General features: G+C 45.2%; 49 protein-coding genes, 1 pseudogene and 1 riboswitch (2 of these 51 running past the window's edge). Of the genes and pseudogenes, 37 read left to right on the forward strand and 13 right to left on the reverse strand.

Translation table 11 applies throughout. The features are described from left to right. Positions 1-384: the end of a tryptophan synthase subunit beta gene (trpB, locus tag C558_RS0100580; RefSeq protein WP_018754257.1), read on the forward strand. The gene continues 777 nt to the left of window position 1, outside the view; only the last 384 of its 1,161 coding nucleotides appear in the window; its start codon lies beyond the left edge, outside the window; it ends in the stop codon at positions 382-384. 682 nt (positions 385-1,066) lie between these two features. After that, positions 1,067-1,146: riboswitch (glycine riboswitch) on the forward strand. A 156-nt stretch (positions 1,147-1,302) separates the two neighbouring features. Next, entirely contained in the window at positions 1,303-2,691 is a 1,389-nt protein-coding gene (locus tag C558_RS0100585; RefSeq protein WP_018754258.1) for an amino acid permease, read from the forward strand. Between the two features lie 136 nt (positions 2,692-2,827). On the opposite strand, the gene C558_RS0100590 is transcribed toward C558_RS0100585, so the two are convergent. Together C558_RS0100590 and C558_RS0100595 are read right to left on the reverse strand one after the other, a co-directional pair. After that, complete coding sequence (locus tag C558_RS0100590; protein ID WP_018754259.1) at positions 2,828-3,964, reverse strand: agmatine deiminase family protein; 1,137 nt, start codon at positions 3,962-3,964, stop codon at positions 2,828-2,830. 75 nt (positions 3,965-4,039) lie between these two features. Next, a complete protein-coding gene (locus C558_RS0100595; RefSeq protein WP_018754260.1) occupies positions 4,040-4,867 on the reverse strand; it encodes a MerR family transcriptional regulator in 828 nt (275 codons plus the stop codon). 194 nt (positions 4,868-5,061) lie between these two features. Here C558_RS0100595 and C558_RS0100600 point away from each other — a divergent pair, with 194 nt between their 5' ends. From C558_RS0100600 to C558_RS0100630, 7 genes are all read left to right on the forward strand, one after another. Further along, positions 5,062-5,916 (forward strand): ABC transporter ATP-binding protein, encoded by an 855-nt coding sequence (locus C558_RS0100600; protein ID WP_018754261.1) that lies wholly within the window; start codon positions 5,062-5,064, stop codon positions 5,914-5,916. Then, the gene (locus tag C558_RS0100605) at positions 5,909-6,565 is read left to right on the forward strand and encodes an ABC-2 transporter permease (RefSeq protein WP_018754262.1); all 657 of its coding nucleotides are present in this window, start codon (positions 5,909-5,911) and stop codon (positions 6,563-6,565) included. Before C558_RS0100600 ends, C558_RS0100605 begins: the two co-directional genes overlap by 8 nt. Next, positions 6,562-6,927: a GntR family transcriptional regulator gene (locus C558_RS0100610; RefSeq protein ID WP_018754263.1), complete on the forward strand. Its 366-nt coding sequence runs from the start codon at positions 6,562-6,564 to the stop codon at positions 6,925-6,927. The genes C558_RS0100605 and C558_RS0100610 overlap by 4 nt, the downstream gene beginning before the upstream one ends. A 71-nt stretch (positions 6,928-6,998) precedes the next feature. Next, positions 6,999-7,382, forward strand: a complete 384-nt coding sequence (locus tag C558_RS0100615; RefSeq protein WP_018754264.1) for a hypothetical protein — start codon at positions 6,999-7,001, stop codon at positions 7,380-7,382. 262 nt (positions 7,383-7,644) lie between these two features. Further along, positions 7,645-8,109 carry a hypothetical protein gene (locus tag C558_RS0100620; protein WP_018754265.1) on the forward strand — a complete coding sequence of 155 codons (465 nt, stop codon included), beginning with the start codon at positions 7,645-7,647 and terminating at the stop codon, positions 8,107-8,109. A 103-nt stretch (positions 8,110-8,212) separates the two neighbouring features. Further along, the gene (locus C558_RS0100625) at positions 8,213-8,920 is read left to right on the forward strand and encodes a DNA alkylation repair protein (RefSeq protein ID WP_018754266.1); all 708 of its coding nucleotides are present in this window, start codon (positions 8,213-8,215) and stop codon (positions 8,918-8,920) included. 146 nt (positions 8,921-9,066) lie between these two features. Next, positions 9,067-10,626 carry an SAM-dependent methyltransferase gene (locus C558_RS0100630; RefSeq protein ID WP_018754267.1) on the forward strand — a complete coding sequence of 520 codons (1,560 nt, stop codon included), beginning with the start codon at positions 9,067-9,069 and terminating at the stop codon, positions 10,624-10,626. A 117-nt stretch (positions 10,627-10,743) separates the two neighbouring features. Here C558_RS0100630 and C558_RS0100635 read toward each other — a convergent pair whose 3' ends face one another. The 3 genes from C558_RS0100635 to C558_RS30080 form a co-directional block, all read right to left on the reverse strand. Beyond that, positions 10,744-11,934, reverse strand: a complete 1,191-nt coding sequence (locus C558_RS0100635; RefSeq protein WP_018754268.1) for an MFS transporter — start codon at positions 11,932-11,934, stop codon at positions 10,744-10,746. 259 nt (positions 11,935-12,193) lie between these two features. Further along, positions 12,194-13,165 (reverse strand): phosphotransferase enzyme family protein, encoded by a 972-nt coding sequence (locus tag C558_RS30075; RefSeq protein ID WP_018754269.1) that lies wholly within the window; start codon positions 13,163-13,165, stop codon positions 12,194-12,196. Continuing rightward, positions 13,143-13,706, reverse strand: a complete 564-nt coding sequence (locus C558_RS30080) for an RIO1 family regulatory kinase/ATPase (protein WP_018754270.1) — start codon at positions 13,704-13,706, stop codon at positions 13,143-13,145. The genes C558_RS30075 and C558_RS30080 overlap by 23 nt, the downstream gene beginning before the upstream one ends. 184 nt (positions 13,707-13,890) lie before the next feature. On the opposite strand from C558_RS30080, the gene C558_RS0100650 reads away from it, so the two are divergent. The 3 genes from C558_RS0100650 to C558_RS0100660 are packed head-to-tail and all read left to right on the forward strand — an operon-like array spanning position 13,891 to position 18,043. Then, positions 13,891-15,183 carry a glycosyltransferase gene (locus C558_RS0100650; RefSeq protein ID WP_018754271.1) on the forward strand — a complete coding sequence of 431 codons (1,293 nt, stop codon included), beginning with the start codon at positions 13,891-13,893 and terminating at the stop codon, positions 15,181-15,183. Between the two features lie 51 nt (positions 15,184-15,234). Next, on the forward strand, positions 15,235-16,881 hold the full coding sequence (locus C558_RS0100655; RefSeq protein ID WP_018754272.1) for a CotS family spore coat protein: 1,647 nt from the start codon (positions 15,235-15,237) through the stop codon (positions 16,879-16,881). Between the two features lie 19 nt (positions 16,882-16,900). Then, positions 16,901-18,043, forward strand: a complete 1,143-nt coding sequence (locus C558_RS0100660; protein ID WP_018754273.1) for a glycosyltransferase family 4 protein — start codon at positions 16,901-16,903, stop codon at positions 18,041-18,043. Between the two features lie 104 nt (positions 18,044-18,147). On the opposite strand, the gene C558_RS33545 is transcribed toward C558_RS0100660, so the two are convergent. Continuing rightward, positions 18,148-18,429 (reverse strand): hypothetical protein, encoded by a 282-nt coding sequence (locus C558_RS33545; RefSeq protein WP_156825948.1) that lies wholly within the window; start codon positions 18,427-18,429, stop codon positions 18,148-18,150. A 247-nt stretch (positions 18,430-18,676) separates the two neighbouring features. On the opposite strand from C558_RS33545, the gene C558_RS34905 reads away from it, so the two are divergent. From C558_RS34905 to C558_RS0100680, 3 genes are read left to right on the forward strand one after another with little or no spacing between them, the layout of a single operon-like run. Continuing rightward, a complete protein-coding gene (locus C558_RS34905) occupies positions 18,677-18,802 on the forward strand; it encodes a hypothetical protein (protein ID WP_018754275.1) in 126 nt (41 codons plus the stop codon). Beyond that, positions 18,799-20,091 (forward strand): UDP-glucose dehydrogenase family protein, encoded by a 1,293-nt coding sequence (locus C558_RS0100675; RefSeq protein WP_018754276.1) that lies wholly within the window; start codon positions 18,799-18,801, stop codon positions 20,089-20,091. Before C558_RS34905 ends, C558_RS0100675 begins: the two co-directional genes overlap by 4 nt. Before the next feature lie 51 nt (positions 20,092-20,142). After that, complete coding sequence (locus C558_RS0100680; protein ID WP_018754277.1) at positions 20,143-21,093, forward strand: NAD-dependent epimerase/dehydratase family protein; 951 nt, start codon at positions 20,143-20,145, stop codon at positions 21,091-21,093. Positions 21,094-21,178: 85 nt separating this feature from the next. Here C558_RS0100680 and C558_RS0100685 read toward each other — a convergent pair whose 3' ends face one another. After that, positions 21,179-22,531 carry a catalase gene (locus tag C558_RS0100685; RefSeq protein WP_018754278.1) on the reverse strand — a complete coding sequence of 451 codons (1,353 nt, stop codon included), beginning with the start codon at positions 22,529-22,531 and terminating at the stop codon, positions 21,179-21,181. A gap of 201 nt (positions 22,532-22,732) precedes the next feature. On the opposite strand from C558_RS0100685, the gene C558_RS0100690 reads away from it, so the two are divergent. Further along, positions 22,733-24,154: a PQQ-dependent sugar dehydrogenase gene (locus C558_RS0100690; RefSeq protein ID WP_018754279.1), complete on the forward strand. Its 1,422-nt coding sequence runs from the start codon at positions 22,733-22,735 to the stop codon at positions 24,152-24,154. Between the two features lie 131 nt (positions 24,155-24,285). Then, positions 24,286-25,671 (forward strand): FAD-binding oxidoreductase, encoded by a 1,386-nt coding sequence (locus tag C558_RS0100695; RefSeq protein WP_018754280.1) that lies wholly within the window; start codon positions 24,286-24,288, stop codon positions 25,669-25,671. Positions 25,672-25,761: 90 nt separating this feature from the next. On the opposite strand, the gene C558_RS0100700 is transcribed toward C558_RS0100695, so the two are convergent. Further along, positions 25,762-32,181 carry a phosphodiester glycosidase family protein gene (locus C558_RS0100700; protein WP_018754281.1) on the reverse strand — a complete coding sequence of 2,140 codons (6,420 nt, stop codon included), beginning with the start codon at positions 32,179-32,181 and terminating at the stop codon, positions 25,762-25,764. A gap of 139 nt (positions 32,182-32,320) precedes the next feature. Further along, the gene (locus C558_RS0100705; protein ID WP_018754282.1) at positions 32,321-33,325 is read right to left on the reverse strand and encodes a helix-turn-helix domain-containing protein; all 1,005 of its coding nucleotides are present in this window, start codon (positions 33,323-33,325) and stop codon (positions 32,321-32,323) included. Between the two features lie 294 nt (positions 33,326-33,619). On the opposite strand from C558_RS0100705, the gene C558_RS0100710 reads away from it, so the two are divergent. The 7 genes from C558_RS0100710 (at position 33,620) to C558_RS0100740 (ending at position 42,106) form a co-directional block, all read left to right on the forward strand. Then, positions 33,620-34,468 carry a GNAT family N-acetyltransferase gene (locus C558_RS0100710; protein WP_018754283.1) on the forward strand — a complete coding sequence of 283 codons (849 nt, stop codon included), beginning with the start codon at positions 33,620-33,622 and terminating at the stop codon, positions 34,466-34,468. Between the two features lie 283 nt (positions 34,469-34,751). Beyond that, positions 34,752-36,143, forward strand: a complete 1,392-nt coding sequence (locus C558_RS0100715) for an amino acid permease (RefSeq protein ID WP_018754284.1) — start codon at positions 34,752-34,754, stop codon at positions 36,141-36,143. 346 nt (positions 36,144-36,489) lie between these two features. After that, positions 36,490-37,449, forward strand: a complete 960-nt coding sequence (locus C558_RS0100720; protein ID WP_018754285.1) for an AAA family ATPase — start codon at positions 36,490-36,492, stop codon at positions 37,447-37,449. A 10-nt stretch (positions 37,450-37,459) separates the two neighbouring features. Next, a complete protein-coding gene (locus C558_RS0100725; RefSeq protein ID WP_018754286.1) occupies positions 37,460-38,089 on the forward strand; it encodes an RNA ligase family protein in 630 nt (209 codons plus the stop codon). A 146-nt stretch (positions 38,090-38,235) separates the two neighbouring features. Next, a complete protein-coding gene (locus C558_RS0100730; protein WP_018754287.1) occupies positions 38,236-38,907 on the forward strand; it encodes a hypothetical protein in 672 nt (223 codons plus the stop codon). 210 nt (positions 38,908-39,117) lie between these two features. Beyond that, positions 39,118-40,407 carry a hypothetical protein gene (locus tag C558_RS0100735; protein ID WP_026263655.1) on the forward strand — a complete coding sequence of 430 codons (1,290 nt, stop codon included), beginning with the start codon at positions 39,118-39,120 and terminating at the stop codon, positions 40,405-40,407. Positions 40,408-40,459: 52 nt separating this feature from the next. Continuing rightward, on the forward strand, positions 40,460-42,106 hold the full coding sequence (locus C558_RS0100740) for a DUF6138 family protein (protein WP_018754289.1): 1,647 nt from the start codon (positions 40,460-40,462) through the stop codon (positions 42,104-42,106). 239 nt (positions 42,107-42,345) lie between these two features. On the opposite strand, the pseudogene C558_RS30090 reads toward C558_RS0100740, so the two are convergent. Beyond that, positions 42,346-42,982, reverse strand: a pseudogene (locus C558_RS30090) (sterol desaturase family protein). 193 nt (positions 42,983-43,175) lie between these two features. Here C558_RS30090 and C558_RS0100750 point away from each other — a divergent pair. The 4 genes from C558_RS0100750 (at position 43,176) to C558_RS34540 (ending at position 45,917) form a co-directional block, all read left to right on the forward strand. Next, the gene (locus C558_RS0100750; RefSeq protein ID WP_018754290.1) at positions 43,176-44,069 is read left to right on the forward strand and encodes an NUDIX hydrolase; all 894 of its coding nucleotides are present in this window, start codon (positions 43,176-43,178) and stop codon (positions 44,067-44,069) included. Then, positions 44,066-44,623, forward strand: coding sequence for a riboflavin biosynthesis intermediates N-glycosidase (locus C558_RS0100755; RefSeq protein ID WP_018754291.1), 558 nt, complete (start codon positions 44,066-44,068; stop codon positions 44,621-44,623). The genes C558_RS0100750 and C558_RS0100755 overlap by 4 nt, the downstream gene beginning before the upstream one ends. 1 nt (position 44,624) lies before the next feature. Further along, on the forward strand, positions 44,625-45,446 hold the full coding sequence (locus C558_RS0100760) for a TIGR02452 family protein (protein WP_018754292.1): 822 nt from the start codon (positions 44,625-44,627) through the stop codon (positions 45,444-45,446). Positions 45,447-45,599: 153 nt separating this feature from the next. Next, positions 45,600-45,917: a hypothetical protein gene (locus C558_RS34540; RefSeq protein ID WP_018754293.1), complete on the forward strand. Its 318-nt coding sequence runs from the start codon at positions 45,600-45,602 to the stop codon at positions 45,915-45,917. Positions 45,918-46,427: 510 nt separating this feature from the next. Here the strand turns inward: C558_RS34540 and C558_RS0100770 are convergent. Both C558_RS0100770 and C558_RS0100775 read right to left on the reverse strand, forming a co-directional pair. After that, the gene (locus C558_RS0100770) at positions 46,428-47,816 is read right to left on the reverse strand and encodes an MFS transporter (RefSeq protein ID WP_026263656.1); all 1,389 of its coding nucleotides are present in this window, start codon (positions 47,814-47,816) and stop codon (positions 46,428-46,430) included. Positions 47,817-48,119: 303 nt separating this feature from the next. Further along, positions 48,120-48,860, reverse strand: a complete 741-nt coding sequence (locus tag C558_RS0100775; protein ID WP_018754295.1) for a GntR family transcriptional regulator — start codon at positions 48,858-48,860, stop codon at positions 48,120-48,122. 336 nt (positions 48,861-49,196) lie between these two features. Here C558_RS0100775 and C558_RS0100780 point away from each other — a divergent pair, with 336 nt between their 5' ends. The 6 genes from C558_RS0100780 to C558_RS0100805 all read left to right on the forward strand — a co-directional run bounded on the left by C558_RS0100780 (position 49,197) and on the right by C558_RS0100805 (position 53,185). After that, positions 49,197-50,099 carry a DMT family transporter gene (locus C558_RS0100780; protein ID WP_018754296.1) on the forward strand — a complete coding sequence of 301 codons (903 nt, stop codon included), beginning with the start codon at positions 49,197-49,199 and terminating at the stop codon, positions 50,097-50,099. A 219-nt stretch (positions 50,100-50,318) separates the two neighbouring features. Beyond that, positions 50,319-50,825, forward strand: coding sequence for a MerR family transcriptional regulator (locus tag C558_RS0100785; protein ID WP_018754297.1), 507 nt, complete (start codon positions 50,319-50,321; stop codon positions 50,823-50,825). Further along, positions 50,822-51,271 carry an SRPBCC family protein gene (locus C558_RS0100790; protein WP_018754298.1) on the forward strand — a complete coding sequence of 150 codons (450 nt, stop codon included), beginning with the start codon at positions 50,822-50,824 and terminating at the stop codon, positions 51,269-51,271. Before C558_RS0100785 ends, C558_RS0100790 begins: the two co-directional genes overlap by 4 nt. Continuing rightward, positions 51,268-51,708: an SRPBCC family protein gene (locus tag C558_RS0100795; protein WP_018754299.1), complete on the forward strand. Its 441-nt coding sequence runs from the start codon at positions 51,268-51,270 to the stop codon at positions 51,706-51,708. Before C558_RS0100790 ends, C558_RS0100795 begins: the two co-directional genes overlap by 4 nt. Before the next feature lie 195 nt (positions 51,709-51,903). Then, complete coding sequence (locus C558_RS0100800; protein WP_018754300.1) at positions 51,904-52,380, forward strand: MarR family winged helix-turn-helix transcriptional regulator; 477 nt, start codon at positions 51,904-51,906, stop codon at positions 52,378-52,380. Beyond that, entirely contained in the window at positions 52,370-53,185 is an 816-nt protein-coding gene (locus tag C558_RS0100805; protein WP_018754301.1) for a class I SAM-dependent methyltransferase, read from the forward strand. Before C558_RS0100800 ends, C558_RS0100805 begins: the two co-directional genes overlap by 11 nt. Before the next feature lie 153 nt (positions 53,186-53,338). Here the strand turns inward: C558_RS0100805 and C558_RS0100810 are convergent, their stop codons facing one another. Continuing rightward, on the reverse strand, positions 53,339-53,917 hold the full coding sequence (locus tag C558_RS0100810; protein ID WP_018754302.1) for a TetR/AcrR family transcriptional regulator: 579 nt from the start codon (positions 53,915-53,917) through the stop codon (positions 53,339-53,341). A 281-nt stretch (positions 53,918-54,198) separates the two neighbouring features. On the opposite strand from C558_RS0100810, the gene C558_RS0100815 reads away from it, so the two are divergent. The 3 genes from C558_RS0100815 to C558_RS0100825 form a co-directional block, all read left to right on the forward strand. Further along, positions 54,199-55,392: an MFS transporter gene (locus C558_RS0100815; RefSeq protein WP_018754303.1), complete on the forward strand. Its 1,194-nt coding sequence runs from the start codon at positions 54,199-54,201 to the stop codon at positions 55,390-55,392. Between the two features lie 154 nt (positions 55,393-55,546). Further along, positions 55,547-56,260, forward strand: coding sequence for an ABC transporter ATP-binding protein (locus C558_RS0100820; RefSeq protein ID WP_018754304.1), 714 nt, complete (start codon positions 55,547-55,549; stop codon positions 56,258-56,260). Further along, positions 56,253-57,671, forward strand: partial view of an ABC transporter permease gene (locus tag C558_RS0100825; RefSeq protein ID WP_018754305.1) — the 5' portion only. It continues 180 nt past the right edge of the window; the window shows 1,419 of its 1,599 coding nt (coding positions 1-1,419); it begins with the start codon at positions 56,253-56,255; its stop codon lies off the right edge, out of view. The genes C558_RS0100820 and C558_RS0100825 overlap by 8 nt, the downstream gene beginning before the upstream one ends.

Below are 57,671 nucleotides of genomic sequence, written 5' to 3' on the forward strand. Positions count from 1 at the left end.
CCTGACAAGGCGCCAAGCTTAACCCAAGGTGTACCTAGCATTATTCACGGCTTCAAGTGCTTAGTGTTGCTGGACGAGGAAGGCCAACCGCAAAAGACCTATTCGATCGCTGCGGGACTCGACTATCCGGGCATCGGGCCGGAGCATAGCCACTTGAAGGTGACAGGACGGGCCGAATACGCGACCGTCACCAATGAGGAAGTGCTGGAAGCCTTCCAGGAGCTGTCCCGCACGGAGGGCATCATTCCTGCTCTAGAGAGCGCGCACGCAGTTGCATACGCCAAGAAGCTGGCGCTTACGATGAGTCGGGATCAGATTCTCATCGTTAACCTGTCTGGCCGAGGGGACAAGGATGTTGAACAAGTGTTTCAAATGCTCAAATAATATTCGCAAGTGCTTTGGCCGTCAGGAAGTTGATCTGACGGCCTCGCATTTATATTGGGCCGTCATCAATGCGGTATGAATCGATCCTATATCCTCCCGGTCGGCCTGAAGGCCAGTCCGTGCAGATTATCCTACACCATCACTTTCTAACACGGAATAAAAGTTATCGCGGTCATCGTTATCGAATTTGCCAAGCGTCCGTACCCTGACAAATTTATGTCCACCATACATGTCTATTTCCTCACCGTAAAAGAGGTTAAAACTTGATTTTGATCACTCTGTCATGCAGATCCTCCTTTTCTGTTTTTCGTAATGGCCTTGAATTCATTGTGTTCTCTCTTTTGCTCAATTTTCATTTGATTAACCTCCAAGCTTTTATTATTTGAGAGAATAAGAGGCTTTTCTTACTTGTAAACTTACCGTTATAGACAGCGCGGAGAACCTTACCACAAATCGGCACGTTGACAAAACATTTGAACGTGATTAGTATTAGAAAATATTTATAACCGTTGTGAGAAAACCACTATCGAGGTTATTCAAAGATGAGCGACCGCGTTTAGAGGTAGGTTTTATCGCCAAATAGAATTTTTTAGTTTCGATACGTCGAAACTTTTATAAATTCTATTGTGGTAAAAAACAAAATAGTAAGCAAGCTATGATTGCTATGGATCGTACTATAGCAGGAGCAGCTTCTGGAGAGACCGTGGAATTCCACGGCGCCGAAGGGTTCACAATCTCAGGCAAAAGGACAGAAGAGTATTAAATATTTACTTTGTTATATTGGAATAGGTATAACAAGTCTTATTTATTATTCTTTTGATCAAGAGATTGGAGCGCATCCAATCTCTTTTTTATGTGTGAATAATTGTTAATTATTTCACATGAACGGTTTTTTACTTGAATAAGGGGGAATATGCTATGGCACAACAGGAATTGAAGAGAGGTTTAGAGAATCGGCATGTTCAGCTCATTGCCATTGGCGGAACCATTGGTACCGGGTTATTTTTAGGATCAGGCAAAGCGATTCAACTGGCAGGACCATCCATTATCTTTGCTTATCTTATCGTGGGTATTGCCATTTTTTTCGTGATGAGGGCGCTAGGAGAGCTATTGTTGTCGAAGGCCGGGTATCAATCTTTTACAGACATTGCTGAAGACTATCTTGGGCCACGGGCCGCGTTCGTAACCGGATGGACCTATTGGTTCTGTTGGATCATGACGGCCATGGCCGATGTGATTGCTGTCGGGGTATACGTGAAATATTGGTTTGATATCCCGCAGTGGATCCCTGCAGTCATCTGTTTAATCATTTTATTATCACTCAATCTATTAACGGTTAAGATTTTTGGGGAATTGGAATTTTGGTTTGCACTAATCAAGGTCATGACAATTCTGGCGCTGATTGCTATTGGAGTTGTTTTGCTGGTCATCGGATTCCAAACAGATGCAGGAACGGTGAGTGTCACAAATATTTGGGGGCACGGGGGATGGTTTCCAAACGGCGTTTCGGGGTTCTTACTTTCATTCCAAATGGTTGTGTTTGCCTATGTCGGTGTGGAGCTAGTGGGTGTATCTGCAGCGGAGACATCCAATCCGGAAAAAAATATCCCGTCGGCGATTAATAAAATTCCGTTAAGAATTCTATTCTTCTACGTCGGTGCATTGATCGTCCTATTATGCATTAACCCATGGACGGAACTCACTCCATCCGAAAGTCCCTTTGTTAAAACGTTTGCTTTGGTCGGGATTCCTATTGCCGCAGGAATTATTAACTTTGTTGTACTAACGTCAGCCGCCTCAGCTTGCAACAGCGGGATGTTCTCAACAAGTCGGATCTTATATAATATGGGCAAGAATAACCAGGCTCCAATCGGCTTTGCCAAACTTAATAAAAATCATGTACCCAGCAACGCGTTATTCATATCTACGCTTGTCCTATCTGTGGGAGCTCTTCTGAGTAAGCTTATTCCGGAGCAAGCATTTGGCATCGTGACAACCATTAGTGCCATTTGTTTTATCTGGGTATGGGGTGTCATTCTAATTTGTCATTTGCGGTATAAAAAAACACAGCCGGAATTACAGGAAAAATCGAAATTTAAGGCACCGTTTACGCCATTTATTAATTATGTTGTCCTAACGTTGTTCGCCATCATTCTCATGATTATGCTGTATGCTGAAGAGACGCGTCCGGCCTTATTGTTGACACCAATATGGTTTGTTCTATTATTTACTTTGTATGCGAGCAGAAGAAGGAAGGAACAGCGTAACAAGCTATCAGGAAAGAATCAACAATCAACAGATGCCTGACCTATGCGATGCTAGTGTTGTATTAACGTGCCTTTTGATTTCTCGGAGTAACTTGGCCTTGCCGCAGGCAAGGCCTGTTTCTGCATGTATGACTAACATACATGAGTCATCTTCCTCACAATTGAAATAAACGCGATCATTTTAAATTAACGGGTTGTTGTTGTGTAACACAATGAATCATACCACCATCTTTATAAAGTTCTCTCACATCAATGCCAATAACCTTACGATCAGGGTATAGTTTCTGGATGGTATCGTTAGCTATTTTGTCATTAGGATCATGATAATTTGGCACTAATACAACGGTATTTCCAATGTAATAATTGATATATGAACCTCTGTACCCCAAATTCTTTCCGTTATCTAGCACGACATTGTTTTTGGTAATTGGTAAATACGCATATTGATAAGGCTTGTCAAAGGCATTCTTAGCGGTCATTAATGTGTTAATATCCTTATTGGAGACTCCCCATTCTTCTAAATCCTCTTCTTTCATTGTAATCAGTGTAGATTTATTATAAAACTTAGCAAAACCATCAATATGGAAATCTGTAATATCCAGATCTGGTACACCATCTAACCAAATAAAATTCGTAACACCAAGATTTTCTTCTATCACTTCTTCAATTTCTGCTTCTGATAATTTAGGATTTCTATTTTTGTTCGTAACCGCACTACGTGTCGATAAAAATGTACCATGACCATCTAACTCAAATGCGCCACCTTCAAGTACGACTTCATTGAGATCGATGCGTTCCATACCCAACTGTTTGCTTAGTTTGTTCCCAATGGAGGCATCTTTTTTATACGGCGTTTTCTTGCCCCATCCATTAAAGCCCCAATCCATAAGTTTAAGATTTTTATCTTTGTCGTATACAAAAATCGGAGCTGTATCTCTTGCCCATACATCGTCCGTAGGAATAATATAGAAGTCAATTTTGTCCATATCTATACCCTCATCATATAGAAGATCATAAATATATTCTTTTTCGTATTTATCGTATGCGATAATATGAACATTTTCCCCTTCGCTTAGAGCGCTTGCCATCTCGATCCAAATGGATTCAAGCTTTTCTTTATGACCATTACCATAGGTAAAGTTATGAGGCCATTGCAACCAAGTGCCTTCATGTTTGCTGCTCTCATCAGGCATGGTGTAGCCTACATATGTTTTTTTCATGTTTTGACCCTCATCGGCTTTACTTTGCGTACACCCTAATAAGATCCCAGCCGTTAATAAAGCCCCAGTGCACAATACAATCATCTTATTCATGTCCCAATCTCCTTAAGTTCTAGTTGCTTTCTCTTGTAGTAGAATAAGCTTTGACATTGTGTCAAGGTCAAGCCATTATTGTCTTGCTTCGTTGATGACGGGAAAACAGACTTGTGTCACATACTCCTCCACAGGGCAGTCACATTCTGAACCTTTCAAGTAAGTTTCATAAGGCGACCCATCCAAATCGTAGCCATTGCTTTCTATCCATTCTTCAAGAGCCATATGCGCGTACCCAATATAATCATAACTTCCGATATGCAAGGTCGTAGCAATAAACTTTTTGGGGAGTGTTTTTATTTCCCAGTCACATGATGCATCTTCGTCATTTCCCTGCACGATCGGGATCATCAATTCAATATCGCTGTGATCTGGGGTATATTCTTCATCGAAAAAAATGGCAGACGGAACACCAAGTAAGTGAATAGTACTCTCTTCTGCTTTTTCGTATAAGGAATCAATATACTTGTCCATGTTATCCATATTCATCTTCACTCTTTGACTTAGGATACGGATCTCGTTTCTCATGCCGAGCAGGATATCATAAGATCTTCTTTCTCCTGGAATAAAATTCACCTTATCTTCAATCATCTCTTGCATTTCTGCAATAATCTGTTTGTATCGATTCATCTCATGTGATAATTCATGGATTTTGGAGTGAATCAATCCGGTCAACGATTCCCTGTCTGATGTCTGAAGGATTGTTCTGATTTCCGGCAGGGAGAATCTATATTCTTTCAGTTTCTTGATTCGTAATGCCATCTCTAATTGACTCTTCTCATAATACCTATACCCGTTCGTTGTATCTACATGTACTGGTTTTAAGAGTTCTTCCTTATCATAGTGTCGTAACATGCGTGCACTCATTTTGCACAGCTGAGAAAATCTGCTGATCGTGTACATATTTCTCTCTTCCTTCGTATGGTATTTCATCATTATATTATTCTAATACATACGATTCATACAATTTTTCGCCGATAGACCCGTTAAGCTGAATAAAAATATCCAAAATTAGGTTATAAAACAGTTGACTTCATAACTCCCATCATGGTACATTGTGCATGCACAACATACACAATTTGATGAGGAGGTACGGTATGCTGGCATTAGACATTCGTAATTTAAATAAGAAATACCCCAATTTTCAGTTAAAAGACGTATCGTTTCAACTGGAAAAGGGTTATATTATGGGCTTTATCGGAGCCAATGGCGCAGGGAAAACAACCACGATAAAATCGATTTTGAAAATGATTCATATCGATAGCGGCGAGGTATGCATTTTGGGTAAGAACATCGCCGAACACGAAATCGAATTGAAGCAAGAAATCGGATACGCATTCGGCGACATCGATTTCTATACGCGCAGCAAGGTGAAGACGTTGACCAATGTCATTAAGAAGTTCTATAAGAATTGGGATGATGGAGCTTATTACAACTATCTGAGAAGATTCAAATTAGATGAAAACAAAAAAATAGCCGAATTATCGACGGGGATGAAAGTAAAGTACAGCTTAGCCCTTGCTCTATCCCATGGCGCGAAGCTTCTCGTCCTTGATGAACCGACAAGCGGACTCGATCCGGTCGCTAGAGACGATCTGTTAGATATTTTTCAAGAACTCATCGTTGATGGCGAAATCAGCATTCTTTTCTCTACTCACATTACATCCGACTTGGAGAAATGCGCTGATTATATTACGTTCATCGAAAACGGGCAAATTATCGCCAGTTCTGAGAAAAACGAATTTATGGAGTCGTATCGTTTACTTAGTGGTAGCGAGAGTCAGTTGCACCAAGTGAAGGACCAGTTGATTTCCTACAAAATCAATTCTTTCGGCTTTACGGGATTGATCCATACCAGAGACTTTGACCCTTCTTCCGATATTAGAGCAACGACGCCGAGTCTTGAGGAGATTATGATTTATTTCGCGAAAAAGGAGGATATGTATGTATAACTTGGTGATGAAGGATTTGAAATTAGGAGTAAACCCTTGGTTCTTTGCACTTCCATTGCTCATGGGCGCTTTAATGCTTGTTCCCGGTTGGCTCTATTTTCTCGTTCCTCTGTATTTTTGTTGGATAACGATACCGAATATGTTTGCCGGGTTTAGAACGCAGAACGATTTGATGTTTACCACGATGATGCCCGTAACCAAAAAAGACATCGTGAAAGCCAGGGTAACCGTTATTGTCATCCTGGAATTATTACATCTTGTCCTTGCGATGATCTATGGCATGATCACGATCCGCCTATACCCGAATCTGACCTACTATTTCTTCGCACCGCATATGGGTTTTTGGGGACTATGTTTTGTCATGCTCGCGATCTTCAACGTGATCTTTATATCCATGTATTACAAGACAGCGTATAAGTATGGCGGGGCGGCGGCCGCATCCATTACGGCCGCTATGCTGTTTGCCGGAGTTGCACAATGGCTCGGAATCCAGAACTCTTTTATCTCTGACACGTTCAATGGTAGCGGAGTTGACAATACGGCGCTTCAAATATCGATTTTGATCGCAGGAATCGTGATATTTATTGCATTCACTATGATTGCTTATCGCATTGCGGTCCAACGGTTCCTAAAAGTTGAAATCTTATGAACGTATCGATCTCGAATACATCTGAAAAACCGATTTATCAGCAGCTTTTCGAACAGATCAGCGCTCAAATTCTGAAAGGCGAGTTAGAGAGCGGTTATTGTCTGCCACCCATTCGACAAGCTGCCCTGGAGCTTCGTGTGAGTGTCATCACTGTAAAGAAGGCTTGGGAAGAACTCGAACGAAGCGGTTTGATCAATACCGTAACAGGTAAAGGGTGTTTTGTAGCCGAATTCTCGTCAGATGAGAAGCTGCGAATACGCAACGACATGATCCTGAAGCAAATGGAAAGCGACACAGCATACTACAAATCCTTTGGCCTCACCCTAGATGAAGTGATTGAGCTGCTGAAAAAAAATTATTAACAGCCTCTCTATACTGTCCGGTCGGTGGCAAGTGTACTTATTCAAAAATTACACAAAGGAGTTGAATCGTCATGAAAGGGTTAGGTAGAATATTTCTCATCGGAACGTTGCTGCTTATTGTCGGAGTCTTGTGGGCGTTTACGATGAATGGCATTGGAACGAAAGAGTGGATTTTGCTACTGTCAGGAACTATATTGGGAATCATAGCCGGGATGGTTCAAGGATGGGTACTAAATCTCAATAAACGAGGGAAAATCGGATCGGGCATGAAGATATTCGGAATAGTTGGAGCAATCATCTTGCTTGTTGCTCTGAAAGTCACAATAAATATCTCGATTCCTTCGTATTTAGCTACGAGTGAGAATGGAATCTGGGTGTCAATTGTTTTTGCCATTGGAGGCCTTCTCCTCGGACGCTCTTACTACTCCCGCCTCTCGGGAGCCTCGGTAACTTGATCTCGCTCGGCATGATCAGGTTGGTTGGCGATGAGAGTCTTCGGATTATTGGATAATTTTTGACAAGGCGCCCAAATGGGCGCCTTTCATTCGCTTTGAGGCAATTTTTTTGGCGGGAAATCATGAAGACGCAACAACATCGAATATTTAAAGAGGTTTTTGTTAATACCAGTCTATGTAAGCAATTTTCTCTTATATCATTTTTGGTATACTATTTGGTAGATAAGAGGACTAATTTGAAATTTGAGAAGGAGAGATGGAAATGTCGTATATCGTTGATTTTAAGAATGTGTCTACGGTTGGTTTAGAGTCTTCCCCTGTAGCAGAAGCGCTTGCTGGTTTACGTGCGAATGAAGCTCGTTACTTTATGAACAAATACAAGCATGAATTTACGGTTGTACCCGCTAGCGAAAGTCAGGAGACCCTCGATTATGCGAACCGCATTTTGAAAGAAGAACGTAATATTGAGTTTGCGGCCAAGCCTTTAGAAACGTCACGTTTTCAAGTGGAAAATATCCAATTTGCCTACGTTTTCTACGAGGATGGTCTTGCGATCAATGTCATGTATACGGTGGATGACCCTAAGAAGCGGGCCGTTGGTTTTAAGCTGTCTGAGGGAATGGAAGTGCCAAAGGAGTTAGAAGAGAAGTTTAAGTTTGCTAGGCAGAAGTCTAAACTAGCCGGAACTATTCGGGGCTCGTTTTTTGTGATTAAAGGACAATATTAAAGTAAGCAAGAGCTCCCTCCACCGTTATGGCGGAAGGGGGCTTTTATGTGCCATTTATTTCTTTACATCGTGATAGTATTTCATTAAAAAGGAAGTGCGAACAATGAATCTAGAAATGGTTATGCAAGAGCTTGAAGCTCTCGGTAAGGAACGCACCAAGAAGATATACCTATCCAATGGCGCACGCGAACCGCTTTTTGGCGTGGCTACAGGCGCGATGAAGCCCATCTTCAGGAAAATAAAACACAACCAACCATTGGCTGAGCAGCTCTATGCCACAGGGAATTACGACGCTATGTACTTTGCCGGGGTGATCGCGGATCCCAAAGCAATGTCTGAGGCGGACTTTGAACGGTGGATTGATAGAGCTTATTTTTATATGCTGTCGGATTATGTGGTAGCAGTAACTTTGGCAGAAACGGATATTGCACAAGAAGTTGCCGATAAATGGATTGCAAGCGATATAGAGTTGAAAATGTCGGCGGGCTGGAGCTGCTACTGCTGGCTGCTCGGGAATCGTCCAGACAGTGAATTTTCCGAAGAGAAAATTGCTGATATGTTGGAACTTGTAAAAAATACGATTCATGATGCTCCTGAACGCACGAAATACGCGATGAATAATTTCATGTACACTGTTGGCGTATCCTATCTGCCGCTTCATGATAAGGCGGTGGAGATCGCGAAGGAAGTTGGCCCGGTGGAAGTCAATCGCGGTAGCGCAAAGAGCAAGTTCTTGAACGCTTCCGTTAATATTCAAAAGGCGGCAGATAAAGGGCAGCTCGGCTTCAAACGAAAATATGTAAGGTGTTAGTCCAATAATGGCGAAAAATTTTGTTCGGATTAAGTTCTGGCAGAATAGAATTAGGGATTACACGATAAATAGGTTATGATGGCAGGTAAGAAAAATGAATGTGATGAACAGGTATTAAAAAACTAGCAGAAGCAGGATAAGAGTGAATGACAAATAATAAAGAACAACGTTACCGTTTTAGTGAAGCACCGATTTGGGATTTGCAGCGCACTTATTATGAAGAAAAAGGAATGAAGGCTTGGAATAACGACCAAGTTCCTCAATATATAACGAGTAATCCGATGATCGCGACTTCCTATGCAGAAATGATATTTGGGTTTCTTCAGGATCGGGCCAGTCAGGAACATGGATCAGAGCCTGTGTGGATTGTGGAGCTTGGAGCAGGAGCGGGACGATTGGCTTACCACGTGTTACTTGAGTTATGTCGATTGAGAGATTATGCGGGGATGTCGTTACCTCCGTTCCGTTACATTATGACCGATCTGGCAATGAACAATGTGTTAGCTTGGAAAGAGCATCCCGCCTTACAATCCTTTATTGCGGAAGGAGTACTCGATTTTGCGCGATTTGATGCTCTTCATGATACAGCTCTGAACCTGATTGTAGCTGACACAACCATTAGTGAGGGGAATTTAACACAACCTTTAATCATCGTTGCAAATTACTTCTTTGATAGTATTCCACAAGAGTTGATTTATGTCGGTAATGGTCACATTTACGAAGCGGATGTGATTGTCGAGAGTCCTGAAAATATCGATTCACTCCAACCGTCAGAAGCCTTAAATCAACTATCTTTGCATTATGAGCATCGACGGGCACCTGAGTATGAACAAGAAACCTACCCTTACCGTGACATCATTGCCGTATATCAGGAACAGTTAGAAGATTCGCATATTTTATTTCCCGTTGCGGCCTTAGCTTGTTTGGAACAGTTGAATCGGTTGTCTCAGAAGGGCTTTCTATTAATAACAGCAGATAAAGGAGATCATCTGCTTGATAACTGGAAATTCTCCGAACCGCCAGAGTTGGTACTACACGGAAGTTTTTCTTTAACGGCAAACTATCATGCTATTCAGTATCATTATGAACAAAGAGGAGCTATGGCTTTATTTCCTCCGCATCACTATAAGAACATCAATGTGGGTTGTGTTCTCAATTTGGATATGCCGAAGGAATATGCGAATACAAGATTAGCTTATCGTCGATTTATTGAACGCTTTGGGCCGGACGATTTTTTTAATATGAAGGAATGGGTAGATCGCAATATAGATAGCATGCATCTACAGCAAATATTAAGCTTTTGGCGTTTAGGTGGATATGATGCGGAGTTTTTGATTCAGAGTAAGAAGCAGATCTCTAGTCTGCTGCCAGATGCGAACGATGAAGAAATGTTGGATATATTAAGAGGCATTCAGATCATGTGGTCATCGTATTACATCATGGCGCAGCGCTATAACTTAGCACTGGATGCTGGATTGATCCTGTTTGAGATGGAAATGTACGAAGATTCTAAGCGGTTTTTGGAAATATCGATGCATTCGGACCAGGATCAAATGGCATCAACCGTATTTTATTGTCTGGCCATTTGTTGTATCGAGTTAGAATTAGACGAAGAGGCATTGCAGTACACACGAAAGTTATTAGAACTTGAGCCTGACCATGAAGAGGCACTGGCATTATTAAGCCATTTGAATAGAGGATACTGAAACCCAGTTTAGTATGCACATCGTCTGTATTTAAAAAAGAAGTATCAAAGAACAACTTAACGTTCTTGATACTTCTTTTTTTAATTTAAATGAAAGATTAACTTTGTAGCTTCCCTATTATGCTAATTTCTTTTGTTTTTGGTCTAAAAGATGACTAAAGAAAGTTAGCATACTTGCACAGACTGCAACAACCCCACCGACCCATGTCACATTCATTAAAGTCCCTTGATGGTATACAATTCCGCCTAATGCAGAACCAAAAGCGATACCTACGTTGCTTGCCACTGGCATAAGTGAAGCAGCCAGCCCTGTTGCTTTTGGCTGATAAATTCCGGCAAGGTCTATTAAATAAAGTTGAGTAGATGTTGTTAAGAGGATGCCCATTAACGACATCAAGCCAATGTTAGCAAGTCCTAAAATAAAATGATTTGTCGTCCAATATAAACTTGTCAGAACAACTGCCTGCAAGAGAAAAACAAACCGAAGTCGTCCGATTGCATTGTGGCTGGCAATTTTACCAGCGAGGATGTTGCTGAAAATCGAGATAAATCCGTAGCCAAATAAGATTATACTAATTGAATGATTTGGTGCTCCCATTCCCTTCAAGATTGGAACAAGGTACGTAAAAACGACATAAGTTGCGCCAAATCCGAGAGCAGGAATGAAAAAAGCCATCAAAATTCGTGGCTTGGTCAATAAAGAAAACTGATCCCGTATCGAACTGCGTATTTGGCTGAGCTTATTAGGCAAAACGAAAAAAGATGTCAAAAACGCCAATCCACCTAGGAAAGTAGTTAACACGAAAGTAGCATTCCAGCCATACCGTTCGGCGAGGACAGTACCAATTGGGACTCCAACGACATTTGCAAGTGTGAAACCACCGAAAACAAATGATATAGCAAGTCCACGTTTTGCGATGGGCATGGTTTCACTTGCAACAATCATGGCTAAAGAGATTAAAACTCCTGTTACAATCGCCGTCAAAATCCGAAATGCAAGGAGCATGATGTAGCTTGTCGAAATTATGCACAGAGCATTAAGGATTATAAACGATCCTATCAAAAACAACATCCATTTACGCTTTGGAAAATGACTTGTTGCTGACATCACCAGTGGTGTGGCAATGGCAAACGTAATCGCAAACGCAGAAACGAGTGTACCTGCTTTTGCATTTGTGATATGCAGGCTCGAGGCAATATCGGTTAAGATTCCGACAATAACAAATTCGCTTGTCCCGAGAACAAATGTTAATAAAGTAAGTGTTAAGATGAGCAACCAATGTCTTCTGGATAATTCTGTAGCGTGCATATATACCTCTTTTCTTAGATGAATGTAAATGTGTCACAGGGTAGATACACAATTTAAGCATCATACCATAAACTATTTTAGTTAGGAAAGTCCTTACTTATTAAATGGCGGATAATGGATTACCAGGAACTGTTATGGATGCAGAGTTAGCTGAAAATGATTTAAGAAACACACTTTTTTATACGAGTCGAAGCGGAATACAGCATCGCTAATCGTGTTAAAGCGGACAAAAACGAACCTCTTGTTCCCCAGAGGTCCGCTATTTATTTTCGTTATTTTCTCGAAGTATTTCATGAAATCTACTATTTGATAAGAGCCACCGAATCAATGGAATTTGCTTTCGAAAATGTCTACGCCATTTCTCTTCAGGATTAGCAGCATATGCGGATTGACATAGGAAAAACAAACTCACTCGAGCTATGGCTACAGGAAGAATACTTACTTCTTCTTCCGTAAGACCAATGTACTCTTTTATAAAAAGCTCATCAAAACCCTTGGTGTATTTAGGCAAAATGATATATATTACCCACATGGAATAAGCGATGTCGTGAATTCTTTTTCCATGTTCCATGAAATCAAAATCCATAATACTATATACTTCATTATCTTTATATAATTGATTCCAGAAGTGCCAATCACCATGAATAATGGCTGATGGCAAGTCCTTCTGTGATTGATTCCACGTCGCCATGATATCCTCTGCTAGCTTTTCCGCTTCTGAGAGCTGATGACTTGGAATTCCTGGTATTCTCTTCAAATCAGCTAGAGCGTTCGAGTAATAATCAGATGGTCGGTTGAAAGACCAGACAGGCTCTGGTCCTGATTGGGGAAATTGAATCGCTTGGTGAAACGTACTAAGCATACGGGCACTCGCTGCCACTTGTTTGGGCGAGTTTTGAAAGGTTTCCGCTCTCACAAAGGGAGTAACCTGCAGCAATTTATCATTGAAAGAGATGAATGCCTCCCCTTCTTGTGTAAGAATCGGATTTAGGACAGGCAGTCCTTGTTCCGTTAAATTTGCAAGTACGGTTTGTACGTAATTTAGATGCTCAACCCTATTCGATCGGTTCATTATTCTGGCTACAAATTCTCCTTTACTTGTCTCGATCTTAATATTCAGATTGTAGGATCCTCCTAATTTACGCCCTACCCCTTTAAGCTTTCCGACCGGAAATGAGTCGCTTATCATTTTGAGTGCGAATAAAACGTCAGTTGGCAAAGACGTCCCCATACCGATCGCTCCTTGTCGCTATATGATCCAGCCATATTAAATACATATCTGAATCCAAATCTTTGATGTGCGTCATGAATGGACCCAATAATCCAAGCTTCGCTAACCCCTTGAGCATTACCTTAGGTACTGGATACTCCTTATTATATGAATTCACCAAATCAATAATTTTACAAGTATGCTCGTGGATATAAATGTGAAACAAGGCAATATCTATTCTCGTAAATCCCAGGCGTTTCATTTCATGAATAATGTACAAAATTTGCTCGGATTCAGCTCTTGAGATCGTCTTGGTATTTTCCAATGTTCTCTTTAATGAATGTCCATGAATAAACTCTAAAACCAAGTAGTCCTCACCATATTCATATAATTTAGGAATAATCGGAGATCCCTCAGCAAGACGGTAAGCTGTATACTCCATACGTGCATGTTCCTTATTCTTGTAAAATTTAATGCAGCGGTCGGCTGAGATCCGATAAACCATTCCTTGTTTTCCACGCCCGATTAAAACGGCATCAGTAGGTAAATGTTGCTTATCCAATCCCAATCCCACCCCAAAATGAAATGTATTTAATTTATCATATTTGATATTTAGAAAAGAAACATAGGAGTTTGACTAATTTTAAATACGTTTATCTAAAATCCACGAATGTACAATCATCCATTCACCTAATGACATATGCATAGTGATAGAACAGACCAACCTGTTATGTGGAGGTGATTCCATGCTAAAAAAAAAACGGGGAACACCGAAAAACACCATTATACCAAGAAAGCGAAGGCAAACCTCAAAGCCAAAAAGCGTTATTCATGCTTCCCCCCCTGTAACCATTAAGACTCCATTATTAATTAATCGTTCGGTTCCAATGCGAATCTTAATGGTGTTAGATCAGTTAAATATAGGCGGTACTGAAACCTATACACTTTCTGTTACACGCGAACTGATTAAAAAAGGAGTATTCGTTGTTATCGCTTGTAAAAAAGGTAAGCTTCGTGAACATTTCCTCGGGCTAGGCTGCCCTGTTTATGAAATTGATTTTGTTTTGGATAATTACGAACTTGATTACCAGAATCAAAATAAAAATTTAGAGTTATTAAAATCTGTTATTAGCTCGGAACAAATTGATCTCGTTCACTGTCATCAGGTCCCATCAGGCAGTTTAGCGCTATTAGCAGCTAAGCAAATGCATATTCCTTGCGTGTTTACCGTCCACGGAACCTACTATGACATGGATATCTTAGAATCTTTACAGAGAGGATCAACAATTACTTGTGTGAGCCCTTCCATTAAGCGACTTCTTCTATCCAAAGGAATCGATACGAAGGTCATCTCCAATGGGATCGATAATCACGAATATCATAAGTATGGTCCTGCTTATTTACAGCATTTCCGTACTAAGCTAGGGCTTCCCCGAGACGCTATCGTGGTCTTGTACGCTGGTCGATTATCCTGGGAAAAGGGTGAAATATGTGAAGAAATAATTCACACCGTAGATTCATTACGTAAAGATGGCTACTCCAATTTGCATCTAATTATTGCGGGTGGAGGAAACAAACAACAGGACATTTTAAAACTCATAGATAAGAAGCATCGTCTGATCAATGAACATTTCATTCATTATGTCGGAGAAATCACGAATATGGGGGTGTACTATTCCATTAGCGATTGTGTGATTGGAACGGGAAGAGTAGCACTTGAAGCCATGTCCTGTGAGAGGCCTGTTATTGCAGTCGGTACGAAAGGGTTTTTAGGTATTGTCAATCCGGATAAGTATGAGAAAGCGTGGGATAGCTGGTTTGGTGACCATGATGATGACAATAAATACTCAAGAGCTATGTTGACTTTCCATCTTATGAAACTAATCACAATGGAAGCTAACGAAAAGTCTTATTTGGTCCATTCCGGTAAACAATTTGTAACACAGCGATTTCCCATATCGCAAACGGCGGAGAGCTTAATGAGCATCTATTTGCGCTCAATAATTGAAGATGATTATAACTATATTGCTCAACAGTAATTAATTTAGCTAATATCACTTATTCTAAAAAATAAATATGGAGTGATGGTGGTGGAAAATTACCAAATCGTCCCTTGGGCTGAGCAAGTCTTATCCCCTGATGTAGTGCATGAACAGTATGTACCTCCCGAATTGGAAATGTTGGCAAGACAGGTCATGGAGCAATATGATATGCAGGTCAATGAAATGGTTCTGATAACATCCAAGCCTGACAAAGGCGGAGCTATTTGGAAAATAGGTACAGATAAAGGAAACCGCAGTATTAAAGTTCTACACAGACGCCCTCAAAGAAGTCTCTTCAGTATTGGAGCGCAAGAGTACATGTCTGGCTTGGGATATCGGGTCCCTTCGTTCATTCCAACCCGAGATGGAAGTATCTATGTTGAAGCAGGCGGTAAACTGTGGATTGTGACGGAATGGATAGAACCATTGCTGCCTGTTTCTAAAATAGATTTGGAAGGAGCCGCCGAGCTTTGCTTTGGCTTAGGAGAGTTCCATAAAAACTCCAAAGGTTATGTTCCTCCTTATGGATCAGAAAGATCGTCAAGGATATATGGATGGACCAAATATTATGAAAAAATAATTGCCAAAATACGCTGGTTCAGGGATATTGCACAGGCTTACCCGGAAACCGCAGCTAGTGGAAGCTTACTCGCAGTAGTCGATGATTTCGAGAGGCAGGCTATTGAAGTTTTTGAAAAGTTCAAGCTGTCTCCTTATACTAAAATGATAGCCAAAGGAGAGCCTCATTGGGGGCTTGCTCACCAGGATTATGGTTGGTCGAACGGTCAAATGGGTCCGGGTGGTATTTGGGTTATCGATTTAGATGGAGTGTCCTACGACCTTCCATTTCGCGATCTACGTAAGTTAATTACCAGTACTATGGATGATATGGGCGTCTGGGACGTGACCTGGATTCGTGGAATGATCGATGCCTATCATCAAGCAAATCCAATTGATCAGGAGACGTTTGAAATATTGTGGTTGGATATGGCATTTCCTAATGAATTTTACAAGCATGTTAAAGAAATTGTATTCGAACCTTTGTTGTTCCTTCAAACAGAGCTGGAACCGATCCTGCAAAGAGTCATGGCAACGGAAGCAAGCAAGTGGCAGGTTTTAGCTGAACTTGAAATGGATAAATTAAAATACCCTGCCGGAGATTATACTACGGAAGAAATTACGCCGTTTGTCTTCGAGCGTCCGGTCCTTATCCCAGGTAACATGATTCTTACTGATCCTGTAGCAATAGAGACTTCTTCACCTACTCTTGAACAAATTTACAATCCTGAACGAATTGCTTCCAATACGGAAACTCCTGTTTATACACCCCAAATATTGGCTGATAATGCATCAGAAATACAAACTCCAGTCATCGTATCCGATCCAGGGCCTACTCTAGTCCAAGTACCAACACGGGCACCAAAGAAATTTACTCTCCGAATACCAAAACGCCGTACTTCACCAAAACCAAAGCGTATCAAAAAATTAAGCAAGTTCAAAAAGAAAAAGCAAAAGAAACTTATAAGAATAAAACCAGGCACTAGGAAGTATAAGCGTGGTACCAAAAAATTCCTTTACAGAAAAATCGTTCTATTCAAGCTTAAAAAGAAAACTACAAAACGAAAAAGAGGATTTAAGAAAACCACAAAAGCACTGAGAAAGAAGAAAAGTTACTTAAGACGAAAAACGGCTTGAAGAAAGGAGCTGTTAACAAGTGAACATTTTGATGATCTGTACGGAAAAGCTGCCTGTCCCCAACATTAGAGGAGGAGCCATCCAAACATATATTTGTGGGGTGGCTTCACTATTAAGCAAGCATCACAGGATTACGATTCTCGGCAGAACGGACCCCGATTTACCCCTCGACGAAATTGTCGATGGTATCCGCTATGTACGTGTTGATTCTGAAGGATTGCTTGATGTTTACTCCAGGGGAGTGATTAGCTTTCTAGAGCATACGACAGAACATTTTGATATCATTCATATCTTTAACCGGCCAAGGTTGGTTCTTCCCGTCAGGAATGTTGCTCCTTTCTCCAGAATTATTTTGAGTATGCACAATGATATGTTCAATCCGTATAAGCTACACAGCAGTGAAGGAAATGCGGCTATTGAACAATTAGAACGGATTATTACAATAAGCAATTATATTGGTACTGCGATCTGTGATTACTATCCTCATGCAGCTCACAAGTTAAAGACGATTTATTCGGGCGTTGATTTAGATCGGTTTGCACCCTGGATGGAGTCACCGAGCGCATTGCGTGCCCGTGAAAGCCTCAGAGCGGAATATAACCTTCAGAACAAAAAAATAATTTTGTTCGTCGGAAGACTCTCCCGCAATAAAGGCCCTCATGTATTAGTGCGTGCTATGTCTAAATTAAACCATTCGGATGCTGCACTTGTTGTTGTTGGAGGAGCTTGGTACAGTGATAATACAATAAGTGATTATGTTGCTTACGTTAGGGCTCTTGCAGAACGGGCACCTCTTCCGGTAATAACAACGGGATATGTTCAAGCTCACGATGTTCACCGCTGGTTCTATGCAGGAGATGTTTTTGTATGTACTTCTCTGTGGCAGGAACCCTTGGCCAGAGTTCATTACGAAGCCATGGCAGCCGGACTTCCTTTCCTTACAACAGCGAGAGGCGGCAATCCTGAAATCATTGTCAACAATAACGGCTTATTGGTAACGAATCCGGAAGACCCCAGTGAATATGCAGAAAAGCTAAATACCATGCTTTCAGACATGAATCGAGCGCGTCAAATGGGTATTAACGGAAGGCGGCTGGCAGAAAGAAATTTCACATGGGAACGTGTCGCTAATGATATACGATCTGTTTGGGAGCAAAGATAAATAGCCTTTCTTACAGAATGATCCAGTCCCAAATTTTAAGTGAAAAAGCCTCTAAAACCACTCTGAAGGTGGAGATAGAGGCTTCTTTTTGATATCGTCATTGCTTAAGCTTGTTCCTCTTCTTCCTCTTCATCATCATCATCGTCATCATCGTCATCTTCGCCATCTTCATCATCATCATCGTCATCATCGTCTTCATCGTCCAAATCTAAACTATCTTTGGAGCCATCAGCCATTTCCACTTCAATTTTTTCAACATTAGCCCAATCTACATCTTTCAGCAAGTCGCTGACTTCCCCGTCCTCCAAAGCATAATCTGTTTTGTCACCATTTGAATACCCTACTTGAATCTCTTCTACACCTTCATAGGCTTCCAAATACTTCAACACTATTTCTAAATTTAGCAATCGTATCATTCCCTTCAATATATTTCGAAACGTAACAGGTTTCCATGTATAATATGAGATTTCAATCCAGATGATTAGGCTTTTGATAGAGTTGATTAGTGGAATATGAATTGTCCTCAAAGTAACGCGCATTTAACGGCTATTACTCTCCTATAAACGCCCTCACATTTAGATAATTCCATCATAAATTAATAATGTCTTAATATAGACAAGGAGGTAAAGGCATATGAAGGGATTAATTCTCTGTGCAGTGAAACAATCCGAAGCTTTCATAGACAATGAACCATTCCTCCTACTTCACTTCTCTGACGGACTGCTTACAGAGACGTATCGTGGAGGGCCAATAATATGAATATTCTAATCATGGGTATGGGATATGTCGGGGTGACTACCGGATTGGTATTTGCCGAACAAGGGTTGAATGTAACCGGGCTTGATACCGATTCTATGAAAATCCAAACGTTATCAGAAGGCAAGCTTACATTTTATGAACAGGGGCTGGATGACTTATTACTGAAACACCTTAAATCTGGTAACATACGCTTTACCTCCTCGACGAAGCAGGCAATACGTGACAACAACATCATATTCCTTTGTGTAGGAACTCCTTCGGATAAAGATGGAAGCGCTGATCTTCAGTTCATCCGTGGAGTTGCCGGTAGTATAGGTAAATATATGAATGAATATAAGTTGATTGCTGTGAAAAGCACTGTCCCCATAGATACTAACTATAAATTGGTCCATTGGATCCGTGAGGCTCAATCTACTCCTAACGAATTCGATGTTGTATCCAATCCGGAGTTTCTTCGGGAAGGCAGTGCTCTGCAAGATGCCTTAAATCCAGACCGCATCATTATAGGAAGTGATAGCTCTCATGCAATTGATATGATCAAATCCCTATATGGGAAAATATCAGCCCCTTTCTTCGTTACTACAGCAAGAACAGCAGAAATGATTAAGTATGCTTCGAACGCGTTCTTGGCAACTAAAATTTCCTATATGAACGAATTGTCAAGGCTTTGCGAGACGATTAAAGTCAACATATCTGATGTCGCTGAAGGAATAGGAATGGATCACCGGATAGGCAAGCATTTCTTGAGAGCCGGGATCGGATACGGTGGATCTTGCTTTCCGAAAGATATAAAAGCTCTACTATATACCGCTAAGGAGCATAACACGGATCTGAGCATACTCGAAAAAGTATATCAAGTGAACCAAACGCAATACTCTCATTTCTTGAATGTTTGGGAACAAAAACTAGGCGGATTTAGCCATAAAACCATTGCGATTCTGGGCATCTCCTTCAAACCCGACACCGATGATTTAAGAGAAGCACCAGCGATTTCCATCATTCAAGAACTACTTGAAAAACAAGCAATCGTTAAAGTTCACGATCCTATAGCTAAGCTTCCCTTCGGTTTGCTGTCCAGTAAACTTCAACAATTCGACTCGCTTGAGGAGACGTTAGATCAATGTGACGCTGTTATCCTCTGTTCAGAATGGGATGAATATAAGTTAGCGGATTGGACTCAAATGCAAGCTTACATGAACCAGCATTTCATTTTTGACGGAAGAAACATGCTGGACAGTAAGCAGCTGATAAAGCTAGGTTATCATTATCATGGCATCGCTAATGAATAAAGCTTTTCACTGTATTGTTGTTACTCGGAAAGTTTTTAGGAGGCGTCATTCATGAAAATATTAGTTACAGGCGCAGCTGGATTTATAGGTTCACATCTTTGCGAGCGGCTTCTGCAAGATACTAGCCTTGAAGTCATTGGCTTGGATGCTTATGTGAAGTCATCTACTCCTGTTCATGCGAGAGAATATAATCTAAGATATCTACTTCAGCATCCCAACTTTACTTTTATTCAACAAGATTTACTAAAGGTACCTTGGGATCAACTTCTTCCTGGTGTAGATATCGTATACCATTTGGCCGGGATGCCTGGAGTACGTTCCAGTTGGGGAGAAGATTTTAAATATTACATTACCAATAACATTGAGGCGACCCAAAGGCTGCTTGAAGGCTGCCGCTCCTACCCGGTCACCAAATTTGTCTATGCATCGACTTCTTCGGTTTACGGTGAAAAAACAGGTCAGGTTAACGAAACTTCCAGCACGGAGCCACTATCTCCTTATGGAGTAAGCAAACTGACGGGAGAACAACTGTGCAAAGTATATGCTCATAATGATCGTATCCCCGTTGTAATCTTAAGATTTTTTACCGTATATGGTCCAAGACAGCGGCCGGATATGGCATTTCATAGGTTTATTAAGAACATTTTGCAAAATAAGCCAATTCCGATTAACGGGGATGGGAAACAAACCCGTGATTTTACTTACGTGGAAGATTGCGTATCTGCCATTGCTGCGACGGCATATGCCGATAACATTATTGGAGAAACAATTAATATTGGAGGTAAAGAACGTGCTTCCGTTCTGGATTGTATAGCCATTCTTGAGGAGCTGTTCAACAAAAAAGTGGAACAGCAGTTTATGGGCAAACCAATTGGAGAACCCAGCCATACTTGGGCAGATACCAGCAAGGCACAGTCCCTTCTGGGATATGAGCCAAAAACAGATTTGCGCAGAGGCCTCACAGCCGAGATTCTCGATATAGTTAATAACCCTTTCTTATAACGTATGTCAATATAGAGCATATGCTACTGGTCAGAACGCATTACAGTCGTAATGTGTTTTGAGTTACATAGATCAATGCGATTCCTTATGAAGATTGGATCTTTCGGGCGACACGTTCCCCAAGCTCGGAGGACGCCTGGTACAGGTAGCCGAGCACGATGTTTTGCGTTTCGGGGGATATGCCGACAAGATCGACGGCCAGGTTATCTACCAAGTGTTCTTGCTGCGATGTGGCAAGAGAACGATAATACTGACCGGCTTGCGTGAAGTCGTCTTGCTTGGGAATGTCGGACCGCACGAGGCGTCCTTCCACGAATCTCCCGTTGCCGCTGGTCACAAGGGAATCGGGCGTCCAGTTCTGCTGATGATTAATCGGAATCTTACGGAAGTCCGGGCCAAGCCGCCGTCGCTGCGAATCCCAATAAAGATTTGCACGCCCCTGTAGTATCCTATCGTCCGATAATTCTACGCCTTCCAGCAGGTTGGAAGGGGAGAAAGCCAACTTTTCTACTTGCTCCATATAATTATCTGGATTTCTATTTAATACCAACATCCCTACCGGGAGCAAGGGATATTGCCGCTCATCCCATACCTTTGTACTATCCAACGGATCATAAGGGAGAAAGGACTCGTCTTGGGGGTTCATCAGCTGCACGTAAAGCCAATATTCAAACGTTTTGCCCGCGCTCAGCGTATCGAATAAGTCCTTGCCGGCATAATCCGGATTCTCGCAAGCGAGCCGAGCTGCTTCTTGACGGTCAATATACTGCACACCCGCAAGAGGCATCCAATGATATTTCACGTAAGTGCGGACACCTTGCGCGTTTTTCCAGACGTATGTATTGACGCTGTGCCCCGGGATGTGTCGAAGGCTCTTGACAGTGCCCGCATCGGAGTAGAAACGGACGAGGAAGCCTGTAGATTCCGGTGCTCGGGCGACGAAGCTCCAAAATCGTTCCGGATTGATGAGGTTGTTGACGGGCGATGGCAGTAAGGCATTGATAAACTCGGGAAAGCGGATGGCGTCTCGGACGGAGAACACGGGGATATGGTTACAGACAAGATCGAATACACCATGATCCGTATAGAACTTGGTGGCGAGTCCGTGCACGTTACGGGAAGTATCCGGCGTGCCTTTGTTGCTGGCGGCTAAGGAGAATCTTACCGTGACGGGGACCTGCTGACCCGGATTTTGCAAGAAACAAAGCTGCGTGTAAGCCGTCATGGCATGCACGGTCTGAAAGTAGCCGAATGCGCCATAACCTTTGGCATGCACGGGTCTTTCCAATATTTTCGAATGAATGAAAGTCTCCAGCTTTTCATGCAGCACGTTGTCCTGTTCCAATACAGGGCCTCGTTCACTCACCGTCTGCGAATGAAAAGTAGCCGGAGTATCTCCGGACCATTTGTTAGGGCGAGTTCCATTGTTCTCGTTCATCTCTCAGCCTCCCATGCCCGTATGTGAATTGTTTGGATATATCAAAATGTATGAAGAGCTACTATGCGAATATGACAGTGCGGCGTCCAATAAGGAACCGTATCATAAGTAACGCGAATTTTATGAGATCGAGTATACTAAGGGAACAGTTCTAATCATATTTTTAAAAAAGGAATCAAGAGGAGGGAGTGCTGAAGTTAGTTGATACAAGTTAAGGTTAGTTTACGGCCCATTGTAAGTAAGATAAATATGCCCACTGTTTTGAAAACAGCTATACTCCCGGGTGATTCCATGGAGAGCCTATTTATTGCGACCCAGGTAGGAGAGATCTTTTACATACGAAACGAAGTCATAAGGACTTTTCTAGATATAAGCCCGCGAATCATGAAACTAGGTGTTTCTAGTGGAGGATATGATGAACGGGGATTGCTAGGGCTAGCGTTTCATCCCGAATTTTATTATAACGGTCTTTTCTATCTTCATTTTACAGTAGCCGGGACACAAGGTCCTGGTGCTCTTTCAGGCGCTTTTGAATCTTTTAAGCCTAACCCGTGTGATCCCGGCACTTTAAACCTAAGGTGGACAAATAGAGAAACGCAATATGATCATATCGATACCGTTGAAGAATGGATTTTACAGCCGAATGGTCAACCTCAAAAACGACGGACATTACTTAATATAAGAAGACCATTTTTAAACCATAATGGTGTCAATAGCTTAACCTTTTCACCTGAAACTGGAAAACTTGTTTTAACAACAGGAGATGGTGGGTCAGGCTACGATCCATTTAATTTAAGTCAGGATGATATGGAGATAGCCGGCAAAATTATTGAAATTGATGTCTTTAAGAATACGTTCATCGATAAACCACCCGTAGTTACACGCTTTAATGAACTTCCCGCACCTATTCAGGAGACGCTTACGGTCATTGCCAAAGGAGTTCGCAATATTCCAGGCATTTCATTTCAAAGGTTCTATAATTACTATATCAAATATGTGGGAATTGTCGGACAGGATTTGGTAGAGTCGATTTTTTCGTTCGTTCATCATCAACCAATACCGGTTACCCAGCTTGTTCAAGCTTCTTTAATGAATTCTGAACCGAACCAAAATGGATTTATTAACTTTGGCTGGCGAGGGTGGGAAGGTGCTTTTCCTACTTCGATGATTAGGGGCTGTTCTGCAAATCCAGCTTTGGATGAGAAAACAATTGCTTATTACGATGAAGCAGTAAAAACTTCAGTGAGGCGTCTTCAGCCTTTAACGAGTTATTTCCATAAAGATCCAAGGCCTGATAAATTTGAAGGAACTGCACTTACTGGAGTCCAGCCTTATATGGGGATTGGAATCCCCGGTTTAACAGGAAGCGTTGTATTTACTGATCTTGCTCGGAAAGGATCTCACCCCCCGGTTAGAGGGGTTTTGGCTTATACCAGGGTACGAACAGATTGCAAACTAAATGATTTTAGTGTGATAGAAACCGATTATGATTTTGGATCTCAATCAGCTTATTATGTTAGCCTGGGGACGAATCTGGATCAAACCAGACTTTATTTAGGGGTTAATGGTTCCGTGAAAGTGGCTGATTTTAACCAAGGTACCGTTTTTGAAATTGTTCCATAATTCATATCATTTATTCCTACCAGTTACTTGTCGCCCATACAAGGCAAGTGCCGTTACCAGGATAGGTGTCCCGTCATAGGTATAAGCAGATAAGAACAGCTTACCCATGAACGAGGATGGTGGATATTTCGATGGCACAACACCGGAAAAAGACAGGTACGCAATTGACCGGCAGGATCGTGGTACCGGGCAACCCGTCATACAATGCGGCCAGAATGGAGTTCAACAGGCGCTTTTCCAAGTTTCCGCGGCTGATCGTCTTCTGCAGACGAACGCAGGACGTGGTCAACGCCGTTAAATGGGCTAGGGAGCGGGGCGTGCGGCTAAGAGCGCGCAGCGGGCGGCACAGCTATGAAGGTTTCTCGTCTGTCAATGGTGGGATTATTATCGATGTCAGCGAGATGAATAAGGTGAAGGTAGATCGCAAGAAGATGGTGGCCCAGGTACAGACAGGCAATCCGCTTGCCCGCGTGTACAGGAAGCTATGGAATAAGCGCGTGGCCCTTCCGGCGGGGACTGCACCCGATGTAGGCGTTGGCGGACTTACCTTGGGAGGCGGAATTGGGCTTCTGTCTCGCAAATATGGGCTTACCTGCGATAACCTGAAACAGGTGAAGATGGTCGTCGCCTCAGGACGGTGTGGGGCGAAGACGATTGTGGCCAGCAAGAAGAAACATTCCGATCTGCTCTGGGCATCACGAGGTGGCGGGGGAGGGAATTTCGGCATTGCTACCTCGTATACGTTCCGGGTACGGCCTATCTCCACGGTCTCCATCTACAGCATTACCTGGAAATGGCGCGATCTGGAGAAGGTATTCCCGGCTTGGCAGCGCTGGGCGCCTTCGGTCACGAACCGCTTAACCTCAACCATCGAGGTGGCTGCCAAGCAGGTGGGAACGATCGTATCGACGGGGCAATTGCTGGGCGGTGCAGAGGAACTACGGCGATTAATCCAACCTTTGCTGCAGGCAGGAACTCCTGGGAAGGTGATGGTACGGACCGTCCCATTTATTGAAGCGACCAAATTTTTCGCCGAAGGGGACTTGAATCTGGAGCCGAAGTTCAAAATAACCGGCGCGTTCGGATTTAAGCCTTTGCCTCGCGAAGGCGTGCGGATCATTCGTGACTTCCTAGCCAACGCGCCCAATAGGCATTCTACCGTATGGTGTCAGAGCTTGGGGGGTGCAGGCAGCGCAGTGAGCCGGGTATCTCCGACGGCAACGGCCTATCCATATCGGAAGGCAGAGACAATCTATGAGCTGTCGGCGCGATGGAGGAACGATGGTGAGCAGCAGCGAAATATTCAGTGGGTGGAAAGGTTCCGTAGAGCGCTACGTACCTTTGTCGTTGGGGATTACGTGAACTTCCCCGATCTAAAGATCAAAAATTGGCCAAAGGCGTATTATGATGTGAACTTCCCAAGGCTGACGCGGGTGAAACGGAAGTACGATCCCCATAATGTGTTCCGTTTCGCCCAGAGCATTCCGGTGGGGAAAAAGGTAAGGAAGCGGCAGTAGCCTATCTGCTCTATTCTACATTCGATCATAGAAAATAGCCCAACCCGCCCGCTGTCAGCGTACGGATTGGGCTCTTGGCGTATTCTTTTATTACTTGTAAATCTTGTTCAAGATGCGGTACATGAATACAGCGACTTCCGCTCTCGTGGCGTTTCCTTCGGGGTTCAGCGCCTGACCGTCGCCTTGAATCAGACCTTCCTTAATCATTCCGGCCAGACTGTCCGCCGCATAAGCAGCGACCTTCGTATGATCCGCGAAACCGGTTAACGTCTCAGCGCTTGCGGTCATTTTCAAGTTTCTGGCCGTATTCAACGCTCTAGCCGTGATCGTAAACATATCCTGGCGGGAGATTTTTTCTTTTGGATTAAAGATCCCGTCGCCGGTTCCTTCGATGATGTTCAATGCCTTGGCCGTGCCCAGTGCTTCGTAGTAGTAATCGTCGCTGTTCACGTCTTTGAAGCTACCGGTTACGTTAGCGCTCAGCTCAAGTGTTCGAACGAGCATGGCGACGAAATCCGCTCTTGTAATGTTCGATATCGGGGCGTACGTGCGCTCATCCATGCCCTGAATGACGCCGCGCGCCGCTAAAGCCTCGATCGACGGCCTAGCCCACGCATAATTCGCAATATCTGCAAAGGTCTTGTCGACAACCGCTACGGCATAGGTGCTGAAGTGCTTCACTTCAAAGCGCACCGTTCCTGTGGCTGGATCGTAGATGCCGCTCGGAACCGGACGAACGCGGCCGACTGCATCGAGGTACTGGACGACAATGCTGCCCGGGTTCTCCAGTTCCTTCGCCGTCGGCTTATACGGAATCGCAACCCGAACGACCGTGTCCGGATTGTTCCACACGCGGCGCGTTCCTTTTTCCATGACCTCCAACTGGATAATCGGACGACTGCCGATATCTTTTCGGGCGTTAGTGTTTAGTGAAGTCGGGTCGGCCTTGCTAATGATGAGACTCACGAAGTCGGTATCCGATACGTTCTTATCCTTCAGAAAATCCGAAGGTAAGGTGACGATGCCGATCGACGTCACGATCTCGATCTTATTGTCCGGCGTCGGCTTTGTTACCGACTTCTTAGGCAGCGACACTTCCACGTGATTCGCTGCTGATGCACCCTTCACTTCGACACGGACGACTTTAGCGCCGTCTGCGTCGGGCTTAGCATCCTTCTGCGCGCGCTCTAGGTCTTCCGCGCGAATCTCGACTTTGGCGGTTCCCGCAGCAACCTTTGCTTCTACGGAGATATGGCCTGGCGTTACCGTCGCCTTACCCGGCGTCACAGCCGGAGGTAGCGTATTGGTAATGTCCGACGTTCTCGGCTTGTCAGGACGCGGGTTGGTGTCGTCCCGTTCTTTGACGATCAGCTCCAGCTGCGCGTATTTGGTCGGATCCATCTGGCTCGTTGCGCGGATGAACACCGTTCCCGGGTTCAATGCGGTAACCAGACCTTTGTCGGTAACATTCGCAATTCCCTTCGGACCTTCCACCGACCAGGTGACGTTTTTGTTTAGAACGTTCTCCGGCAGTATTTTGGCCGACAATTGCAGCGTATCTTCTACCTTGATCACCGCTCTCTCGCGATCCAGCCAAACCTCGCTGACCGGTGGATTGGTCGGCTTATCTGCTTCTTCCACGGTGAGCTGGAAGTCCGCATATTTCGTCGCATCCGCTGCGCTCATCGCGCGGATCGTTCTCGTCCCTTGCGAGATGGCTTTCACCAGCCCATTCTCGGTGACGTCGGCCACTTGCTTCGATGCATCGCCGTATACCGACCAGATGACGCTCTTGTTCGGCACATTCTCCGGAAGAACCATAGCGTTCAATTGCAGTTCTTGCCCGACTTTCAATGTTCCGCTCGATTGATCTAGCCGCACTTCATCCACGTGGATCTCTGGCATGCGATCTACCGTAATGACGCTGTCGGCGTATACATTGCTCCATACGCTCGTCGCCCGAACGACGGCGCTTCCTAAATGCTGGGCCGTCACTAAGCCGTCCGCTGCCACCTGAACAACATTGTCCTCAGATGAGCTGTATACGGACCAAGTTACGCCCTTGTTGCTGGCATTGGCCGGAAGTACGATAGCGTTCAACTTCACGCTCTCATTCACAGCCAGATTGACGTTCGGTTGATCGATGACGACTGATTGTGCCGGAAATTTGACCAGTCTAAACTGATCGACCACGCGGTCGTTGATGGTCTTCACGACGAATTTCATCTCGTCCCCGTCGATCTCGGCAGCGACGTACATCTGCACTTGCTCACCGTCGGTCACCTTCTGCCAATCTCTTGCCCATACTTGGTAGAACTTCGGACCGGACGAGCCGCCGACGATATAGGTCGTTCCTTCGCCATCGCCTACCGGTTTTTTGTCTTTCATCGGATAAGTTCGTACATACACGTGATCGTGGCCATTCATGACAAGATCGACTTGGAACTCGTCAAAGATCGGTGTCCACGTGTTGCGGATATGCTCGGAATCGTACATGCTGCCGAACGGTCCGCGGTGGAACGCGACGATCTTCCACTTCTTGTCGGTGGCGGCCAGATCTTTACGCATCCATTCCTTCTGTTGCTCGAAATCATATTCACTGTTCAGCACGATGAAATGAGCGTTCTTATAATCAAAGGAGAAGTTGCTCCCTTTAAGACTGTTGATCCCGTTCTGCGGGTGATTGAAATGAGCGAGGTAATCCTCGGTTTTGCGCGTCCCCGTCACTTCATGGTTACCGACGACAGGTACGATGGTCGTCTGCATCAGAATGCCTTGCGCGGCGTTAAACCACATGTTCCACTCGTTTTCCTTGAAGCCGTCCTCGACCAAATCGCCGCCCTGTACGACGAATTCCGTATCTGGATGATCCGTCATCGCTTTTTTCAGAATATCGCCCCACAGCTTGAAATCTGCTTCTTTCGTTGCCTGTGAATCCGCGAGGAAGATGAATTTGGTCTTCTCGCCGGTCGCAGCCGCCGTCTGGAACGAGCCGTTCGTGCTGTAGTTGCCATGTCCGTCACCTACTCGGAACATATAGTGCGTTCCCGGCTCTAGGCCGCTTGCCACGGATTTATGAACCCGAACGGTTCCTGTATCGGTCGTAGTGAACAAGTAACTGCTGCCGGTAAATCGTTGCACGTTCTGTGCATTGAAGTCCGTGAACTCCGATTTCTTCACGACTTCGACCACCGTATCGGCCGTCGCCGGGTTCGTGTGCCAGGTGAAGGCTTTGGAGGTCGTCGTATCCGCGCCCATTGTCACGCTGACGTTGCTCGGTGTGGGGCTGCCTGCCAGCGGCGAGACTTTGAATTTCAGGATCGAGCTGTAGGCGTCGCCTCTCACCGCTTGGAGCTTGTATTCCTTCACTTCAGAGGTGAGTTTCTCCGTCATCAGCGTCCCTTGCGCGTTGGTCACCCCGATTTCGGAACCTGCAACGTCGATGACTTTCACGTCTTCGATCGGAGCGCCGTTCTCGCCAATGACTTTGAACGTGGTAGGCATCCCTTGCACGATGCCATGTTCATCCCAGCTTAGGTGCAGATGGTGCTTCACGACCGCTTCCACCGGCAAGCCGAAGAAGCCGAAGCTTGTATCGCCTTTGTCTCTGAACGTAATAGCCCCTGATTTAAACGAAAACTTGACCTTCTCCTCGGCATCTGGCTTAATCCGGTATTGAATCTGACCGAGCAGATCCTGGTCCGTTAAGCCTGCTGTATGGATGGTATTGAAGCTAAGCTTTACGCTGCCCGTAGCCGCATCGACCTTCGAGACGAGTTGGTTCTCCGACAACTTACTGCCCTTTAATACGTTCAATCCGTCAACCTTCGCCGGATCGAAGCTGAATTCCATCGTGCTGCCTTGAATATCCGCTGCCTTCAGCGCTTTAATATCCACGGTGTACGTATTTCCAACGTAGACGGTTGTCGGGGCCTCGTAGACGATCTTCGATGAGCCGGTATTGACCGTAAAGGTCCATTCCTTCTCCGTCACGTTGCCAGACATGTCTCGGATCTTAATCTTGGCGAGGTGAACCCCGTCAGCTAGAGGTACGTTCGGCGTGTAGTGAATTTGACCTTTCGGTGGATACAGCGCATGCTGCACCAAGACACCGTCGACATAGAAGCGGATTTTGTCCGGATCGATCAGCGTCGTTCCCGGATGGGTCACAGGATCGTACCCGAAGTCTTCGCCGATGGCTTCAATTTTCGGTGTATTCGTTGTAATCGTGCTGCCTTCCGCAGGTTTGAAATCTTTCAGGATCGGCGGATCCATATCGTCGTTGGTAGGTCCGTATACCGCCCGGATCTGGTCGATGTAGAGGACGCCTGCCGTCTTATTGTCATTCTTCGTCTCCATGTAGCGTACAGGCTGATCCATGCGCAGTGGAAGCGGTCTCCCCTTCGGCACATCGGCCTCCAGGTACCGCCAGCCCGTAAAATCGACGCCCACCGATTCATTTACGTAATCAATACCGACGGCCGCACCGTTGCCGTCGCGGATTTGTCCGCGCAGCCAGTGCTTCTTCCCGTCGCCGTATACCCAGAGACCGATTTTCTCCGGATAGCCGGGAATTTTAATATTGCTCTCCAGATCATTTGCAGCGATATAGGCACCGGACGTCCCGATCGTCTCGGTGAAATCGTACTCTAGTTTCGCCGATTTATTGCCTAACCGGACGAAATCCTCATCCGTCTCTTCGCTAAGCTTCACGCTCTTGTATCGCGCGCCGGATTCGATCTGATACTTGCCCGTGCCGTTCTCGAAATCCTCCAGCACCACCGGTGGAAGCCCGACCTTGACGTCCATCGACGTCACAATGTTGTTGTATGTCACAATAATTTTGCCGCTCTGCTCCGTATCGTTCGTTGCGGTAAAGACGCCGTTCTTATCAATGCTTCCGATCTTCTCATCATCGACTTTCCATTCGAACATGTTGTTTTGCGCTTGAATGAGCTGCCCGTTACGGAGCGCACTGACGGATAACGTGAATTTCTCGCCTGAGGTGAAGGTTTTCACGGCGTCAGTGAATTTTAGCTCGGTTAATTCATCCACGACTTCCACCTGCCCTGTGCCGTTCAATCCGCCTGCGGTCGCCGTAATTTCGGCTGTTCCCGCAAGGTTGGCGGCCGTAAATGTCCCTGCGTTATCGATCGTTCCGACGGGCGACCCAAGGCGCCATGCCGGCGTTCCGGCGAGCGAAGCGGGATGACCGTTCGCATCTACCGCGGCTGCTTTGAACGTAACGGATGAGCCGACCAGCACGCGCTCCAAGTTCGGCTGTACGACCAGCTTGGATGCGGCGCCTTCCGGCGCTTTGTTCACGAGCAGCAGCCCGTTCGCCGTCTTACGCTCCGAACCGTCCGATGGCAGGTTCAGAATCCGGCGCTTCGTATCGCCGGGCAGCTTCGCCACGAACGTCGCGGAGCCGCCGCCATCAAGGCACAGTGCATTCACAGCGCCCATATCCTTCATGATCTTGCCCAGATCGTCGTAGGACACGCCTTCGCTGAAGCCCGGCGCCCGGCCGTCGATTTCGACCATGATGATCGAACCGTCGGCTTTGGTGCCGATCCCGACGCGCGGATACAAGGCCTTGTCTTCGTGGGTTTGGGCTACACCGTCCTTCACCAGCATGAAGACGCCGCCCATCGCCATCTTCACGTCTTTCCATTCATCTTCCAGCTCGAAGCTGGCCGTAACCTCATCGCCAATGTTCAGCCCTGCCAGCTCGGCCCGGTATTTGCCCGATGCAGACAACACGACTTGACCAGCCTTCAGAGGTGTATTTCCTTTACCCTTATGTATCCCAGCCACTTTGAGCTTCAAGTTCTTGCCGCTCTTCACTTCACCTTCCAGCACGTCGAGCACAACTTCGTCGCCGAGATCGTTCGTCATCGTCGAGGTATGGAATGAAGAGGTATATAGTATGAGTTCTTCGATATTCGTATCTCGCATCCGATTGATGTGAGAGATCGATACCGTCTTGCCCCCGATCGTAAGCGTACGGTTCAGATCCGGGCTCAAGCCGTAAATGGTCGTGCCGTCATTCTTCAGGCCGAAGGCAAGCCAACTCCATTTCTCCGGCGGACTGGTCAGAATCTCGCCGTCCCCCATGAACAATCCAAGTGGAACACCGGTCGCCATGTCGTAAAAGTCTCCGTTAATGGCCGCAATGACCCGGTTCCCAGGTGCGTCGGCGTCATCGGCCATTTTCGTGACGCCCTGCATCCCGTAGACTTTGCCGTTTGTTTTGCCCGGCTGGAGGTCTAGCATCTTATTCTTCGGATCGAATTCGACAGAATGGATTTTCTCCAAGCCTTGCGGTAGCTTCATCTCCTGCCAGGTGTACTTCGCACCCGGACTGAGCTCCATCTGGCGTGAATCGAGAACTTGCCCGAATGCCGCCTGGGGACTGTCCGCCGCTAGCGCTTGTCCCAAAGGAGAGACCAAAGAGAACATGATAATAAGGTTGAGACATATTGCGATGCTGCGTGTCTTTCGTTTCATCTCGTTTCTTTTCCTCCTTGCTAGATTCTAGTCGTCTAAATGACGTGTCCTAGTATAATATGCAAGGCTGGAAAAGTAATGAACCGTTCTTATTGTTTCTGAGCCGATTTTCTTCTTAACGAAATCTTTAAAAGCCAGCTCAAATTCCAAGGCTTCTCCGGTATTCCCCCGGCGTCATATGTACATGCTGCTTGAATACTCTATTGAAATATTGCAGCGTGTCATACCCCACCTCGCCAGCTACTTCGTAAATCTTATGATTGGGCTGCAGCAGCAGCTCCTTGGCCTTCTCGATTCGGACGCGGTTCAAGTAATTGACGAACGAATAGCCGGTATATTTCTTGAACTGCACGCTGAAATAAGAGATGCTCATGCCGAAACGCTCGCTGACCTCAGCCAGCGTATGATCGCTCCGGTAGTTCTCCCGGATATAGTCGCAGGCCCGCTTTACGTTCAACTTCACGCTGCTATCGGCCGGCGAGGCAGACTGGGCGATCCAGAATTCGCATAGTCTCTGAAAATAAGCGACAGCCTCATCTTCGCCCTCCCATGAGAAAGGCTCGTCGAATTCAAGCCCGCGTTTCTTGAGAATGTAATGCCATTTGGCATAAAGCAGTCGGAACAGGCCCAGCCTCTCTCCCTGCTGGCCCCCCTCGAAGCTCTGCATGCTTCGGATCATCTCCGCGTGCCTCTCAATGAACTCGCCCGGCTGAAGAAGATCCAGCCTCTCGAAAAACTGCTGCGCTTGCACGAACTCGCGATGCGCGCCGTGGAAATATACCACTCGCTCTTCCGCACGCCGCAGCGCCCGTCGCAGCTCTTCGCCCTTCACCGGCTTTTGCAAATAATCGATGGCGCCTGCTTGCATGGACTGCCGGACATAGTCGAAGCGCGTGCTGTCGCTCAGGATGATCGTTACTACGGGAATACGCTGTTCGTACACCTGTCTCACCAAGGCGAGTCCTTCAAGCCGGGGCAGCATAAGATCGGTCAGGAGAAGCGTGGGCCAGCCCTGCTCCATCAATCGTAAAGCTTCTTCCCGGTCACACGCCTCCCCGACGACGATATGCCCCATCCCTTGCACCATCTTTTTGATTGCCGCACGTTTATCCGCATGAGGCTCTACAATTTGTACATGAAGCATCGCTGATGTCCTCCCTATCCTCCGAATTGGGTGTAGTCCGCTCGTTCGTATCTAACGTTTCTTCGGCTGAATGGTTCCGGGAAGTGAGCGCCTTTGCAAAACCTTTAAAAAGGAACAGTTGGATAAGTAGGCCTAAATCACGGATAAGGGAGTAGATTCTAGGAGATTCGCACGCAATTTGCGGATCTTTATGCGTATATTGGTTGAAATATCCATTATTCTATGAAATAATCACTGGCGTGAAGAAAATCGGAAGTACAACGTCTCAATAAAAAATGGAGGAATCAAAGGCTGATGAACATACCAGGGATCCGATATGAACACTTCAGTGAAAAAGACTATAATGCCGCCAGAGAATTATTAAGTTATGACGTCGACGCGAGTGAAGACATCCTTCGGGTGCTTGCTGAAGAACCGGAACTATTTATTACCGCGTTTATTGAGGATAAGCTTGTTGCACTGGCCCAAGTGAACGAGCCTGCATCTCAGACCTATTTAACGGTGTTCGTCGCTCCTCAGTTTCGTAGGCAAGGAATCGGTTCTGCCATGGTAAAGTATGCTGAAAACGAATTGCGAGCGGGCGGATCCCAAATCGTCAGGAGTTCCTTTCGTGCCGGTCATCAATCATCTCTTGCGTTTGCGCGCAAGCTCGGTTATGACGAATACTTTTCATCGGCTTATATGCAGCGAACCAGCGATCCCTTTCCCCTGGAGGAGCTTCCGGTGAGGCTGTATACGGATGAAGACTATCTTCCCACGCAGTCGATGTATGCCACAGCTTTTCATGAAATGCGAGTCCGTGTTGGGTGCTTTCCTGATTCTGTGATTGCAGAGCCCAGTGAAAAAGGACGAAGAGCATGGATAGAGGATGCGGAAAACCGTTTTGTCTACGAAATAAATGGGGAAATCGTCGCTTATAGCCACCTTTGTGGTCATGAAATCAGCAGTATTTCCGTACGTACAGACTTTCAGGGGCAAGGGATCGGAAGAAAGTTCGTGATGTATTTATGCAACGAGATCTATCAGCGTGGCAGCGCAACCGTCGACCTTTGGTGTGTCATCGGGAATGATGCCAGAAATCTGTATGACAGCCTTGGATTTAAGGAAAAGTATGTTAAGGAATTTATGCGGAAAACGCTCTGATCGTGATTTATCGGGGAGTTGCACCCCCTGAGCCGAACAATCCTTGATCCTCTCCCATTGTGCACAATTTACCAAATGAACATAAATTGTTTTCATAAGGAAAAGATACTACAATATAATTGATCAGTGGAGTAACGTAGCTTAGACGAATTCATTAAGATAGGTCATTAATGACTTTAGACAGCGCTTACAAAATAAAACTAACGTCTACTTCGTCATTGTAAGATTTTGCAGCTTGTCCAAAATAACAGCTAAGAGAGTAGCAGAGGGAAGGGGAACTGCAATGAAAGACAATGAATTAAAGAGGGGTCTCGAAGCGCGTCATATTCAGATGATTGCTTTGGGCGGCACAATCGGTGTCGGGTTATTTATGGGCTCTGCAAGCACGATCAAATGGACAGGTCCATCGGTAATGCTTGCGTATGCCATTGTAGGGATTTTTATATTTTTCATCATGCGCGCAATGGGGGAAATGCAGTACGTAGAACCGAGCACAGGGTCATTTGCGACCTTTGGTCATAAGTACATTCATCCTTTGGCAGGGTATACGACGGCTTGGAGCAACTGGTTCCAATGGGTTATTGTCGGGATGGCGGAGATTATTGCCGTTGGGACATATATGAAGTACTGGTTTCCGGATTTGCCTGCTTGGATACCAGGTATCATCGCAATGGTGATTCTTGGTGCAGCCAACCTATTCTCTGTGAAATCATTTGGTGAATTTGAGTTTTGGTTTGCGATGATTAAAATTGTAACCATCGTATTGATGATTATTGCAGGGTTTGGTCTGATTTTCTTCGGGATTGGCAACGGCGGGAATGCGATCGGATTTTCTAACCTGTGGAAGCATGGGGGCTTTTTTACCGGTGGATGGTCGGGCTTTTTCTTCGCGCTCTCGCTGGTGATTGGGGCTTATCAAGGTGTCGAACTGATCGGGATTACAGCAGGTGAGGCGAAAAACCCTCAGAAAACGTTAATGAGCGCGACGCAAAGTATTATTTGGCGGATTTTGATCTTCTATATTGGCGCGATTTTTGTGATTGTAACGGTCTACCCATGGAATCAATTGCAAGCCATCGGCAGCCCGTTCGTTGCAACGTTTGCGAAAATCGGCATCACTGCAGCTGCGGGGATCATCAACTTTGTCGTCATCACCTCTGCCATGTCAGGTTGTAATAGCGGGATTTATAGCGCAGGACGCATGCTTTATACATTAGGAGTCAATGGGCAGGCACCGAAAATATTTACGAAACTGTCCCATAACGGCGTGCCTCTATTGGGAACGATTGGCGTGCTCGTGGGCTTGGGCATTGGCGTGATCTTAAGCTATATTGCACCGGAAAATCTGTTTGTGCATGTGTACAGCGCCAGCGTACTTCCGGGTATGGTACCGTGGTTTGTTATTCTAATCAGTCAAATCAAATTCAGAAAAATCAAGGGGGCTGCATTGGATCAACATCCGTTCAAAATGCCTTTCGCCCCAGTGTCAAACTATGTGACCATTGCCTTTTTGCTTATGGTGCTGGTCGGGATGTGGATAAACGATGAGACACGCATCTCCCTGATTTCCGGCATTGTTTTCTTAAGTATTGTTGTGATTAGTTATTACGTTTTCGGCGTTAGCAAGGCTGTTCCAATAAGTGATCAAACAAATCATGAAGATACGAACAGATGAATTGGCAGACATCCATTTGACTAAACCAAAAAACATCCCATTCTCCATAAAGAGGAATGGGATGTTTTTTATTTGAGATCGAACCTGTCGTTTCAGATGGTTACGGTTTAGGGTCGGCTAGTTAAGTATGATTCGTGTACTTCGCACCTGTCGCCTTCCTGGCTTTTCCAGTGTATCATGAATAGATAGGAGCCTTGCGTTGGTAAAAGGGCTTTACATGACATTTTAGAAAAACACGTTAATAAAGCGGAAAGCAAGCTTCATATTCTTGTTGAATCGGCGATTTAATGTGTTCATTCCATGATCCGCCGATTATTTTATTTGACCTAGGAAGGAGGTGATGAAGATGAGTACCATTCACATGCTGGTCGGTATTCCGGGCAGCGGCAAAAGCCATTATGCAAAAGAATGCTGTAAACGGGAAAGGGCCGTTTTAGTGGCTACGGATGCCATACGGGAAAAGCTATTCGGAAGTGAAACCCGGCAGAAAGATACCTATCGGGTCTTTAACGAAGCCTTTGCCGAGATTGAACAGGCGTTGGCATCCGGGAGAAACGTCGTTTTTGACGCGACGAACGTCGGCCGGGACCGGCGAGTTCAATTTTTAAAGCGATTTAGGGATGTCTCGGTTGAATGCCATGTCTGTATAACGCCCTATGAGATGGCCAGGGAACGGGTGATTGCGAGAAAACGCAGTATTGAAGACAAGGTGCTGGAGAAGTATTGTAAAAACTTTGAGTTTCCTGTGCGTGCCGAAGGCTTTGACAGCTTGCATATCGTCCATACGCCTGCAGACGTCAGACTTACACGAGCCGAACTGGAGCTGCTTCTTGCGCGGAAACCGGGTCACGACGAGCTGTTTGCCTATTTGCGTGAGTCTCCCTATTTTAACGTGATGCTGGACTATGATCAGGAAAACCCCTATCATTCTAAAACGTTGTCTGAACATACCTATGCCGTTTTGGATTATATTAACGTATTTTACGGAGGGGAGCATCTGCTGGAGATGCAGCTCGCGGCGCTGTTTCATGACGCAGGCAAGCCGTTCTGTAAGGTTTGGAAGCCGAACCGGGGGTATTACTCGTATTTCGGACATGAGCATGTATCTGCCGGTATAGCCTGCCACGTTCTGAAAGAACTGGGGTACGGTGACGATTTTATTTTACATGTGGTGAACATGGTGAGCTTCCATATGGAGATATTACATGGCGGAGACGCCGGAGCGTCCAAGATTTATCATTTGCTTGGCGAGCAGCTTCTGGCAGAGCTGTATTTCTTCGCGGAAGCAGACACTTTCGCCAAATAGAGGTGATATTATGAAAATGAAATATCCGAAAACGATGCACCTGCCTTGGTCGAGAAGCTATACAGACGATGATAAAATATTGCGGAATACGGAGCATTTTATCGGCCAGGAGGTTGTCATTACCGAGAAAATGGACGGGGAAAACACGACGATGTACCCCCGCTTTATTCACGCCAGGTCGCTCGACAGCAAGGATCATTCTTCACGGCATTATGTGAAGACACTGCATGGAGGGATCAAGTATCTGATTCCGGAAGGATACCGGCTGTGCGGGGAGAATGTATACGCGAAGCACTCGTTGTTCTATTCGTCCTTGCCTGATTACTTCATGCTCTTCTCGGTGTGGAACGACAGCAATATCTGTCTGTCCTGGGATGACACTGCGGCATGTGCGGATAAATGGGGAATTCCGCTAGTTCCGGTCTTGTACCGCGGGATATGGAGCGAGGAAGCCGCCAAACAATGCTACACAAAGCAGTCCCGATGCGGCGGAGAACAAGAAGGCTATGTGGTCCGACTGGCAACCGAATTTTCTTACGAGGACTTTAAGTGTTCGGTCGCCAAATTTGTCCGGAAAAACCATGTCCAAACCGATGAACACTGGCTTAGCAAACCAGTCGAACCCAACGTCTTGGCCTAAGGGGGTATTACAGAACGCTTAGTTAAGCTAGCGGAAGGTAGATAACGAAAGAGACGAGGAGGGTTTATCATGTAATTCTTTCGGAGGATGAAGCCGGAAAAAAGAGCCATAAAACTCCACTTATTTGCGACAAGGAGAGGGTACATATGGATAAGCAGACGTACGCAAGGTATCTGCTCAATCTTATGGATGAGGAAGTAGATTCCGATGAAGTCGTCATTGAAGAAGATACGTTGTATGGATATTTTCAAATGTATATGCCCAGCGGAAAAGGGGTGGAAGCCACTTTTGAGCCGCTTGGAGATGGAGAAGCTTATTTGCATCGGATTGTCCGGATCTATGAGATGCTGGACCCGGAGGATTTTGGCGGTGAAACGGTGCCAGGCTATTTCAACGGCAAAGCTGATGAGGTGCCTGAAGACGTGTTGAAAGGGTATGGCGAGCAGCATATTAAAGGGCTGAAGCAATTGCTGGACGAGTTCGCCGAATGGGATGGTGCGGCGGAAGCGACGGAATACCTGGCTGGAATCGAAGGAATACAACTCCTGCCACGTGGAGAAATAGACAGCGTCCGGGAATCCTGCGATCCCGATGTCTATGAGGCGCTGTTTGAAGTTGTTCATGAGCACAAGAATTATGATGAACCTATTGAGATTCTAGATGAAGCCTATTACTCAATCGCTTGCGATTATTGGATTTCCTATTATTTGCAGTGGCACCGCTACGGACTTAAGGGTGACCCGTTCGCACCGTATTTTGAGCTGTACAGGCTCGGATATTCGGCGATTTTCTCACAGCGGAAGCTGTATATCGGTTGATTGGGACGCTGAATTAGACGCCAGGGATGCTGTTGAATCCCTTTGAAAATAAGGTGATCAGAGATATTAGGGAATTTGCGTTCAAGCAAACTTTTCGGATAGCACAGAATTCAGAGTTGGCGGGGTATACGTCGGACGACTTTGGCCTAATTTCCAAGGCGTTTGGATCTGTAAATGAAAGAACATCATCATAACGGAGGTGAAGCAGCCGTGACAGAACGTATTCCATGCAAAACGGAAGGCTGCAGGGCGACGATCCTGCCGACCACGGTCGCCAAAACAGGCGGCTACTGCATGCCCTGCCATCAAGAGCAGGAACGGCAGAAACGGCAAGCCTATATTGAGCAGCACCGTAAAACGGTGAATTTATATGAGGACATGACGGATCCAGTGGAGATTCTCAAAATCATGCATGCACCGAGGCAGTATGATCCGCTGATTCAATATGTACCGTACCCGCTCGGTAAAGAGCAGATGTACGTATCATTAACGGCTGAAGAGGCGGGCCGAATGCTGAAGTATGCGCTGGAGCTTTTGGCTGCAGGCGATAATAGTGAAGCCGACGAAATATTATTGTCGCTAGTGTGTTACCGGAATGACAATATCACCGGAGCTCTGCCTGAGCTTATGGAACAAGGCATGTACCATTCCGGCATATTATTCAAGGATGCCCCACCCGACATCCGGGACCGCCTGATGCAGCAGGTGGAATGGGACGAAGATAACCGCAATCATCTTCTGCTGATTTTGAGCTGGATTGGAGATCCCGTGGTTGTCAGCCGGTTTCAGGAATGGCGATTACATCCGCCGGAGTGGGCGGGGCAGCTGTTCGTCGGGCCTGAAATTTATGCCATGGAGGGAGGATGGGAGCTCACACCGGACGGGGAAAGGCGCGATTTGATCCACGGCTTGAGTTATGCGATTAGGGTAACGGATGAGCAGCGTGATTCTTCAGCCGAAGCGTCCGCTGCCCGTTTCCTGAAAACAAGCGCCTCCATTTGCCCGTGGTGTGAGGGGAAGCTGACCATCCTGATGGATGTGGACACCTCCCATCCTTCCGTGGCGTATCTCGGCCTATCGCTGGAACGCCTACAAATGGAGACCTGTGAGCGCTGCGGATGCTTCGGCACCATTTACATGGAACTGGATCGTCAGGGCGTGCCAGTCTGGAGCCAGTTTAACCGGAAACCTGAGTACTTGCCGAGTTTCGATTCCGAGGATATCAGCGGCGTGGACGTACCAAGGCTAACCCTTTCGGACGAGCCTCACTCCCCATTTTATGCCGCGACTTGGTCCTTGTCCCAGCAGGATTCGCAGATCGGGGGGCACCCGAGTTGGGTGCAGGATGCCGATTATCCGGTTTGCCCTTGCTGTGCCAAACGCATGCGGTTTATCGGTCAGGTGGACTGGGCGGATTTCGATAAGTTTGGGGAAGGCATTTTTTATATGTTTGTTTGTCCGGAGGACAAGGTGACGGCTGCGTTGTATCAACAAAGCTGAGCCATTTTAATTAGCGGGGCAATGCAGAATACGAGAATGGGAGGAGAAACCGTTGAATCACGCAGTAGAAGCCTTTCTGAACGAGGTATGGAACGAAATCACGGCAATTTACGCAAAAGAAAGCAAGAGGATTAATGAGCTTAAAAATAGAAGCAGGCTGCAAGCCGGAATCATGGATTATCTTCGAGTTGCATGGAGAAAAGGCAAGTTTACATGGGCAGATGGACGCATACATATCGATATGCACGAGCCATTCTCTTGGTCCGACAGCTCCTATAAAGTTGAAGCGGGTTCATATATAACTGAGTTGACCAATGAACTTCTAGTTGAGGAATTCTTTCCTGCCTTGTGCGAACGTGTAGATCGACTGTTCCGCTCTGAGGAGCTGGGAGCGCGTTTCTTTGATTATAAGTTTGAAGTTGTATTGGAGTTTGAATGGGAACAGTCGAAATTATCGCTTAACCAACAGCTAATAAATGAGCCAAAGTTGAGTCAACTGAAACAGACACTGGAGCAATTTATTCAAACAAAGGTTTTGCCTGATCCACCAGTGCTACCGGGAGAAAAAGACTTCTTCTTTTTTGCCAACCATTTGGTCAATCCTGATCTGATGAAACAGGAAGCGGAACAGATCGAGCCATTGATTCGCCGTCTCTCCGACAAGCTAAATAAGAACCAAGAGCGCAAAAACGATTGGATCAGACGTTATACTTCGGCCTTCAACCATTGGGTGAAGGATCACTTTTTACCGCAGCATTTTACCGGTAACAAGTGGGCGTTGAAGGAGGAACCAGTTCATCCTTCCGTAGATGCCGGGGAAATGGATTTCTTTCTTTATGCAGCCCTGCAGATTGGCTTCACCGAGCCGGATACTCGGCTGAAGTACCTTGAACTTGCGGTGCAATTGGGCTCAAAGCGAGCAGCAGATTATTTGAAAATAGGCAGCGGAAAATTTGAGAGTACCTATCGGGGAGAGAGAATAGAAGCCCGCAACAATGACGTAACTCAGACGATCGACATCCGGATTCTCTCTGAAGAGGAGTCGGCTTACGGGGAGGCGCTCGATTATATCATCCATCTTTTACGGCAGGGTTTTCCCAAAGAATACAACCTAAAGCTGAAGAGTAGCCAAAAGCATTTTCTTCCGTTTAAAAAACTGGCAAAGTCCAAGCTGCATCAGTTTTTTGCCAATGCACTCAACTACCCGGCGTTGTTCCCAAAAATTGCAGAATATGCAGATACAGCAATGGAAGAGTTCGCGTGGTACAGCGATGTGGAGCCGAGCGAAAAATCGGTTATGCCGGGCACTTATGCCGTACTGGGCCTCGGCTTGTACAGCGAGGATTATTTCCCATTGGTAAGTCGTTATATGGGCCTGGTGGATACGGAGCACCAAATGGTGCAGGATGGCTATGCGCAGGCATTTATCGAGGCGCATGGTGTAAAGGCAGAGCATATGCCGGTGATTGTATCCATTTTGCTGGGAGGGAATGACGAGGGAACAAAGGTAAAAAATCTAACCATCGACCATCCTGAGCTTACCGAGGCGCTTATCGAGGCGCTGAAAGACAAAGAGATCTATCAGCATGAGATGGTAATGTGCCGAATCTTTGGAAGCGTGAAGAAGCTGGAAGGAGCGGCCCGAAAAGCACAGCCGCCGCTAAAAGAAGGACTGGAGCAGCTGTTGGCGCTCTGTTAACGCTTTTGAAATCACCTGAGCTAAAAAGAAGAAGAGCCCACGTCGAACGTGGGCTCTAGTCGTTGCTGGCATGATCCGGGACGGGCTTTTAGGCTTCTCGCAGCTGCTTAATGAATGAATCATTTAATGATTTGACAGGCTTATGCGGATTTGTGCAGCTTGAAGGGGAGCTATAAATGCAACAAGCTGACACCGGTAAGCACCGACGCCAGCTTGCATCCTATTAAGGGAGAGAACCATTACAGATCCAGCTTTTTATGATCGCGTTGTTCAAGGTTGCGAGCCGTCTGGCTAAGCTTAACCTTATTGTGGTCCTCAAAAGTACCCAATGCGAAATCAAGCACCGGATTAGTGACGCCGTACCAGTAATTAATTTTCATTTTTATAATGATGCCATAAATGGATTTTCTTCATCCAGCGGCCCCAGGGGGAGACAGGGGTAATTGGACGATGAGCGATATAATGCTTCCACTCATAGAACAATAGAAATAGGATCACTCCCGCGATAAAAGCATTTGCAATTACAAGGCTGGCTGAAATCAAGTAGGCAATGGTTCCCGCAATAGCGATGTTCGGCAGAGAGTACCACAACGGAAGAAACAATAAATGTAAGTCATTCGGGTTGGAGTGATGATCATAATGTAAACGCTTAATTAAATTTAAAAAGAATGGGTTTTTCGGAGTTTTCATGTGAAAAAGGAAGCGGTGTGTGAAATACTCGGCAGCGGCATAAGAGGACATGCCTATAACCAAAGCAATCCATGGGCCGATGGAAGTCAAGTGTGGGACTAGAAAGCCAAAACTGATCAGGAAGATTCCGCACATGATGCATATGTCGGGGAAGAAGAAAAACTCTTTTACATATTTATCTTTCATTCAAAAGCACCTCCTGATTATCATTATTTAGGGCTAACGTTCCTGTGTTTCTTGTGAAATGGCTTCTTTGTCACGTAATCTATGAATATGCAGGAAAAATTTACTTGATTCTGAAGTTATTTTCTGTTATTTTTGTTAGTATCAAAGTGTTATTATCAATTAAATACGAAGAAACGAACAGGTGGGGAAAATCGTGGACTTACTAGATCGCGACGGATTAACGGAACGCGAATTTATGGAACGGTATCAGGTAGGAGATTATGAGCGTCCTTCGGTAGCGGCGGACATCGTCGTCTTCACCGTTACGCAAACAGACGAGAATAATTACCGCAAGCTCCCGGAGAAGGAGCTAAGAGTTCTACTCATTCGTCGGGGAGGCCATCCCTTCTTGGGCAAATGGGCGCTACCGGGTGGATTTGTCCGGCCGAGCGAGACAACGGAACAGGCCGCAGCAAGGGAGCTGCGGGAGGAAACCGGCGTCGATGACATATATTTGGAGCAGTTGTATACGTTCAGTGAAGTCGGGCGAGATCCCCGGACATGGGTTATGAGCTGCTGCTATATGTCGCTGATCAATAGTGACCAAGTGCAGTTGAAGGCAGGGGATGACGCAGCTAACGCCGCTTGGTTTAAGGTTTCTTATAAGCTTTTGAGGGAGCATAAAGAGTTGATTGAGGGCGGATACGTTAAGTCGCTGCAGTACGAGCTTAAACTGAGTTCCGAACACGAGGAGTTGACGGCGGTAGTGGAACGTACAGTGAAGGCGACGGAATCTTCAACCGCGACGTCTTACACCATCCTATCCAATGAGGGATTAGCTTTCGATCATGCGAAAATTATTGCCTACTCGATCGAGCGTTTGCGTGGCAAGGTTAACTATACCGATATTGCACTTCACTTGATGCCCAAGCTGTTCACCTTGACGGAGCTGCAGCAGGTTTACGAGGTGATATTGGATAAAGAGCTGCTAAAGGCTGCCTTCCGACGTAAAGTAGCCGATCTTGTTATGGAAACGGACCACTATACCGAAAATGCGGGCCACCGTCCATCCCGTTTGTATCGAAAAAGTCTGGAGGAAATCCCATGATGTACGACATTCAAAATTTGCGCAACGCTCATCTTAAAGGAAAATCGTTCAAGTTTTTGTTCTTCTGGGGCCATACGCCACCGCGTGATGGAAGCGTTGATAAGAGCTGCTTCAGCCAGTGGTGGATGAGCCCGTTCATTGTAGAGGGAACGACATACTCCTGTGCTGAACAGTACATGATGGCGGAGAAGGCGCGGTTATTCGGGGATGATGACATGCTTGGTGCCATTATGCAGGCCAAGCATCCCAAGGAGATGAAAGCATACGGACGTGCGGTGAAGAACTTCGATAAGGAAGTCTGGGAGAGCCGCTGCTATGAGATCGTCAAGCGAGGCAGCTTGGCCAAATTCTCGCAGAATCCACAGCTAGGGGATTATTTGAAATCGACGAAAAACCGTATTTTGGTAGAGGCTAGTCCACGGGATCGCATTTGGGGTATCGGCATGGGACAATCTAACCCGGATGCGGAAAATCCAATGAAATGGCGGGGGAGAAATTTACTGGGTTTTGCGCTGACCGAAGCGCGAGACGAGTTATTGAAAGAAGGGGAATGAATTGAATCGAAAGGAAATTGCACAAGAGACTTTGCGGATCCAGCAACAAGGCTACTATGAATACGATGGACACCGGATAGATTTTACCGCAGCGCAGAAACATGCCGAGGTGAGCAGCCATCTGATCACGCCTGAACAAGGTGCCGCGATGGTACGAGACTGTCATGTGTTGCCCAAGTCTGAACAAGCTGCTTTATACTCCGTCTCCAACGAGGCGACCGTGAAGGCGATCGTGGATTTTGCGAAAGCAGGGAAAGATCGGATCGGCGTGCTAAACTTTGCTAGTGCGAAAAATCCGGGAGGCGGATTTCTGAACGGAGCGATGGCACAGGAAGAAAGCTTAGCGGCATCTAGCGGATTATACGGAACGCAACTGCGCAACGAAGGCTATTATACGGCTAATCGTGCTTACCGATCCATGATGTATACCAACCATGCTATTTATTCTCCTGATGTGGTCTTTTTCCGCGACGAGTGGTTTAACCTTATGAGACAGCCTGTTACGGCTTCAGTTTTGACGTTGCCCGCTGTGAACTATGGACAGGTTTTGCTTAAAGGGGAGGACCGTCAGAAAGCAGAAAGTGTGATGAAAGACCGTATGCGGCTGACTTTGGCGATTTTCGCGTGCAAGAAAGATAAACATCTCATTTTGGGGGCGTACGGCTGCGGCGTGTTCCGGAACGATCCATTGAAGATAGCCGGTTGGTGGCAGGATTTACTGGATAACGAAGGATATGGATCGTTCTTCTCGGAAATTAGGTTCTCGGTATTGGATACTTCGAGAGATGGCAAATGCATACGTGCATTTGAGAAGCTGAAGTGATGAGACGCGAGGGTTATGACATGAATCCTGATCGGTCGTTGGTCTGAGCTATTAGGCTAACGCTTTTTTAATCATAACCAAGTTAGTGTCCAACCATTCATCACTATATCGACATATAGTTATTGAAAGGAGGGATTGACTTGTCTAGTAAAGATGAAGAGTATTATAAAGAGATGTATCGTTACTACAAAGACAAATATAAGAGTTGCAAAGAAAGTCTTGAAGAATGTGAAAAATCGCACTGTCAACCCGGCCCTTCCGGACCCCCCGGCCCACCTGGACCCCCAGGACCCCCAGGACCCCCAGGACAGGATGGACAGAACGGACAGAATGGACAGGCTGGCGAGCAAGGTCCACCTGGACCTCCAGGACCTCCGGGACAAAATGGACAGGATGGTCAGAATGGACAGACTGGTGAGCAAGGTCCACCCGGACCCGAAGGGCCCCCAGGACCACCAGGACCGACAATAACTCCAGCCTATGGATATGTCGTACGGAATAATACTGGTAATGTAACGTACGTTGCGAACACGCCAGTTCAACTGGATGTATTTAATCCACTTGTTCTAAACGACGTAACGATGGCGACTAATGGTTTGCGAGTACAAAGAACAGGGATATATCATGTGCAATTCGCAGTGTCTACTGTACAATCATCAAATGGGAACAACCAATCTCTTGTTGATTTGAGATTTTTCATAAATGGCAACGTTTCTGCCCAAACACAATATCCCAGTAGAGTATCATTACAGTTTACACAAAACGGCCAATCTGTAAATCATACGATCACGCAACATTCCTCTGCACTCCTACAATTAAATACAGGAGACTTAGTTCAAATTGCACCGGTTTCCGCGGTAGCAAGTTCTTATACTACTGCGTATTTACAAGTAATCCAAATCATATAACCAAAACTAAATTATAGTCAAAAAAGAACCCTAAACTGTTGGTTTAGGGTCCTAATTATGAACTAAACGTAATCTATTTCGTCGCTTTTCGTCCTACGAATACCCAATACATAGATAAACTCAAAAGAGTAATGAGTGCGAGAATGAATAGGATATTACTAAACATGGAAGCATTCGAATTGCTTGTAATCCCTAGGAAGCTTGTTCGCATAGCGGAATGGTCCATCATGGCTGCTGTATAGGCAATTCCGATTGACATCGCGACATTCAGTGTTAAATTAAAAAATCCGACGGCTGTTCCTGCTTTTTCTTTTTCAATCGTACGAATGCAAGAATCAAGTATTGGTGCATACATGAATGCAAATGAACTAGAGAATAATACCATCGATATCACGAATACAACAACAGAAGATTGTATAAAGAATACGCCTAATAGTAAGCTGACGATAATACTGGACATCGCGATGGTAATGCATTGCTTGCTTCCCAGGAAGCTCGCAATTTTCCCGGAAAGAGCCCCGACGACTGTAGCTGCTATAAAGCCTGGAATCATTAATAGTGAAATGGTATCGAGCTTCAAACCATACATCTTTTCAAGTAAGAATGGAAATAAGAAAATATACGCTAACTGTACAGAGTAAATAACAAAAGCAACACTAAGCAATGAGATAAACTGTTTATTTTTGAAGAAGGATATGCCAATAAACGCTTTTGAGTTTTTACTGATATAAACAAGGAATAATGTAACTGCAACAACAAACAAGATCAGGTAAAGCCAATTGAAATCGGTAATATACAGGAGTAGGGCTGCAGAAATGGTTCCCACTAGGAATAATCCTAATACATCGATATGACGTTTTTTCGTTTCTTCCTTAGGAAGATATTTTAAAATAAAAGGTAGGGTGAGCAGGGTTACTAAAGAAAGTAAAAACAGACTTGTCCAATGGAAGTACGTAGAAACGTAGCCTCCAGTTAATGTACCTATGAGCTGCGAAAGAGCAAAACTGCTGGTACTTAATCCTAAAAATTTCTTTTGTTCATTTGCAGGTAAATGTTTGGTTACAAAGATAACATATAATGTTTCAGCTGATGCTAAACCTGCCGTTTGGATCATTCGTGAGATCACAACGAGCAAATACGAATGTTGAAACATGTATCCCATGACTGAACCGACACATATTAAAATGATACCCGCGATAAATAGTTTTCTGATACTAATGGAATCCGCCAAAGCTGCGTACACCACCGCCCCAATTCCAATCACAAGACCAGCTAGGGTGGCTTGCCAGCTAACTGTTGTCGCTGAAATGTTGAAATCCTTGGCCATATCAACAGAAATGATCTTAAACGAATTATCAATGATTAAGCATAGTAGAAATAATAGTAAGGTAATAGGCACTGCCTTCTTAATATTAAATTCCTGAGTTTTCTTCATGCTCACATCTGCAGTAGTGGTAGACATAGCGATATTCTTCTCCTTTGTTGTTTCATTCTTATGATGTCTAATAAGGTAGCGCTTCCATGAATACCCCAAAATATTATCCCTCTTGGTTACGATTTCATGATCATACATGATGATTCTTCGTTCTGTACAACATTGTATAGTTGTCTAAAAACTTGTATACGTTTTAATAATGAGAATGGTAACACAGCTTTATCTCGAAAAACAACCCATCTTTTTTGCGCAATTTGTCTTTTTTGTTACAAAAAAGCGATGTATTCATAAAAAATACACCGCTTCCAAATTAATGAATTATTTATTCAGTTATTTAGATGTTTTAATCTTCATTTGACTAAATTCTATAGGTATATAGTATTTATTGTAAACAACGGGGTATTTATCACTGATATATACACTTTCTAAAATCAAATCACATTCCTCACTGTGGGAAAGCTGGTATTTCAATGACGGCGTATTAACGGAATTCGAACGTTTAATTTCAAGGGTAGAGGAATTAGCGAGTTCATATACTTTATTCTCCAACATATCCAACACTTGCTTATCGCTTTGTAAGTCAAGATTTAATTCGGAAACGGCTTCGATAGGCATCATCGTAAAAGCAAAAGCTACGATCTTATCGTTACTTTTATACCAGCGTTCCAACGCAACAACTGCAGTCGTCTGTTGATGTAATACTTGCATGGCATAGTCCGTTAATAGTTCAATTCGAAAAATAAGTTCGATATCATCTATGTTTCCCGTATAGCATTTATATAGAGGATTCCCGAGCTTCTCCAATCCATCCATATGATCATTATGATGGAATTTTGTAATAAAATTTCCTTTGCCATGGATATTTTTAACCAATCCATCTTCCTGCAAAAGGGCCAGAGCATGTCTCAATGTCATTCTGCTCACACCAAATTTTTTGGCCAATTCAGGTTCTGTTGGAAGCTGGCTGTCCGGAGGAAATGCTCCATCCATGATTAATTTATACAATTGGTCATAGACAACGACGGATAGTGGTTTTTTTTGTTTATGGAGTTCATGAAGTTTACTGATCATTTTCTTATGCCCCTATAATTTTTTATTCGTGAATATAAAATCCAATTTCTTCTCGTTCTTCATTTCATGAATCTATTGTAACGTACTTTTCTACTAAAATTAATACGCTTTCAAGAATCTATTATAAAACCCTCCCCGGAAATTCATCGAGCCTGCCTAATCGATTTAAGAAACGGTTAAGGATTGGGCAAAGATTAAATAAGAATTGCTCTTGTATGATAAGACTGTAACACATAAAGATACGACTAAAATTGCAAAGTAATTCGATGGTCATCGAAGGATTCTCATGCTAGCATAGAGAGACAACATGAGAAATATAAGAAAGTAGGAATCGTTGTGCCTCGATTACTCTATGCCGCATTAGTGATGCTAAGTCTGATTTGGGGAGGTTCGTTTTTCTTTATTAAGCAGTTGCTGCACGATTTTGGTCCGTGGACGATTGCATTCCTCAGGTCCAGCTTTGGCTTGATGACCATTACAATAATCATGCTCGTATTACGGAAGCCATTCGAATTACGAAAAATCCAGTGGTTCCCGATGGCAGTCATGGCTCTCGTCAATACGGCAGTCCCATGGGCAATTATCGGTTTCAGTGAAACCAGATTGTCCAGCAGCATAGCATCGATCTTGAATGCTACAACGCCGCTATGGACAATCATCGTCGGGGCGCTGGTCTTCAAGGCGTCTACGAACCGGATGCAATGGATTGGCATGGGGGTTGCTTTTGTCGGGCTGGTTATTTTATTGGACATCAATCCGCATTCCATTGTGTCGGTCGATTTGATCGGATTTATTTGCATGCTGGCAGCTACGTTGTGCTATGCGTTCGGCTCTCAGTTGTCCAAGCGGCTCAAGGGTGTGACCATGTATCAGACGACATTCGGCACGCTGCTCTGCGCCATGCTGGGAAGCGGGACCATGGCTTTTTCGGTCGAACCGGTTAACCTGTCGCGGTTGGCAACACCCACGAATATCGGGATGATCATCGGGCTGGGTGTATTCGGCTCAGGAATCGCTTATATTTTGTTTTATTTCATGGTTCAACGAGGAAGTCCCGAGTTCGCGACGATGGTTACTTATCTCGTTCCTGCAACAGCAGTCATATGGGGTAGTACGTTGTTGAATGAGCCCGTTCATTGGAGCTTATTCGCTGGCCTTGCCTTTATTTTGGGCGGCGTATTCGTATCGAGTAGGAAACGAACGCCATCTGGGCTGCCATTGCAGAGCGAAGTGAAGTAAATATGCATTATCGTAACAGACTCGATCCAAAGACATGACCCTCCTCGGAGAATTATCGAGGAGGGTCTTTCTTATTCAGGATCATGCGAGTGCATCTTCTTCCCCCTCAGAAAAATTTCAGAGGCAGAGCGTCTCGAAAACGCTTGCACCTTACGTAACGTAAGGTTTTATAATAGAGCTATCGGTTATATAGTTAGCGCCAAAGAGAGGAGATGGTTAATGAAGAGATATTGGAAGATCGGGGACCTCGCCAAGATGACGGGGATTACCGTACGAACCTTGCGGTTTTATGATCAAATCGGATTATTCTCTTCGTCGGGACAGACGGAATCCGGCCACAGGCTGTACAGTGAATCGGATTTGTCGCGTTTGCATCAGATTTTATCGCTTAAGGAGCTGGGCCTATCTCTCGAGGAAGTCAAAACGGTCTTAACTGGCGGGCAGATCACTCCGCTTGAGATCGTCAACTTGCAGATAGACCGAATCAAAGAGCAAATCAAATTACAGCAGAAACTATTGGAGCAGCTCGGGCATGTATCCAAGCTTATGCAGGGCAAGGCGCAATTAACGGTTGAAGATTTCACGAGCCTTTTGCAAGCGATGAAAATGGAATTTGAGAAGCCGGTCATTGAGCGACAAACGATTTGGGAGCGACATTTGGATCTGTTGGGAAACTTTCTTATCGAGGAGAGCGAAATGCCGAAACCTAAGGAGGAAAATCAATGAACGAACGATTCATCAAGCATGCAACCTTCGTCGTCGAGCGGACTTATGCCGTTTCGCCGGAGCGGGTGTACCAAGCCTGGGCCGACCCGATTGCCAAAGCCAAGTGGTTCTCGAAGCCGGAAATCTTCGACTTTCAGGTTGGAGGACGTGAGTACAGCAGTGGCGGGCCGCCGGAAGGGCCGATCTTTACATTCAACGCTAGTTACCAAGAGCTCGTTCCAGAGCAGCGCATTGTCTATACATACACGCTGGATTCGAACAACACACGCATCTCCGTCTCGATAACAACAGTTGAGCTGATTAAGGTGGAGAGTGGCACGAAACTGATTTTTACGGAGCAAGGAGCGTACTTTGATGGACACGATACGCCTGAAGTACGGGAACACGGTACAAACGTCATGTTGGACGCCCTGGGCAAGGTAGTAGAAGGGGAGGTAGAAGCATGACTATAGGTGAAAATGAACTTATTGCTACGCGCGAGTACGATGTCCCGCGGGAGCTTGTGTTCCGGGCCTGGACAACCCCCGATTTGTTAGCCCAATGGTGGGGGCCACAAGGCTTCACGAATACATTTTACGAATGCGATATGAGGCCGGGAGGCACGTGGAAGTTCACCATGCACGGACCGAATGGCGTGGATTATCCGAACCATAATGTCTTTGTTGAGATCGTGACGCCGGAGCAGATCGTGCTTGATCATCTATCCAGCCACGAATTTCGGGTAACGGCTACCTTCGACGACCTGGAAGGCCGCACCAAAGTTACTTTCCGTCAGACTTTCAAGGAAAAAGAGGCGTTTGAACAAGCTAAGCCGATCTGCATAGAAGCTAATGAACAGCAGCTTGACCGACTTGGCAAGGTGCTGGCGGAAATGGCGTCCTAGCTATGCAAGTGATATCGGAAGAAGCACCGCTTAAATAATGACTCTAAAGTTGTCGTCGTTCACGCCCCCTGTGGGTGTTGGACGGCGATTTTTATATTTTACATTCAGCAATTCGTTCGAAGAAAAATGTTTGCTTTGCGCAAGCAAATAAATTAATCTAAGAATAATCAATATTTTACTAAGGTGGTGTTTGTATTGACGAAGAACCGCAATGAGCTTCGTAAGCTGGCTCGAGGAACTTTAAAGCTAGTGAAAGAATTCAAACATGCGCAGGACCGAAGATCTGATCTAGACCGGGTGACGTTCGAAATATTGATGTTGATTAAAAGCCGCGAGCAAATTCGCTTGACGGACATCGCTCAAGAGTTACAGATGAATCCATCCTCAATTACTAGACGAATCCATAACTTGAAGCAATTAGGGCAGGTTTCCGTGATTTCGGATCCAAATGATCTCCGTTCAAGTCTTACTCGGTTAACAGAAACTGGAGAAGCAGTGCTTCTGGATTTCTTCGAAAGAAGTGTCGATGGGTTGGCCCATATTCTACAGGAGTGGGATGATGATGAGCTAGGGGCTCTTGCCGACAGCGTGACACGCTATGCCGACTCAATGGGTAAATGGCGGGCAACATCCGCAAACTCCGAAGAAGGGGGTAATAATAATGGAGAATAAAGAGAAGCCTCAGCAAAAACAATATATAAACTCAGGTAATTTCAATGCACGAATCTATATGCACCGTATGTTTAGCACGAACAAATACCCGTGGCCATGCTGGATATTCGATCAGTTCAAGCAGACGGATCATGCTAAGGTTCTGGAGCTCGGGGGAGGGAATGGGTTACTGTGGATGACGAATGCCCAACGAATTCCGGCACAGTGGGATATTACCGTTACGGATATTTCTTCAGGAATGCTTGAAGATGCTAGGGCAAGTCTGGACGTTTTGGGCGGTAGGGTTCATTTCGAGGTTATGGATGCAGAGCAAATCCATTATCCTGACAGCACATTCGACATCATCATCGCCAATCATATGCTGTATCATGTGGAGGATCGAAGAAGGGCCCTTGCGGAGATAAAGCGGGTGTTGAAGCCTGACGGGACCTTCTACGCGAGTACAGTGGGCCGCCGAAACATGCTGGAGATGAGGGAAATGGTCAACGCGTTCGATCCCCATTCCAAGTACAATGAAGTGCTCGGCTCGATTGAGACACGTTTTTCTCTCGAGAATGGGAGGCAACAGCTATTGGATTATTTCGGCGATGTACAGCTTAGTCTGTATGAGGATTCATTGTTGGTGACTGAGTCGGAGGCTATAGTGAAGTATCTATTATCTATGAATGGATTTTCCGCAGATCAGGTTGTTCTGGACCCGGAGGCAGCCGATCAGTTCAAAGAATTCATTGATCGAAAGATGGCTCAGTCCTATGGCCAAATTCTCATTCAGAAAACCTCAGGTATTTTTATCAGCAGTCAATAGTGACATTTCGCTGTATAACCTACGTTCGCTGCGAATGGAAATTCGATCGATAACGAAAGCGCCTAAACCGCGGGAAGAAAGTCTCCGGCCAAGGCGCTCTTCGTTCCTGCCGTATTTTGTTCGATATTCGTTGGATGTTGCGACAATTACGACTCAGGTAGAACGGATTCCTTCGAATGCGAATTTCACCAAATGTTGTACATAGGGTTCGTCCAACGTATCGCCTGTCACAAGCAATCGATAGAAAATTGGCCCATAAATGAGATCAGTGCATATGTCAATGTCGAGACTTTCTTTCAATTCCCCGCGTTGAATCCCTTTCTCTAAAAGACCTCTTGCCTCAAGTCGGCGGGGACGGAAAAATCGAGCTCGATAGGCCTCCGCCAATCCTGAATCAAACTGCCCTTCGCCTAATAACTCCGTAATGATGGTTCCCTCGCGACTCGTCAAAAACCTGGCTAAATTCGTGGCGTGTATTTGAATATCTTGAAATGTCGAACCCGTATCAGGCACAGGCAATCTGGCCGTGGCGGCATACAGGAAACTATCCATGACCACAGCAGCCTTGTTAGGCCACCATTTATAAATCGTGGCCTTGCTAACTTGGGCACGTTCGGCAATTTTATCAACTGTGACGGCTTGAAAGCCATTTTCCAACAATAGCTCATAAGATGCGGAAAGGATAGACTTTTGCGCTTCTACATTACGAGGCCTGCCTCTCTTGCCATTCATCGTAATTATCCCCTTTCGTCAATACATAACAGATAAAAACAAACTATACGTTCAGTATACCAATTATGAATAAAAAATAAAGTTGAAACCACCTATTTACAAAACTACACGTTCAGTATATTATTTCGTTATACAATTTATATACTATACGTTCAGTATTTAATAATGCAAAGAATGAGGAACTACCATGAGGAGAAATTCGCATGGGACTGTAATTGCCGTGACTTCATGAAGTTTTCTGACTTTAGAGAATTATCATTTTGTATAAGGAGTTGCCTAAAATGACTGCTGTAAAAAAACAAACAATCGAGAAAAATATCCCGACATGGTTAACCATACTTCTGGCTGCCGCGTGCGGTATTATTGTGGCTAATCTTTACTATGCGCAGCCCTTGATCGGGGTTATCAGCTCTTCAATCGGCCTGTCTGCAACCAGTGCTGGCTTTATCGTGACAATAGCGCAGATTGGTTACGTCGTCGGCTTGCTATTTGTCGTACCTATGGGAGATATTGTTGAGAATCGAAGGTTGATAGTCATATCTTTACTTCTCACAGCGGTTGCCCTTGCTATCACTGCAGTATCGAAGCAAGCTGTGCCGTTCTTAGCCGCATCGTTTGTCATTGGTATAGGGTCGGTCGCTGCCCAAGTACTCGTACCTTTTGCGTCATACCTTGCATCTGAATCCTCACGCGGCCGTGTTGTCGGTAATATCATGAGTGGTTTGTTACTTGGAATTATGCTCGCGCGTCCTTTGTCGAGCCTGGTCGCTGATTTCTTTGGATGGCATGCCGTATTCGCTTTGTCTGCCGCAGCTGTTTTTATTTTGGCAATCGTACTGTCGAAGGTGCTGCCTACAAGAAGGCCTTCAACAGACACACACTATACAGCTCTACTCGGTTCGATGTGGCACTTGCTGCGAACAACCCCGATCTTACGCCGCCGGGCTGCATATCATGCATGTTTGTTTGCGACGTTTAGCTTATTTTGGACAACAGTTCCATTACTGTTATCTAGCCCGACTTTTCATTTTTCTCAGAAAGGCATTGCATTGTTCGCGCTTGTCGGCGTCGCAGGTGCAGTAGCTGCGCCTGTGGCTGGGCGGTTGGCCGACCGCGGCTGGACTAAACCCGCTACAGGGATTGCGCTCGCTACGGTCGTCATTTCTGTTTTGTTACCGCTTATGATCCGTAGTAGTTCACCCTTCGGAATTGCTGTTCTTGTCGTTGCAGCCATATTATTGGACGCCGGTGTATCCGCAAATCTTGTGCTCGGACAACGTGCGCTCTTCTCATTGAGTCCGGAAATTCGCAGTCGTCTGAATGGGCTTTTCATGGCTATTTTCTTTTTTGGTGGTGCCATCGGATCCGCAATTGGGGGGTGGATATACGCCACGGGCGGATGGAGTGCCGCGTTAGGGATTGGAATAGCTTTCCCGATCATTGCCATACTTTATTTTGCCACAGAGAAGAAGTAGTTCTATGCGTCGTCCTGTTTTTCATTTTTTTCTTGTGAGCAAATGAACTTTCTGGATAGGCTGCACGTATTATAGCTATTCTTCTAGAAGAGCGTATAGGCAATGATACGATCCTATTAAAAGCTCAGAGACCGCATTGAAAGGGTGAAGGGAAATGCTCACAATAAAACATTTTTCCAAGTGTTATAAGGGTGGCAAAAAGGCAGTAGACGACTTGAATTTAGTCATCGAGCCTGGCGATATCTACGGCTTTATCGGACATAACGGTGCAGGAAAAACAACAACCATCCGAGCAGTAGTTGGTGTACTTGACTTTGAAGAAGGGGATATTGAAATTGATGGCATTTCGATTAAAAAAGATCCAGTAGCCTGCAAAGCGATTACCGCGTATATTCCTGATAACCCGGATCTATACGATCACCTGACCGGCATACAGTACTTGAATTTTATTGGCGATCTCTTTAGCGTATCCAAGGCTGATCGTGAGTCACTCATTAAAAAATACGGCGATGACTTTCAGATTACTGCCTACTTCGGAGATTTGATCTCTTCGTATTCTCATGGCATGAAGCAGAAGCTTGCCATCATCTCTGCTCTCATCCATAGACCAAAGCTGCTAGTGCTGGATGAGCCCTTTGTGGGACTTGATCCAAAGGCTGCTCACGTGTTAAAGACGATCATGGCCGATCTATGCAGTAATGGCAGTGCAATTTTCTTCTCAACCCATGTACTGGATGTGGCAGAAAAGCTCTGCAATAAGATCGCGATCATTAAAGCGGGGAAATTGATAACGTATGGCAAGACAGAAGAAGTAAAAGGGGACAACAGCCTTGAAAATGTGTTCCTGGAGTTGATCGATCATGATTAATATATGGAGATTAACGAAGATACAGCTGCTTTCTTCATTTGGCTTGAATAAAGCATTGCATACGCACGATGTTAAGGAAAGACGCAGATTACTCCTGCTGAGCATCGCTATTCTGATTAGTGTGGTCATGGTTGGAGTGGTCTCGTTCGGATACAGCTTCATGATGGCACTGACCTTTGAACAAATAGGCCGGATGGATCTCTTGCTTGCCATTATGATGGCTGTAGCTTCGGTTATCGGGTTCTTCACAACGATCTATAAGGCAAGCGGGGTATTATTTAGCTTTAAGGACTACGATTTGGTGATGTCGTTGCCTATTAAAACCAGCCATGTTGTAGCGAGTCGTGTTCTTCAGCTTTATGTGCTGAATTTATTTTTTACTTTGATGGTGATGCTGCCGGCTGGTGTGGTTTATGCGATCAAAGTGAATCCTGGAGTGTTCTATTATCTGTTGTATCTCACGACGCTCTTATTTATTCCGTTAATACCCATCATTGCTGCAACGATCATTGGCTCACTAATAAGCTGGATCTCCTCTCGGTTCAAAGGGAGTCAGGTGATCAGCCTCATCTTAACCTTTGCAGTCATCCTTGCAGTTATGTTTGGTTCGTTTCGTATGAATGGAAGTGTGCAGGTACTTTCGGATATGGGTACGCAACTGGCAGATATGATATTCAAACTATATCCACTTACGTCCATATATGTAGATGCTGTCTGCTCGTATCAGATGGGTTCTTTTCTCTTATTTATTGTGATATCGGTTCTTGCATTTATGCTGTTTACCATTGTGCTTGGCACAAGATTTAAAGCGATATATACAGGAATAACCACCTCTCATGCCAGCAGCAAATATCAAATGAAGCCGCTAGAAGCAGCATCACCTTTTCTTGCACTTTATAGGAAGGAGCTGCGTCGATATATTAGTTCTTCCTCATATGTGCTGAATACGAGTATTGGCATGATTCTTTTGCTCGCGATGTCGATTTCCTTGCTGTTCATAAGTTCGGAGAAACTCGGACAACTGGTTGAAATCCCGCAACTTTCTACTTATCTAAGCAAACTGGCGCCACTGGTCGTTTCTTTGTTTGTCACGTTAAGTTGCACAACGTCAAGTTCCATTTCACTTGAAGGCAAAAATATATGGATTTTAAAAAGCTCACCCGTCCCAAAACAAACGATACTGCTTAGCAAAATTGCGGTGAATCTTACGGTTACCATACCTATCCTGATTGTTAGTTATGTGCTGCTTATGATATCCTTACGCACGGGATGGATTGAAAGCTTGCTATTGCTTGCTATCCCTATGATTTATGCCTGTTATTCAGCAATGATGGGTGTGCTTGTCAACTTGAAATTTCCTAATCTGGAATGGACAAGTGAAGTTACGGTAATCAAACAAAGTGCATCGGTC

Origin of the sequence: Paenibacillus terrigena DSM 21567, assembly GCF_000374845.1 — a bacterium.
Classification (GTDB): Bacteria; Bacillota; Bacilli; order Paenibacillales; family Paenibacillaceae; genus Paenibacillus_K; species Paenibacillus_K terrigena.

Coding starts and splice junctions, on each gene's coding strand:
- C558_RS0100585 (WP_018754258.1), top strand. CDS start 1,303: ATGGCACAACAGGAATTGAAGAGAGGTTTAGAGAATCGGCATGTTCAG.
- C558_RS0100590 (WP_018754259.1), bottom strand. CDS start 3,964: ATGAATAAGATGATTGTATTGTGCACTGGGGCTTTATTAACGGCTGGG.
- C558_RS0100595 (WP_018754260.1), bottom strand. CDS start 4,867: ATGTACACGATCAGCAGATTTTCTCAGCTGTGCAAAATGAGTGCACGC.
- C558_RS0100600 (WP_018754261.1), top strand. CDS start 5,062: ATGCTGGCATTAGACATTCGTAATTTAAATAAGAAATACCCCAATTTT.
- C558_RS0100605 (WP_018754262.1), top strand. CDS start 5,909: ATGTATAACTTGGTGATGAAGGATTTGAAATTAGGAGTAAACCCTTGG.
- C558_RS0100610 (WP_018754263.1), top strand. CDS start 6,562: ATGAACGTATCGATCTCGAATACATCTGAAAAACCGATTTATCAGCAG.
- C558_RS0100615 (WP_018754264.1), top strand. CDS start 6,999: ATGAAAGGGTTAGGTAGAATATTTCTCATCGGAACGTTGCTGCTTATT.
- C558_RS0100620 (WP_018754265.1), top strand. CDS start 7,645: ATGTCGTATATCGTTGATTTTAAGAATGTGTCTACGGTTGGTTTAGAG.
- C558_RS0100625 (WP_018754266.1), top strand. CDS start 8,213: ATGAATCTAGAAATGGTTATGCAAGAGCTTGAAGCTCTCGGTAAGGAA.
- C558_RS0100630 (WP_018754267.1), top strand. CDS start 9,067: ATGACAAATAATAAAGAACAACGTTACCGTTTTAGTGAAGCACCGATT.
- C558_RS0100635 (WP_018754268.1), bottom strand. CDS start 11,934: ATGCACGCTACAGAATTATCCAGAAGACATTGGTTGCTCATCTTAACA.
- C558_RS30075 (WP_018754269.1), bottom strand. CDS start 13,165: ATGGGGACGTCTTTGCCAACTGACGTTTTATTCGCACTCAAAATGATA.
- C558_RS0100650 (WP_018754271.1), top strand. CDS start 13,891: ATGCTAAAAAAAAAACGGGGAACACCGAAAAACACCATTATACCAAGA.
- C558_RS34905 (WP_018754275.1), top strand. CDS start 18,677: ATGAAGGGATTAATTCTCTGTGCAGTGAAACAATCCGAAGCTTTCATA.
- C558_RS0100675 (WP_018754276.1), top strand. CDS start 18,799: ATGAATATTCTAATCATGGGTATGGGATATGTCGGGGTGACTACCGGA.
- C558_RS0100680 (WP_018754277.1), top strand. CDS start 20,143: ATGAAAATATTAGTTACAGGCGCAGCTGGATTTATAGGTTCACATCTT.
- C558_RS0100685 (WP_018754278.1), bottom strand. CDS start 22,531: ATGAACGAGAACAATGGAACTCGCCCTAACAAATGGTCCGGAGATACT.
- C558_RS0100695 (WP_018754280.1), top strand. CDS start 24,286: ATGGCACAACACCGGAAAAAGACAGGTACGCAATTGACCGGCAGGATC.
- C558_RS0100700 (WP_018754281.1), bottom strand. CDS start 32,181: ATGAAACGAAAGACACGCAGCATCGCAATATGTCTCAACCTTATTATC.
- C558_RS0100705 (WP_018754282.1), bottom strand. CDS start 33,325: ATGCTTCATGTACAAATTGTAGAGCCTCATGCGGATAAACGTGCGGCA.
- C558_RS0100710 (WP_018754283.1), top strand. CDS start 33,620: ATGAACATACCAGGGATCCGATATGAACACTTCAGTGAAAAAGACTAT.
- C558_RS0100715 (WP_018754284.1), top strand. CDS start 34,752: ATGAAAGACAATGAATTAAAGAGGGGTCTCGAAGCGCGTCATATTCAG.
- C558_RS0100720 (WP_018754285.1), top strand. CDS start 36,490: ATGAGTACCATTCACATGCTGGTCGGTATTCCGGGCAGCGGCAAAAGC.
- C558_RS0100725 (WP_018754286.1), top strand. CDS start 37,460: ATGAAAATGAAATATCCGAAAACGATGCACCTGCCTTGGTCGAGAAGC.
- C558_RS0100730 (WP_018754287.1), top strand. CDS start 38,236: ATGGATAAGCAGACGTACGCAAGGTATCTGCTCAATCTTATGGATGAG.
- C558_RS0100755 (WP_018754291.1), top strand. CDS start 44,066: ATGATGTACGACATTCAAAATTTGCGCAACGCTCATCTTAAAGGAAAA.
- C558_RS34540 (WP_018754293.1), top strand. CDS start 45,600: ATGAAGAGTATTATAAAGAGATGTATCGTTACTACAAAGACAAATATA.
- C558_RS0100770 (WP_026263656.1), bottom strand. CDS start 47,816: ATGTCTACCACTACTGCAGATGTGAGCATGAAGAAAACTCAGGAATTT.
- C558_RS0100775 (WP_018754295.1), bottom strand. CDS start 48,860: ATGATCAGTAAACTTCATGAACTCCATAAACAAAAAAAACCACTATCC.
- C558_RS0100785 (WP_018754297.1), top strand. CDS start 50,319: ATGAAGAGATATTGGAAGATCGGGGACCTCGCCAAGATGACGGGGATT.
- C558_RS0100790 (WP_018754298.1), top strand. CDS start 50,822: ATGAACGAACGATTCATCAAGCATGCAACCTTCGTCGTCGAGCGGACT.
- C558_RS0100795 (WP_018754299.1), top strand. CDS start 51,268: ATGACTATAGGTGAAAATGAACTTATTGCTACGCGCGAGTACGATGTC.
- C558_RS0100805 (WP_018754301.1), top strand. CDS start 52,370: ATGGAGAATAAAGAGAAGCCTCAGCAAAAACAATATATAAACTCAGGT.
- C558_RS0100810 (WP_018754302.1), bottom strand. CDS start 53,917: ATGAATGGCAAGAGAGGCAGGCCTCGTAATGTAGAAGCGCAAAAGTCT.
- C558_RS0100815 (WP_018754303.1), top strand. CDS start 54,199: ATGACTGCTGTAAAAAAACAAACAATCGAGAAAAATATCCCGACATGG.
- C558_RS0100820 (WP_018754304.1), top strand. CDS start 55,547: ATGCTCACAATAAAACATTTTTCCAAGTGTTATAAGGGTGGCAAAAAG.